The organism is Polaromonas sp. P1_G2 (genome assembly GCF_056405515.1).
In genome coordinates this window covers 1-56,581 of the sequence record NZ_JBFUBY010000001.1, presented here as the reverse complement: position 1 = coordinate 56,581, position 56,581 = coordinate 1, and the positions used below count along the sequence as shown (strand labels likewise).

56 protein-coding genes (1 of these 56 cut by a window edge) are annotated in these 56,581 nt (G+C 65.2%); 29 read left to right on the top strand and 27 right to left on the bottom strand.

All coding sequences use genetic code 11. The features are described from left to right. From AC1D0P_RS00280 to AC1D0P_RS00230, 11 genes are all read left to right on the top strand, one after another. Positions 1–424 carry the 3' portion of an acyl-CoA thioesterase gene (locus AC1D0P_RS00280; protein WP_477674845.1) on the top strand. Its footprint begins 47 nt before the window's first position, so the window shows 424 of its 471 coding nt (coding positions 48–471); its start codon lies off the left edge, out of view; it ends in the stop codon at positions 422–424. Beyond that, positions 421–1,056, top strand: a complete 636-nt coding sequence (locus tag AC1D0P_RS00275) for a LolA family protein (RefSeq protein ID WP_477674844.1) — start codon at positions 421–423, stop codon at positions 1,054–1,056. The genes AC1D0P_RS00280 and AC1D0P_RS00275 overlap by 4 nt, the downstream gene beginning before the upstream one ends. Then, entirely contained in the window at positions 1,053–3,419 is a 2,367-nt protein-coding gene (locus tag AC1D0P_RS00270; protein WP_477674843.1) for an MMPL family transporter, read from the top strand. Before AC1D0P_RS00275 ends, AC1D0P_RS00270 begins: the two co-directional genes overlap by 4 nt. Positions 3,420–3,480: 61 nt before the next feature. After that, positions 3,481–4,059 (top strand): DUF3261 domain-containing protein, encoded by a 579-nt coding sequence (locus AC1D0P_RS00265; protein WP_477674842.1) that lies wholly within the window; start codon positions 3,481–3,483, stop codon positions 4,057–4,059. Next, on the top strand, positions 4,056–5,240 hold the full coding sequence (locus tag AC1D0P_RS00260) for a beta-ketoacyl-ACP synthase (protein ID WP_477674841.1): 1,185 nt from the start codon (positions 4,056–4,058) through the stop codon (positions 5,238–5,240). The genes AC1D0P_RS00265 and AC1D0P_RS00260 overlap by 4 nt, the downstream gene beginning before the upstream one ends. A gap of 10 nt (positions 5,241–5,250) precedes the next feature. Beyond that, on the top strand, positions 5,251–5,715 hold the full coding sequence (locus AC1D0P_RS00255; RefSeq protein WP_477674840.1) for a hotdog family protein: 465 nt from the start codon (positions 5,251–5,253) through the stop codon (positions 5,713–5,715). Further along, positions 5,712–6,440, top strand: coding sequence for a 3-oxoacyl-ACP reductase FabG (gene fabG, locus AC1D0P_RS00250; protein WP_477674839.1), 729 nt, complete (start codon positions 5,712–5,714; stop codon positions 6,438–6,440). The genes AC1D0P_RS00255 and fabG overlap by 4 nt, the downstream gene beginning before the upstream one ends. Further along, positions 6,437–7,666 (top strand): beta-ketoacyl-ACP synthase, encoded by a 1,230-nt coding sequence (locus AC1D0P_RS00245; protein WP_477674838.1) that lies wholly within the window; start codon positions 6,437–6,439, stop codon positions 7,664–7,666. The genes fabG and AC1D0P_RS00245 overlap by 4 nt, the downstream gene beginning before the upstream one ends. Before the next feature lie 20 nt (positions 7,667–7,686). After that, the gene (locus AC1D0P_RS00240) at positions 7,687–7,836 is read left to right on the top strand and encodes a hypothetical protein (RefSeq protein ID WP_477674837.1); all 150 of its coding nucleotides are present in this window, start codon (positions 7,687–7,689) and stop codon (positions 7,834–7,836) included. Positions 7,837–7,873: 37 nt separating this feature from the next. Next, a complete protein-coding gene (locus AC1D0P_RS00235; protein ID WP_477674836.1) occupies positions 7,874–8,290 on the top strand; it encodes a hypothetical protein in 417 nt (138 codons plus the stop codon). A gap of 198 nt (positions 8,291–8,488) precedes the next feature. Beyond that, the gene (locus AC1D0P_RS00230) at positions 8,489–9,112 is read left to right on the top strand and encodes a 4'-phosphopantetheinyl transferase family protein (protein WP_477674835.1); all 624 of its coding nucleotides are present in this window, start codon (positions 8,489–8,491) and stop codon (positions 9,110–9,112) included. A 7-nt stretch (positions 9,113–9,119) separates the two neighbouring features. On the opposite strand, the gene AC1D0P_RS00225 is transcribed toward AC1D0P_RS00230, so the two are convergent. From AC1D0P_RS00225 to hutC, 10 genes are all read right to left on the bottom strand, one after another. After that, positions 9,120–9,827, bottom strand: coding sequence for a class I SAM-dependent methyltransferase (locus tag AC1D0P_RS00225; protein ID WP_477674834.1), 708 nt, complete (start codon positions 9,825–9,827; stop codon positions 9,120–9,122). Positions 9,828–10,200: 373 nt separating this feature from the next. Next, positions 10,201–11,589 (bottom strand): formimidoylglutamate deiminase, encoded by a 1,389-nt coding sequence (locus tag AC1D0P_RS00220; protein ID WP_477674858.1) that lies wholly within the window; start codon positions 11,587–11,589, stop codon positions 10,201–10,203. 12 nt (positions 11,590–11,601) lie between these two features. Continuing rightward, positions 11,602–12,423: an N-formylglutamate deformylase gene (gene hutG, locus AC1D0P_RS00215; protein WP_477674833.1), complete on the bottom strand. Its 822-nt coding sequence runs from the start codon at positions 12,421–12,423 to the stop codon at positions 11,602–11,604. A 46-nt stretch (positions 12,424–12,469) separates the two neighbouring features. Then, positions 12,470–13,264 (bottom strand): amino acid ABC transporter ATP-binding protein, encoded by a 795-nt coding sequence (locus tag AC1D0P_RS00210; protein WP_477674832.1) that lies wholly within the window; start codon positions 13,262–13,264, stop codon positions 12,470–12,472. Then, a complete protein-coding gene (locus AC1D0P_RS00205; RefSeq protein ID WP_477674831.1) occupies positions 13,261–13,929 on the bottom strand; it encodes an amino acid ABC transporter permease in 669 nt (222 codons plus the stop codon). The genes AC1D0P_RS00210 and AC1D0P_RS00205 overlap by 4 nt, the downstream gene beginning before the upstream one ends. Before the next feature lie 21 nt (positions 13,930–13,950). Next, on the bottom strand, positions 13,951–14,709 hold the full coding sequence (locus AC1D0P_RS00200) for a transporter substrate-binding domain-containing protein (RefSeq protein WP_477674830.1): 759 nt from the start codon (positions 14,707–14,709) through the stop codon (positions 13,951–13,953). Between the two features lie 27 nt (positions 14,710–14,736). Then, positions 14,737–15,471 carry an IclR family transcriptional regulator gene (locus AC1D0P_RS00195; RefSeq protein WP_477674829.1) on the bottom strand — a complete coding sequence of 245 codons (735 nt, stop codon included), beginning with the start codon at positions 15,469–15,471 and terminating at the stop codon, positions 14,737–14,739. Between the two features lie 190 nt (positions 15,472–15,661). Beyond that, positions 15,662–16,876, bottom strand: a complete 1,215-nt coding sequence (hutI, locus tag AC1D0P_RS00190) for an imidazolonepropionase (RefSeq protein ID WP_477674828.1) — start codon at positions 16,874–16,876, stop codon at positions 15,662–15,664. Beyond that, a complete protein-coding gene (locus AC1D0P_RS00185; RefSeq protein WP_477674827.1) occupies positions 16,873–17,433 on the bottom strand; it encodes a HutD/Ves family protein in 561 nt (186 codons plus the stop codon). Before AC1D0P_RS00185 ends, hutI begins: the two co-directional genes overlap by 4 nt. After that, positions 17,430–18,140, bottom strand: coding sequence for a histidine utilization repressor (hutC, locus tag AC1D0P_RS00180; RefSeq protein ID WP_477674826.1), 711 nt, complete (start codon positions 18,138–18,140; stop codon positions 17,430–17,432). The genes AC1D0P_RS00185 and hutC overlap by 4 nt, the downstream gene beginning before the upstream one ends. 196 nt (positions 18,141–18,336) lie before the next feature. Between hutC and hutU the strand changes: the two genes are divergently transcribed. From hutU to AC1D0P_RS00140, 8 genes are read left to right on the top strand one after another with little or no spacing between them, the layout of a single operon-like run. Beyond that, a complete protein-coding gene (gene hutU / locus AC1D0P_RS00175) occupies positions 18,337–20,043 on the top strand; it encodes a urocanate hydratase (protein ID WP_477674825.1) in 1,707 nt (568 codons plus the stop codon). A gap of 5 nt (positions 20,044–20,048) precedes the next feature. Beyond that, complete coding sequence (locus tag AC1D0P_RS00170) at positions 20,049–21,062, top strand: ornithine cyclodeaminase family protein (RefSeq protein ID WP_477674824.1); 1,014 nt, start codon at positions 20,049–20,051, stop codon at positions 21,060–21,062. A gap of 21 nt (positions 21,063–21,083) precedes the next feature. Further along, positions 21,084–21,911 carry a phosphate/phosphite/phosphonate ABC transporter substrate-binding protein gene (locus AC1D0P_RS00165; RefSeq protein ID WP_477674823.1) on the top strand — a complete coding sequence of 276 codons (828 nt, stop codon included), beginning with the start codon at positions 21,084–21,086 and terminating at the stop codon, positions 21,909–21,911. Continuing rightward, positions 21,911–22,882, top strand: a complete 972-nt coding sequence (locus tag AC1D0P_RS00160; protein WP_477674822.1) for a Bug family tripartite tricarboxylate transporter substrate binding protein — start codon at positions 21,911–21,913, stop codon at positions 22,880–22,882. The genes AC1D0P_RS00165 and AC1D0P_RS00160 overlap by 1 nt, the downstream gene beginning before the upstream one ends. Positions 22,883–22,889: 7 nt before the next feature. Then, positions 22,890–24,434, top strand: coding sequence for a histidine ammonia-lyase (gene hutH, locus AC1D0P_RS00155; protein ID WP_477674821.1), 1,545 nt, complete (start codon positions 22,890–22,892; stop codon positions 24,432–24,434). Between the two features lie 52 nt (positions 24,435–24,486). Then, entirely contained in the window at positions 24,487–25,443 is a 957-nt protein-coding gene (locus AC1D0P_RS00150; protein WP_477674820.1) for an ABC transporter substrate-binding protein, read from the top strand. Between the two features lie 12 nt (positions 25,444–25,455). Then, positions 25,456–26,235 (top strand): ABC transporter permease, encoded by a 780-nt coding sequence (locus AC1D0P_RS00145; RefSeq protein ID WP_477674819.1) that lies wholly within the window; start codon positions 25,456–25,458, stop codon positions 26,233–26,235. Further along, positions 26,232–27,038, top strand: coding sequence for an ABC transporter ATP-binding protein (locus AC1D0P_RS00140; protein WP_477674818.1), 807 nt, complete (start codon positions 26,232–26,234; stop codon positions 27,036–27,038). Before AC1D0P_RS00145 ends, AC1D0P_RS00140 begins: the two co-directional genes overlap by 4 nt. On the opposite strand, the gene AC1D0P_RS00135 is transcribed toward AC1D0P_RS00140, so the two are convergent. After that, a complete protein-coding gene (locus AC1D0P_RS00135; protein ID WP_477653312.1) occupies positions 27,035–27,997 on the bottom strand; it encodes a YeiH family protein in 963 nt (320 codons plus the stop codon). The two genes, AC1D0P_RS00140 and AC1D0P_RS00135, sit on opposite strands and share 4 nt — an antisense overlap. Before the next feature lie 258 nt (positions 27,998–28,255). Between AC1D0P_RS00135 and AC1D0P_RS00130 the strand changes: the two genes are divergently transcribed. Genes AC1D0P_RS00130 through AC1D0P_RS00115 form a run of 4 tightly spaced genes read left to right on the top strand, consistent with a single transcriptional unit; the run spans position 28,256 to position 32,520 of the window. Then, complete coding sequence (locus tag AC1D0P_RS00130; protein WP_477674817.1) at positions 28,256–29,071, top strand: glycine betaine ABC transporter substrate-binding protein; 816 nt, start codon at positions 28,256–28,258, stop codon at positions 29,069–29,071. 50 nt (positions 29,072–29,121) lie between these two features. Next, positions 29,122–30,915 (top strand): aromatic amino acid lyase, encoded by a 1,794-nt coding sequence (locus tag AC1D0P_RS00125; protein WP_477674816.1) that lies wholly within the window; start codon positions 29,122–29,124, stop codon positions 30,913–30,915. A 16-nt stretch (positions 30,916–30,931) separates the two neighbouring features. After that, complete coding sequence (locus AC1D0P_RS00120; protein ID WP_477674815.1) at positions 30,932–31,573, top strand: ABC transporter permease; 642 nt, start codon at positions 30,932–30,934, stop codon at positions 31,571–31,573. Further along, complete coding sequence (locus AC1D0P_RS00115; protein ID WP_477674814.1) at positions 31,570–32,520, top strand: ABC transporter ATP-binding protein; 951 nt, start codon at positions 31,570–31,572, stop codon at positions 32,518–32,520. The genes AC1D0P_RS00120 and AC1D0P_RS00115 overlap by 4 nt, the downstream gene beginning before the upstream one ends. Here AC1D0P_RS00115 and AC1D0P_RS00110 read toward each other — a convergent pair. The 3 genes from AC1D0P_RS00110 to AC1D0P_RS00100 form a co-directional block, all read right to left on the bottom strand. After that, a complete protein-coding gene (locus AC1D0P_RS00110) occupies positions 32,517–33,908 on the bottom strand; it encodes an MFS transporter (protein ID WP_477674813.1) in 1,392 nt (463 codons plus the stop codon). The two genes, AC1D0P_RS00115 and AC1D0P_RS00110, sit on opposite strands and share 4 nt — an antisense overlap. A 214-nt stretch (positions 33,909–34,122) precedes the next feature. Further along, positions 34,123–34,695: a hypothetical protein gene (locus tag AC1D0P_RS00105; RefSeq protein ID WP_477674812.1), complete on the bottom strand. Its 573-nt coding sequence runs from the start codon at positions 34,693–34,695 to the stop codon at positions 34,123–34,125. Between the two features lie 70 nt (positions 34,696–34,765). Next, positions 34,766–34,987: a CsbD family protein gene (locus AC1D0P_RS00100; RefSeq protein WP_436156492.1), complete on the bottom strand. Its 222-nt coding sequence runs from the start codon at positions 34,985–34,987 to the stop codon at positions 34,766–34,768. 209 nt (positions 34,988–35,196) lie between these two features. On the opposite strand from AC1D0P_RS00100, the gene AC1D0P_RS00095 reads away from it, so the two are divergent. Both AC1D0P_RS00095 and AC1D0P_RS00090 read left to right on the top strand, forming a co-directional pair. Further along, positions 35,197–35,613 carry a MarR family winged helix-turn-helix transcriptional regulator gene (locus AC1D0P_RS00095; RefSeq protein ID WP_477674811.1) on the top strand — a complete coding sequence of 139 codons (417 nt, stop codon included), beginning with the start codon at positions 35,197–35,199 and terminating at the stop codon, positions 35,611–35,613. A gap of 86 nt (positions 35,614–35,699) precedes the next feature. Beyond that, the gene (locus AC1D0P_RS00090) at positions 35,700–36,098 is read left to right on the top strand and encodes a tautomerase family protein (protein ID WP_477674810.1); all 399 of its coding nucleotides are present in this window, start codon (positions 35,700–35,702) and stop codon (positions 36,096–36,098) included. Between the two features lie 10 nt (positions 36,099–36,108). On the opposite strand, the gene AC1D0P_RS00085 is transcribed toward AC1D0P_RS00090, so the two are convergent. After that, complete coding sequence (locus AC1D0P_RS00085) at positions 36,109–37,728, bottom strand: ABC transporter permease (protein WP_477674809.1); 1,620 nt, start codon at positions 37,726–37,728, stop codon at positions 36,109–36,111. 118 nt (positions 37,729–37,846) lie between these two features. Between AC1D0P_RS00085 and AC1D0P_RS00080 the strand changes: the two genes are divergently transcribed. Beyond that, the gene (locus tag AC1D0P_RS00080) at positions 37,847–38,920 is read left to right on the top strand and encodes an ABC transporter ATP-binding protein (protein WP_477674808.1); all 1,074 of its coding nucleotides are present in this window, start codon (positions 37,847–37,849) and stop codon (positions 38,918–38,920) included. A 6-nt stretch (positions 38,921–38,926) separates the two neighbouring features. Here AC1D0P_RS00080 and AC1D0P_RS00075 read toward each other — a convergent pair whose 3' ends face one another. The 6 genes from AC1D0P_RS00075 to AC1D0P_RS00050 all read right to left on the bottom strand — a co-directional run bounded on the left by AC1D0P_RS00075 (position 38,927) and on the right by AC1D0P_RS00050 (position 43,523). Then, a complete protein-coding gene (locus AC1D0P_RS00075) occupies positions 38,927–39,667 on the bottom strand; it encodes a lysophospholipid acyltransferase family protein (protein WP_477674807.1) in 741 nt (246 codons plus the stop codon). 15 nt (positions 39,668–39,682) lie between these two features. After that, a complete protein-coding gene (locus AC1D0P_RS00070; RefSeq protein ID WP_477674806.1) occupies positions 39,683–40,981 on the bottom strand; it encodes a dihydroorotase in 1,299 nt (432 codons plus the stop codon). Beyond that, entirely contained in the window at positions 40,978–41,940 is a 963-nt protein-coding gene (locus AC1D0P_RS00065; RefSeq protein WP_477674805.1) for an aspartate carbamoyltransferase catalytic subunit, read from the bottom strand. Before AC1D0P_RS00065 ends, AC1D0P_RS00070 begins: the two co-directional genes overlap by 4 nt. Before the next feature lie 67 nt (positions 41,941–42,007). Further along, positions 42,008–42,520 carry a bifunctional pyr operon transcriptional regulator/uracil phosphoribosyltransferase PyrR gene (gene pyrR, locus AC1D0P_RS00060; protein WP_477674804.1) on the bottom strand — a complete coding sequence of 171 codons (513 nt, stop codon included), beginning with the start codon at positions 42,518–42,520 and terminating at the stop codon, positions 42,008–42,010. Next, a complete protein-coding gene (ruvX, locus tag AC1D0P_RS00055; protein WP_477674803.1) occupies positions 42,517–42,939 on the bottom strand; it encodes a Holliday junction resolvase RuvX in 423 nt (140 codons plus the stop codon). Before ruvX ends, pyrR begins: the two co-directional genes overlap by 4 nt. Next, complete coding sequence (locus AC1D0P_RS00050; RefSeq protein ID WP_477674802.1) at positions 42,936–43,523, bottom strand: YqgE/AlgH family protein; 588 nt, start codon at positions 43,521–43,523, stop codon at positions 42,936–42,938. The genes ruvX and AC1D0P_RS00050 overlap by 4 nt, the downstream gene beginning before the upstream one ends. 66 nt (positions 43,524–43,589) lie before the next feature. Here AC1D0P_RS00050 and AC1D0P_RS00045 point away from each other — a divergent pair, with 66 nt between their 5' ends. Further along, positions 43,590–45,065, top strand: coding sequence for a cryptochrome/photolyase family protein (locus AC1D0P_RS00045; RefSeq protein ID WP_477674801.1), 1,476 nt, complete (start codon positions 43,590–43,592; stop codon positions 45,063–45,065). A 48-nt stretch (positions 45,066–45,113) separates the two neighbouring features. Here AC1D0P_RS00045 and AC1D0P_RS00040 read toward each other — a convergent pair whose 3' ends face one another. From AC1D0P_RS00040 to AC1D0P_RS00015, 6 genes are all read right to left on the bottom strand, one after another. Further along, a complete protein-coding gene (locus AC1D0P_RS00040; RefSeq protein WP_477674800.1) occupies positions 45,114–51,305 on the bottom strand; it encodes a hybrid sensor histidine kinase/response regulator in 6,192 nt (2,063 codons plus the stop codon). Positions 51,306–51,377: 72 nt separating this feature from the next. Then, complete coding sequence (locus AC1D0P_RS00035) at positions 51,378–53,669, bottom strand: methyl-accepting chemotaxis protein (protein WP_477674799.1); 2,292 nt, start codon at positions 53,667–53,669, stop codon at positions 51,378–51,380. A gap of 30 nt (positions 53,670–53,699) precedes the next feature. Further along, on the bottom strand, positions 53,700–54,230 hold the full coding sequence (locus tag AC1D0P_RS00030) for a chemotaxis protein CheW (protein ID WP_436156479.1): 531 nt from the start codon (positions 54,228–54,230) through the stop codon (positions 53,700–53,702). A gap of 21 nt (positions 54,231–54,251) precedes the next feature. Beyond that, on the bottom strand, positions 54,252–54,617 hold the full coding sequence (locus AC1D0P_RS00025; RefSeq protein WP_007864987.1) for a response regulator transcription factor: 366 nt from the start codon (positions 54,615–54,617) through the stop codon (positions 54,252–54,254). Then, a complete protein-coding gene (locus AC1D0P_RS00020) occupies positions 54,617–55,015 on the bottom strand; it encodes a response regulator (RefSeq protein WP_477674798.1) in 399 nt (132 codons plus the stop codon). Before AC1D0P_RS00020 ends, AC1D0P_RS00025 begins: the two co-directional genes overlap by 1 nt. A 74-nt stretch (positions 55,016–55,089) precedes the next feature. Beyond that, a complete protein-coding gene (locus AC1D0P_RS00015; RefSeq protein ID WP_074576308.1) occupies positions 55,090–55,263 on the bottom strand; it encodes a rubredoxin in 174 nt (57 codons plus the stop codon). A gap of 82 nt (positions 55,264–55,345) precedes the next feature. On the opposite strand from AC1D0P_RS00015, the gene thiD reads away from it, so the two are divergent. After that, the gene (thiD, locus tag AC1D0P_RS00010; RefSeq protein ID WP_477674797.1) at positions 55,346–56,314 is read left to right on the top strand and encodes a bifunctional hydroxymethylpyrimidine kinase/phosphomethylpyrimidine kinase; all 969 of its coding nucleotides are present in this window, start codon (positions 55,346–55,348) and stop codon (positions 56,312–56,314) included. Then, on the top strand, positions 56,295–56,581 hold a 287-nt coding region (locus AC1D0P_RS00005; protein WP_477674796.1), incomplete at its 3' end, for an aminotransferase class III-fold pyridoxal phosphate-dependent enzyme. The genes thiD and AC1D0P_RS00005, both read left to right, overlap by 20 nt.

Genomic DNA, 56,581 nt, shown 5'->3' with positions numbered 1-56,581 from the left:
CGGCCTGGTGCTGAGCCACGAGATCGAACTCACGCCGGCCTTTCACGACCTGGACCCGATGGACATCGTGTGGCACGGCAACTACGTGAAATACCTTGAACTGGCACGCAACGCGCTCATGGCCAAATTCAACTACGACTACCCGCAGATGCGCGAGTCGGGCTACGCCTGGCCCATCGTCGATTTGCGCCTTAAATACGTGGGATCGGTGCACTACGGCCAGCGCATCCGGATCAGCGCGCGCATCGTTGAATGGGAAAGCCGCCTGAAAATCGACTACCTCATCCTGTGCGCCTCGACAGGTGCCCGGCTGAACAAAGCCAGCACCATCCAGGTCGCGCTGGACATGCGAACACGCGAAATGTGCTGGGTGTGCCCAGCCATTCTGTGGCAACGCCTGGGCGTTGAAAGGCCCGGAGCATGAGCCGCCGCCTCGCCCTCCAGGCCGCGCTCGCGCTGCTGGCCGGTTGGTCCGCGGCAGGCGTGCCGGCGCTCGCGCAACCGGCGAGCGGGCTGCTGGCCGAGGTCGGGAAGCGCCTGGGAAACGCCGCGGTGTTGCGCGGCGAATTTGAACAAACCAAGACGATCAGGGGATTCAAGCGGCCGCTGGTTTCGCGAGGCACATTTGTCATGGCACGCGGGCAAGGGGTGCAATGGATAACCACCCAGCCGTTTGCCTCCACCCTGGTCATCACGCGGGATCGCCTTCTGACGCTGGGCGACAACGGGGTAAGCCGGCAGACCGACGCCCGGGCGGAGTCCGGTTTGCGCGCCGTCAATGAAATGCTGCTGGCCTTGCTGGCCGGAGACGTCCAGGTGCTGGGCGCGCGGTTCCAGTCCGAAGGGGCGCTGCTCGGCACGCAAGGGTGGCGCCTGGTTTTAACGCCGCGCGACAGCGTCCTGGCCGGCTTCATCACCCGCATCGAGCTGCAAGGCGACCAATACGTCAACCTGGCGATACTGCATGAAGCCTCCGGCGATGAAAGCCGCATCCGCTTTTTCAACCACGCCACCTCAGCGCTGAGCCCGTCCGAAGCCGGACGCTTCGGGCCATGACACCACCCTGGCGCTGGAGCACGCCCCAGCGGCTGGCATTGGCCTGGCTGCTGGTGGTGGCCGGCATCGGCTGGCACCAGTGGCAGTTCTGGCACGCGCCCCGGTTTGACACCGACGTGTTCGCCTTGCTGCCGCAAGACGAGCAGGCGCCGGTCGCGCAGCGAGCCATGCGCCAGGTGAGCGAGCAGGGTGAGCGCAGGGTCGTGGTCATGCTTGGCGCGGCCGATTGGGGTGCGGTCCAGAAGGCGGCGCTGCGATTCGACCAGTCGCTGATCGCCGCCAACGCGGGCTTGCGCCGGGTGGCGGATGCGGGCCTGGCGGCCCAGGTGATGGATTTTTATCGGCCATGGCGCGACGCCCTGCTCACCGACGCCCAGCGGCAGGCATTGGGCGGCACAGACACGCAGTTGCTGACCGGGCAGGCGCTGGAGCGGCTTCACGGCCTCGGCGCCATCCAGCCCACCTCCTGGCTGGCAGACCCTTTGGGTTTGTGGCCCGCCTGGTGGTCCCAACGCGCGGGGCTGACGGCAGCCAGGCCGCGCGATGGCCTGCTGAGCGTGCCCGATCCCGACGGCAAGCGCGACTGGGCCGTCTTGCTCTATGAAACCGAAGGCTCGGCCTTTCGCCTGGACGGCGACCGCCGCTGGAGCGACGCGCTGGAGCAAGCCGGGCGCGCCGCACAGGCCGGCCTTGGCGCCGATGCGTCCGTTTCGCCGCTCAGCATCGTCAGCGCGGGCGTCCCCTTGCACGCCGAAGCCGGGGCGGCACAGGGCAACCAGGAGATGAACACCATCGGCTGGGGATCGCTGGCCGCGGTCATCGCGCTGGTCTGGTGGGCCTTTCGCGCGGGCCGCACGGTCGCCCTGATCGCGGCGTCGCTGCTGGTAGGGTGCGCCGCGGGCCTGTCGGCCACCGTCTGGGTGTTCGGCCAGATCCACGTGCTGACCCTGGTGTTCGGCGCCAGCCTGGTGGGCGTGGCGGAAGACTTCGGGATTCATTACTTTGCCTCACGCCTGGCCTCGCCAAATACCCCGCGCTGGCCGTTGATGAGGCATTTGCTGCCCGGCTTGTCGCTAGCCCTGGCCACCAGCGTGCTGGGCTACCTGGTGCTGGCCGTGGTGCCCTTCCCGGGCTTGCGCCAGATGGCCCTGTTTTCGGCGGTCGGCCTGGTCGCGGCGTTTCTTACCGCCGTGTGCTGGTTTCCCGCGCTGGACCGCGGCGCCCTGCCGGGCAGCCGCATGGCCGGCGCCGTGGCCGGCAGCCTGGCCCGCTGGCCACGGCTGAAAGGGCGTTGGCTGTGGACCTCCATGGCGCTCTTTTTTGGCATTTGCGCCTGGGGCATCCACCGCCTGGAGGCCAACGACGACCTGCGCCAGTTGCAGTCATCGCCGGCCGCGCTCGTCAAGGCCCAGGTCGAGGTGGCACGACTGCTGCAAACGCCCAGCCCGGCCCAGTTCTTCCTGGTACAGGGGCCGACAGTGCAAGCCGTGTTGCAGCGTGAAGAAGCGCTGAAAGCCGCCCTGGTGCCCCGCTTCGGCCAGTTCGCGCAGAACGGCGAACAACTGGGCCTGAGCACACTCTCCGACTGGGTGCCCTCCGCCGCGCGCCAGGCGGAGAACCGCCAGATCACTGCCCGCGTTGAACAGCAACTCCTGGCCCGCATCGGCGAATCGCTGGGTGAAGATTTGCGCCGCCCCGAGTTCAAGACCACCGCTCTGGAGTTGCAGCCCTGGCTGGACAGCCCGGCATCCGGCGTCGCGCGCGCGCAGTGGCTGGGCCCGGTAGGCGATGGTTATGCCAGCGTCGTGCTGATTCGCGGGCTGACACAGCGCACGCAGGGCGAAGCCTTGAAGGCGCTGGGCGAACAAGTCGAAGGTGTGCAGTGGGTGGACCGCGCCGGCGACATGTCCCGGCTGCTGGGGCGCTTTCGCGCGGCCATGGGCTGGCTGTTGCTGGCGGGGCATGTGCTCGTGTGGGCCGCCCTGGCCGCGCGCTTTGGCCGCTCCGCCTGGCGCGCCTGGCTGCCGACCGCCCTGGCCTCCCTGGGCTGCCTGGCGGTGCTTGGCGCGCTGGGCGAGCCCCTTCAGTTGTTCAACCTGCTCGCCTTGATGCTTTTGCTGGGCATGGGCGTGGACTACGGTATCTTCCTGCTGGAGCACCAGGGTGAAGAGCAGGGCTACGCATGGCTGGCCGTGCTGCTCGGAGCCGTCAGCACCGGCTTGTCCTTCGGCTTGCTGGCACTGTCCGCCACGCCCGCCCTGCATACCTTTGGGCTTACCCTGCTGGTGGGATTGACCCTGGTGTGCATACTGGCTCCCAGTATGCGCCTCAACCATTTGGAAACCCGCAGAGAAAACGCATGACGCGAATTCTGAAAAACGCCCCGATCATGGGGCAATGCACAATGAACGCCATGGAGCAAGCGTGACCTCACTGATGCGTCGCTTGCTCGCGGGCATGAGCCTGGCCTGGATGCTGGCAGCCAGCGCCGGGCTGACGGGCTGCGCCGTGCCGCTTCAGGGGGGCACCGCACCCATGCTGCGTTTGACACCATCGTCGCTGGGTCGCGAAATCACCGTCGTGCAGCGACTGGACGTGCAGGCCGCGGGCCGGACGCACTCCATGGAGGTGGCGCTTGAAGCCGATGAAACGTCGGTCCGCATGGCCGTCATGCAGCTGGGGCAGACCGTGGCCCGCCTTGAGTGGGACGGCCGGCAACTCAGCCAGAGCCTGGCGCCCGGCTGGCCCGCCGCGGTCAGCGCCGAGCGCGTGCTGAGCGACCTGCAACTGGTCTGGTGGCCGGCGACGGCGGTGAGCGCCGCGCTGCCGCCCGGCTGGCGCCTGGAGGAGACTGCACACGGACGCGTGCTGCGCCATGAAGAACACATCGTCACGGTCGTGCGCGAGGTCACCGCCGGCCAGATTGAACTGACTCAACGCGCCGAAGGCTACACCGTGCAGGTGTACAGCCAGGGCGCCTCACCTGTTTTTGCCACCCCATGAGTACCATTTACCTCCAAGATCTTGGCCTTGTTTGCGCCTTGGGCCATGGAGCCCACAGGGTGCGCCAAGCGCTGTTCGACGCGTCAGGCCCGGGCGGCCTGACCCGGACGGACCGCTATTCGCCCGGCCGCGTGCTGTCGGTCGGCGAAGTACACGCCAAGCTACCCAGCCTCGCGCATGCGGCGCCGGAGTTCCATACCCGTAACAACGCGCTGTCCCTGCTGGCGCTGCAAGAGATGCGGCCGTCGGTCGATGCCGCCATCGCCCGCTTCGGCGGTGCCCGCGTGGCCGTCGTGCTGGGAATCAGCGCCCCGGGCCTGCCGGAGCGCGAGGCCGCCCGCGCGCACTGGAAACGTACCGGGTCCTGGCCCGCGGAATTCCGCTACGCCCAGCAAGAGCCGGGAAATCTCGCCGACTTCATCGCCGCGGAGCTTGGCGTCACCGGCGCCGCGCATGTCATTTCCACCGCTTGTTCATCAGGAGCCAAAGCCCTGGCCAGCGGCGCGCGCCTGCTCAAAGCAGGCATGGCCGACGCCGTCGTGGCCGGTGGCTGCGATGTGCTCGGCAAGTTCACCCTGGCGGGGGTTTACGCGCTCGAATCGATTTCAGCCACCCGCAGCAACCCGCTTTCCTTGAACCGGCAGGGCATCAACCTCGGTGAAGGCGCGGCGCTGTTCCTGATGACGCGAGACCCCGGCCCGGTCCGGCTCGCCGGATGGGGAGAAAGCTCCGACGCGCACCATATGTCGGCGCCCGATCCCACCGGCCGCGGGGCCGCGACAGCCATGCAACTGGCCTTGCAGCGCGCCGGCGTGCAAGCAGCGGAGGTGGACTACCTCAATCTTCACGGTACCGCGACCCCCCACAATGACGCGATGGAAAGCCTGGCGGTGTCGCAGCTTCTGGGCGCCGACATACCGGTCAGCTCGACCAAGCCCCTGACCGGCCACACCCTGGCCGCCGCCGGGGCCATTGAGGCCGCCTTCGGATGGCTGAGCCTGGTGGACAACCCCCGGGGCTTGCTGCCGCCCCATTGGTGGGACGGCCAGCCGGACCCCGCGCTGCCCCCCCTGCGCGTCGTGACCCCGGGCGAAAGCCTAGGCCGCACGCCGCGCTATGTGCTGAGCAATTCATTCGCTTTCGGCGGCAGCAATGCCTCCATCCTGCTGGGGAGTGCCTGAAATGAGCCCAATGGATGAAGCTCGTCGCGTAGCCGACCTGGTTCCCCATCGCCGCACCATGAGCTGGCTGGACCGCATCGTCAGCGTGGATACCGAACGCGTGGTGGCCGAGGCCGCCATCCGCGAGGACAGCCTGTTCCTGCGCGGCGGGCAACTGGACGCCTGGATAGGCATCGAATACATGGCCCAGGCCGTCGCGGCCTGGGCCGGCCATCGGGCGCACCGCGAGGGGCGCAGCATCACGCTGGGTTTCCTGGTGGGCACCCGCCGCTATGACGCGCATCGCCAGTCGTTCAGGGTGGGCGAGTGCCTGCGCATCGAGGCGGACTGCGAACTGATGGGGAACAACGGCCTGGGCATGTTCACCTGCCGGATACTGGTGGGCGGCGAACTGGCGGCGGCGGCCAGCCTGTCGGTATTTGAGCCCCCCGAAGGCGGGGCATTTCTGGATATCAAAAAGAGAGAGACATCATGAATCGCTGCGTGCTGGTCACGGGATCGAGCAGGGGCATAGGGCGGGCCATCGCCCTGCGCCTGGCCAAAGACGGCTACGACGTGGTTGTGCATTGCCGCCAGCAGCGCGAGCAGGCCGAAGAAGTGGCCAACGCCATCCTGGAGATGGGCCGCGAAGCGCGCGTGCTCTGCTTCGACGTGACGGACCGCGCCCAGGCCGCCGGCATGCTGCTGGCCGACATCGAGGCGCACGGGGCCTATTACGGCGTCGTCTGCAATGCCGGCATCGCGCGTGACAACGCTTTTCCCGCCATGAGCGGCGAAGATTGGGACGCGGTCATCCACACCAACCTCGACGCCTTCTACAACGTGCTCAACCCCGTGGTCATGCCCATGGTGCGCAGGCGCGCGCCCGGGCGCATCGTGACGCTGTCCTCGGTGTCCGGCCTGATGGGCAACCGCGGCCAAACCAATTACAGTGCGGCCAAGGCCGGCATCATTGGCGCCACAAAAGCGCTGGCGGTGGAACTGGCCAAACGAGAAATCACCGTCAACTGCGTAGCCCCGGGCCTGATAGACACCGACATGATTGAACCCCAAGTGCTTGAAGAAGCCCTCCACATGATTCCCGCCCGCCGCATGGGCCGCCCCGAGGAAGTCGCGGCCGCCGTGTCCTTCCTGCTTTCGCCCGACGCCGCCTACATCACGCGGCAGGTCATTTCCGTGAACGGGGGGATGGTCGGATGAAGCGCGTTGTCATCACCGGCGTGGGAGCGCTGAGCCCACTTGGCCACGACTGGCCCACCGTGCGCGCGGCCTTGCGTGAAGAACGCAACGTGGTGAGCTACATCAAGGAGTGGGACGACTACGAAGGCCTCAACACGCGGCTGGGCGTGCGCGCCGCACCGTTTGAGCTACCCGCGCACTACAACCGCAAAGTCACCCGCAGCATGGGCCGCGTCGCCATCATGGCCACCCTGGCCAGCGAGATGGCTTTGGCGGATGCGGGCCTCACCGGTAGCGCGCTGGTCACCGATGGCGGTATGGGCATTTCCTACGGTTCCTCTGTCGGTTCACCGCCGGCGATGGGCGACTTCGGGAACATGGTGGCCCGCAAGAACACTGAAGGCATCAACGCCAACACCTACCTGCGGATGATGTCGCATACAGCGGCCGTCAATATCGGCGTCTTCCTGGGAGTGACGGGGCGCATCATCCCGACTTCCAGCGCCTGCACCGCCGGCAGCCAGGGCGTGGGCTACGCCTTCGAGGCCATCCAGAGCGGGCGGCAGGTCGCCATGCTGGCGGGCGGCGCGGAAGAGCTGGACGCCGTGGACGCCGCTGTTTTCGACACCTTGTTCGCCACCTGCGTCAGCAATGACGCCCCACACCTGAGCCCGCGCCCCTTTGACGTCACCCGGGATGGGCTGGTGCTGGGCGAAGGCGCCTGCACGCTGGTGCTGGAAGAGCTGGAGCACGCGCGGGCACGCGGCGCCCGTATCCTGGCCGAGATCGTCGGTTTTGGCACCAACAGCGACGGCACGCACGTGACCCGACCCAACGCCCGAACCATGGCACAGGCCATGCGACTGGCCCTCGGCAACGCCGGGTTGCCGCCGGAGGCCATCGGGTACATCAATGCGCACGGCACCGCCACCGACCACGGCGACGTGGCCGAAACCCACGGTACCCATGAAATTTTCGGCGCCAAGGTGCCCATCAGTTCACTCAAGAGCTATATGGGCCATACCCTGGGCGCCTGTGGCGCACTGGAAGCCTGGATGAGCGTGGAGATGATGCGCGACGGATGGTTTGCCCCCACGGTCAACCTGCGCGACATCGATCCCCAGTGCGGCCAGCTGGATTACGTGCTTGCGGGCGGACGCGACCTGCAGACAGACTACGTGATGAGCAACAACTTTGCTTTCGGCGGCATCAATACGTCGCTGGTATTCAAGCGCTGGATGGACTGATTTTCAATCGAGGAGACCGAGTGACAAAAAAAGAAGCAAAAGAACCCAAAATTTACCGGCCAGGTGCGCAACACCATRAAAATTGCGATCGCAATGACTGGTCGGTCATCATCACGAAGGCACTTGAGGACCCGTCCTTGCGCCTGAATGAAAAGCTGCAGGCCCAATAAGCCGGCGATCAACATCAAACCCTGAGGGAACTGAACCATGAAATCGAAAATTTTTGCCTATCTTCTTCTCGCACTGGCATTCGCCGCAGGCCCGGCCAGCGCACGCTACCCGCTACCCATCGTCAACCACCCCGACGTTGCCGTTGTCACCAGCAGCGGCACCGCGCCTTCCGGTGAGCGGGTCAAGCAGGCCATCCTGGCCGGCGCCGCCGCAAAAGGCTGGACGATTGCCCAACAGGCGGACGGCAAAATCCAGGCAACCCTCGTGGTCCGCAACAAGCACACCGTCGTGGTGCTGATCTCCTATACGCCCCAAAAGTATTCGCTGACCTACAAGGACAGCATCAACATGAACTATGGTGAACGAAATGGCGAGCCGGTCATTCATCCGTTCTACAACACCTGGGTGCAAGACCTCAAGGACGCGATTCGCACCGACCTTCTCAAGGCCTGATAGCCACCGCAAGCCGCTGAGCAAGGCATGACCGGCACGGCCTGCATAGAACGGCAAAACGCAGACATGACGCTGCCTGGGACTCCGGCTGGCATTCCCACCAGCGTCACCCTTGAAAGCATCGAAGCTGTTCATGCCCGCCTCCCCGCAGGCGGAACAGGCTGGCTGAGCCTTCCCGAACAAGCCAGGCTTTCGGGCATGACGTCTCCAGGGCGCCGCAGGCAGTTCATTGCCGGGCGCTGGCTCGCGCGCCAATGCCTGGCGGCCCATGCAGGCGGCCACTGGCAAGACTACGCCTTGTCCACACCCGATGATGCTGCTCCCGAAATTCTGGCGCCACCGCCCGGCGCCTCTCCCATCGGACTTCATTTTTCGCTGAGCCATAGCGGCGACTGGGTTGCCTGCGCCGTTTCAGCGCGCCCTGTGGGCGTGGACGTGGAGTGCAATGACCGTCCACGTGACTTTCAGGCGCTCAACAACTGGGTTCATGAAGCTGGCGCGCTCCAGGGCTGGGCCGCGAAGACCCCGCAGCAACAGCAGGATTGGTTCTACGCCCAATGGACGCTGAAAGAAGCCTGGCTCAAACAGTTTGCCTCGGCCTCAGGCCGGCCTTCCATGAAGTCAGTGCGATTTGAATCCTGCACCCATGACGGGAATCCAGCGGCCATGACGGGCCGAAACGCCTTGCTGACCCTGGCGATATATCCCACCACGGCCATGAGCCCGCAACTGCGCGGAGAGGCCCTGCGGCAGCTCGAATGGACTTACTGGAGCAAGGTGGAGCCAGGCAGCAGCCTGACCGCCCCCGGCAGCCCCGCGTAGCCGCCCTTCAGGGTTTGATGGCTACCGCATTGATCAGCGTTTCTTCCCTCTGTTTGGGCACGGGCACGCCGATCCACTCCAGGAAGCCGATGTCCCTGCGGCTCCACCACAGGTAGGGAAATGAAATTCGTTCCGGCGGCAAATCAAAGCCGGCCGACTGGATCATCGCGATATATTCGGGCGCCGTGCGCTGCACTTCCATCGGATGCTTGAACAACAGGCGGATCTGCAAGGAGTGGATGTATTCACGCGTCGATTCAGCGAACAGCAGCACGCCTCCCGGTTTGAGCACCCTGAAAAATTCGGCCATAGCCTCTTCTTGCGCGACGATGTGGTGGAAAGTCTGGTGGCAGAAAACCATGTCGAAATGGTTGTCCGGCCAGTCCATGCGCGACGCATTGCCGGCATGCAGCTCCACGGGACTGCCGCAAGCACGAGCTTGGGGACCCGCCCGTTCATGCAGGGACGGGTCGGCATCCATGCCCACAATAAGCTGAGGAGCAAAACAAGCGGAAAGTTCGGCAAAGGAGTGCCCAAAGCCGCAACCCACATCCAGAATGCGGTCGTACCGCCTCTGGGAAGGCAGCAAGGCCTGAAGATCCTTCAGCGCCCGGCGCAGTACCTGCACTTTCCAGGTGACAGAGCGCAGGAACCAGTTGCCAAAGCCTGTTTCCTTCACAAATGCGTCGACAGCCGACGTGGCATTCATGGTCATTCAAACTCCCTTTTGTGTCGATTTTTGGGTGCGGCAGCGACTGCCCGGCAGGATAGTTCAGGGTCATGCTGTATGCCCGGCCAGACGGGCCACCCTGCCCTCCATGTACCGATTGTCCGGCAAGCCGGGCGGGTCCATGACGCATCCGGCTAAAAAAGTACTTTTGAGGGCTATGAGCAGAGACCGGCGGTCAAGCGCCGGCCTGGGCCAAAAGCAAGCCTCCATTGGGAGCCGATCAGTTGCCGCACGGCATTGCCGGGAAATCAAGGCAGCCACCGGCCGAAAATTTTGCAAAAAAAACATTCTGCACGGCCAAGTCACCATCAACAGGACCCGGCTTGGAGTCCCGATGCAGCCAGCCCCGGGGGCGAAATCAGTCCGCCCACAACTCCCGCATGGCTCGAACAAAGGCCTGCGCACGCTCAGGTGAAGGCGCGGCGGTGCGTTCGCCCGCCACAAACATCTCGCCAAACGTAGCGTCCGGACTGGAAAACACCAGCGCGTCCAGCAGGTGGCCGGCCGGCACGCCCAGCAGCGCGGGGGACTCCAGGTCCAGCGTCACAAAATCGGCACGGTGGCCGGGCGCCAGGCCGCCTTGCATCCGGCCGGTGGCAGGGAAGCCGCCGGCCAAAGCGGCCTCGAACAGGCCGGCCGCGCTGCTTTCGTTCCCGAGGACACGCGCGGCGATGTTGCGCTGGCGCAGCGTGAGGCGCTGCGAGTATTCGAGCAGGCGCAGCTCTTCAGCCCAGCTGCGCGTGACGTGGCTGTCGGAGCCAATCGACCAGCGGCCGCCCGCCGCCGCGTAGGCCGGCAGCTCGAACACACCGTCGCCGAGGTTGGCTTCGGTCGCGGGGCAGATCACGATGGCCGCGCCGGTGCCCTGCACACCCAGCAGTTCGGCCGGCGTGGCATGGGTGGCGTGCACCAGGTTCCAGCGGGCGTCGATGTCGGCGTTGTTCAGCAGCCATTCGATCGGGCGCTGGCCTGTGTGTTCCAGGCAGTCCTCAACTTCCTGCGTCTGTTCGGCGATATGGATGTGCATCGGCAGGCCGGCCTCTTTGGCGGCGGTGCCGAGTTCATGCAGGGCGGCCGGGCCAGCGGCGCGCAGCGAGTGCACGGCGACGCCGACGTTGATGCGCGCATCGCCTTGTGTTTGCCGCTGGATTTGCTCGACCACACGCATCACGCTCTCGGGTGTCGAGGCAAAGCGGCGCTGGTCTTCGCGCAGGCCCGCGGCCTTGAAGCCGGAGCGCATGTACAGCGTTGGCAATAACGTGAGGCCGATGCCGGTGCGCTGCGCGGCACGCACCAGGGCCAGCGACATCTCGGCCGGGTCGGCATAGGCCTTGCCGTTCACGTCGTTGTGCAGGTAATGGAAATCGCAGACCTGGGTGTAACCGCCGGCCAGCAGCTCGGCGTAGAGCTGGGTCGCAATCGCCTCGAGCTGCTCCGGTGTGATGCGGTTGGCCGCGCTGTACATGCGGTCGCGCCAGCTCCAGAAATCGTCAGACGCATGCGCGCCGGCGCTGCGGCGCTCCGTGAGGCCCGCCATGGCGCGCTGGAAGGCATGGCTGTGTGCATTGACCAAGCCGGGCAGCACCGGGCCGGGCAAGAGTGTCGCGCCTTGCTGTTGCTGCGCCGTAGCACCGGGCAACACGCTTTGCCAGCTGCCGTTGGCGGCCACCGTCAACAGGACGTCTTTGGCCCACGCGCCCTGCACCCAGGCCTGGGGCGCGAAAAATGTCTTGATGCCGCTGCTCATCATCATGGTGTCTCAGGCGTAAAGGTGGTTGGCGGCCTGCAGCGCGCCGGCCACCATATTCCTCAGCAGGGGCTGCACCTGCCAGGCCAGGGCCTCGTCATAGGCGTAGGGCGCCACTTCCTGCATGTAAAGGCTCTGGCACATCTCGAGCTGCACGGCATGCACGTCTTGCGCGGACTGGCCGTAGTGGCGCGTGATGTAGCCGCCCTTGAAGCGGCCGTTGACGGCGATGCTGATGTGGGGCGCGGCCTCGCAGGCCTGCACCACCGCGGCGGTGATGGATTCATGCGCGCTGGCGCCGCTGGCGGTGCCGATGTTGAGGTCGGGCAGCTTGCCTTCGAACAACCAGGGAATTTGCGAACGTATGCTGTGCGCGTCCCACAGCAGGGCAAAGCCGTGCTGCGCTTTCAGGCGCGCGAGTTCGGCGGCCAGGGCTGAATGGTAGGGCTGCCAGTAGGCTTCGCGCCGCCTCATGCGCTCTTCGGGGCCAGGCTCACGGCCGGCCTGGTACAGCGGCGCGCCGCTGAAAAAACGCGTGGGGCACAGCTCGGTGTTGGAGGCGCCCGGGTACATGGGCGCGTCGTCGGGCGGGCGGTTCAAATCGATCACATAGCGCGAATAGCGCGGCCGCAGCACGCTGGCGCCCAGCAGGGGCAGGAAGTTGTAGAGCCGATGCAAATGCCAGTCGGTGTCTTCGACCTTGAGCGCTTCGGCCGTGTAGCCGCCCTGCAGTTCGGCGGGGATTTCCGTGCCTATGTGCGGCATGCTGACCAGCAAAGGCACGTGCCCCTGATGCAAGCTAAAAACTCCGCTGTCGTCGCTGAAGTCATTCATGGGATGGATTCCTGAAAAAATTGAGCGCCCGGAAGGCGGCCCGCGATCAGTTCCGTGACAGCACGGCCTGGAGGAAATCCCGGGTTCGCGCCTGCGCCGGGTTGGTAAAGATGATATCGGGCGGCCCGGCCTCGATCAACACGCCGCCATCCATCACCACCACCACATCGGCCACTTCGCGCGCGAAGTCCATTTCATGGGTCACGACCATCATGGTCATGCCCTCGCCCGCCAGCAGCTTCATGACCTGCAAGACCTCACCCACCAGCTCGGGGTCCAGCGCCGAGGTGGGCTCGTCAAACAGCATCAGCTGGGGTTGCATGGCCAGCGCGCGGGCAATCGCGACCCGCTGCTTCTGCCCGCCCGACAGGCTGGCCGGCATGGCATGGGCTTTTTGCACCAGGCCCACCTTGTCGAGCAGCGCCAGGGCTTCGGCTTCCGTTTGCTGCCTGGACAAGCCGCGCACCTTGCGCGGGCCGACGGTGATGTTGTCGATCACCGACAGGTGCGGAAACAGGTTGAAGGACTGGAACACCATACCGACGTCTTCACGCAAATGGTTCAGCGCCTGGTCGTCCAGCATGCGGCCGGCATCGGCCAGCACGCGGCCGCAGATTTCAACCCGGCCGCTGTCGGGCGTTTCCAGCCCGTTGCAGCAGCGCAGGAAGGTACTTTTGCCAGAGCCGCTGGGCCCGATGACAACGACCACCTGCGAGGGCTGGACTTCAAAATCAATGCCGTGGAGCACGACGTGCTCGCCAAAAGATTTTCGCAATCCCCGGATGTTGACGATGGGGGCGCCGGCGGCGGGTGTAGGGAAGGTGGGTTGCGGCGTGTTCATTGCACCATGCCTCCGGCGCGCAGCCGCTGCTCGATACGGCGCAGCGCCAGCGTCGTCAGCCCGGTCAGCACAAAATACATGACGGCAATCACGAGGTAGACCTCCAGTGAACGATAGGACACGCTGATGATTTTTTGCCCCTCGTGCATCAGCTCATGGATGGTCAGCAGCGACACCAGCGCGGAGTTCTTGATCAGCGCGATGAATTCGTTGCCCAGCGGCGGGATCATGCGCACCAGCGCCTGCGGCAGGATGATGTTGCGCATGGCCGTTCCGTAGGACATGCCGACCGAACGCGCAGCCTCCATCTGGCCCTTGTCAATCGACTGGATGGCGCCGCGCACGATCTCCGACACGTAGGCGCCGGAATAAATGCCCAGGCCTATCACGCCGCACAAAAACGCCGGCAGCATGATGCCGAACTGCGGCAAACCGAAAAACAGTATGAACAGCTGCACCAGCAGCGGCGTTCCGCGTATGGCCGCCACGTAGCTGGTGCACAGCGCATAGACCACGCGTCTGGCCGGATTGAGGCGCCCGATCCCCACCAGCAAGCCCATGATGCAGCCAAGCACCAGAGCCACCGCCGTGATTTCCACGGTCACCAGCGCACCCGACAGCAGGTTGCGCCACCCCGCGAAAGCGGGGGAGAAATCGAGTTCCATCCGATGCGCTCCCGGGTTTTCTTATTTGGCGGCGGCTGGAGCCGTGGTGTTGCTAAACCACTTCTTCACGATCTGCGCGTAAGTGCCGTCGGCCTTGAGTTTGGCCAGGGCGCCGTTAACGGCCTTGGTCAGCTCGGGCGTGTCCTTGCGCAGCGCCATGCCGTACTCCTCAGTGGTCAATTGCTGCTCGAGCACGCGCTGGCCGCCGCGGGTGCGCACGTACTGGAAGGCCGCCGGCTTGCCGGTTACGGCCGCGTCGGCGCGGCCGATGTCGACCAGGTTGAACATTTCCTGGTTCTTCTCGACTTCCACCAGCTGCACCTGCGGGTAGTTGGCGGCCAGGTAGCTCACGGACTTGGTGCCCACCTGCACGGTCACTTTTTTGCCATTCAGGTCGGCCAGTGTCTTGATGGCGGTATTGCCTTCCTTCACCATGGCCACCAGGCCGCCCGCATAGTAGGAATCGGTGAAGTCCACGACTTTCTTGCGCTCGTCGGTGATGTAGATGGCCGATACCGCCATGTCAAAGCGCTTGGAGACCAGCCCGGGGACCAGGCCCTTGAAGTCGATGTCTATCCACTCGATGCGCTTGTTCAGGGTCTTGGCGATGGCTTCCACCAGCTCGATATCGAAGCCGGTGCGTTTGCCGGCTTCAACATATTCCATGGGCGGAAAGGTGGCGTCGGTCCCGACACGAAGCACGTCCTGCGCATGTGCGCTGAAAGCGGCCAGGCCGAGGACGGCAACACAGGAAGCAAGGAATTGGCGGCGAAAGTTCATGGGGTCTCTCCAGGGGGTTAAATAAATTCAGCGGCTCAAACTTCGGGAAATACGGGCGGCGGTGACCACTGCCATCTGGATCAGGGGCGGGTGTTTGCCCTGAACACGCACGCTGGGCGCCATCAATGTCAGGGCGCCGACGGCTTGTTTTCCCATGGCGAACAGGGGCACGCTGACGCCCCAGACACCGGCATCCACTTCGCTGTCACTGACGGYGAAGCCGGCCTTGCGGATTTCGGCCAGTTCGGCCAGCAACTCGGGGGGCCGGCGATCAGGGGCTGGCGTGGCGCTCAATGCAGCGACCGACATATGGGCCAGCAGGCATTTGGCCGAGGCACCCTTTTCAAGGGGAACACTGCGGCCTTTTTCAAAAGAGCAGCGCAGGGATTGGCAGCTTTCGACCATGTCGATGCAAATGGCCTGGCCGTTGACCGCGACGATCAGGCCGACACTTTCCTGTGATTGTTGCGCCAGCATCAGCATTTCCTGGCGCGCCTGCTGCGCCAGATGGGACGCCACGTCGTAACCCAGGGCCAGCTGCAGGCTCAAAGGCCCGGGCGCATAACGGCCGTCCGTTTCAAGCACAAAACCCCAGCGCTTGAGCGAGAGCAACTGGCGGTAAAGCGTGCTCTGGCTCAAGCCCGTCTTGCCCAGCAGCTCCACGGCCGTCAGGGGGCGCCCATGCTGCGCCAGCGTGGCCAGCACCACCAGCGCGCGATCAACGGCGGAAGCGGTAGAAGGGGCGGGGGCATCGGGCAACATCGCGTCAGTATCCGGTGCTTGCCTGTACGCGCAAAGCACTATTTCTCATTGGCTGGGAATGGCTGTTTCTTTTTTGGCGTCCGGCGGCACGCAGGCTTTGCGCCGTCGGCGGCAACTCAGGCGCGACAGCTCACGCTCAGCTGCATGGCTAGTCCACACGCCGGCGCAGCGCACCGGCGTTGAGCAACATTCATACCAAGCGGCCTTTGAAGACAGTCTTCAGGCGCGGGTTCGCGCCAAGGGCATAACTCAATTCAGCCGGCCGCTGCACGCCCCACAGCACGAAGTCGGCCCGTTTGCCCTCCGCCAGTACACCGCGGTCGCGCAGGCCCAGGGCGGCCGCCGCATGGCGCGTGACGCCGGCCAGCGCTTCTTCGGGCGTCAGGCGAAACAGCGTGCAGGCCATGTTGAGCATCAGCAGAAGCGAGGTGCAGGGCGAACTGCCCGGGTTGCAATCGGTGGAGATCGCCATGGGCACGTGCTGCTCGCGCAGCAGGGCCACGGGCGGCAATCTGGTTTCGCGCAGGAAATAAAACGCGCCGGGCAGCAACACCGCGACGCTGCCGGCCGCCGCCATGGCCTGCGCGCCTTCAGGCGACAGCCATTCGAGGTGGTCGCAGCTGAGCGCGCCATACCGCGCCGCGAGCTGCGCACCGCCGCTGTCGCTGAGCTGCTCGGCATGCAGCTTSACSGGAATACCCAGGGCTTTGGCCGCGGCGAAGACACGTTCAGTCTGCGCGGTGCTGAAGGCGATGCGCTCGCAAAAGGCATCGACCGCGTCGACCAGGCCCTCGGCGTGCAATACCGGCAGCATCTCGAGCACGGCATCGACGTAGGCATCGGTGCGGCCGGCGAATTCGGCCGGTACGGCGTGCGCACCCAGAAAGGTCGTGCGTATGTCCACCGCATGAGCCTGCCCCAGCGCGCGCGCGACCGACAGCGCTTTGCGTTCGTGCTCGAGCGCCAAGCCGTAGCCGGACTTGATCTCGAGCGTGGTCACGCCTTCGGCGATTAATTCTTTGAGCCTGGGTGCGCTTTTCGCCTGCAGCTCCTGCGCGCTCGCGGCGCGGGTGGCCTTGACGGTGGAGGCAATGCCGCCGCCCGCGCGGGCGATGTCTTCGTAGCTTGCGCCGTTTAGGCGCAGTTCGAATTCATGGGCGCGGTCGCCGCCGTAGACCAGGTGGGTGTGGCAATCAATCAAACCAGGCGTGATGAGCGCACCGCCCGCGTCATGCTGCGTGCTGCAGCGCGCCAGCAATTCGGCCGGCAGTTCCGCGCGCCGACCGACCCAGGCGATGGACTCGCCCTCCACCACCAGCGCGGCATCTTCCATCAGTCCGTAGGGCTGGGCGGCATCGGCCTGCAGCGTGGCGATGTTGCAGTGGGTCCAGAGTTGCAGGCTCATGCGGGAATCTCCATCCAGAGGGCTTGCTGCGCGGCGACTCGCACCGCGGCGCTGCCCGTGACCGTGCGCCAGGCCAGACTGGCGGGGGCCAACTGCAGTACCTCCTCGTCCAGCAACACAGTGGCGGCTGAAGCGTGCGCGTACACGGCGATGGTGGTCCCGGCGTGCAGGGTTTCGGCAAAACGGCCTTCGATGCGGAGCATGCGCGAAGGCTGGGCGCCCCTGCGCACCATCAGGTTGAAGTCGCGCGTCTTGCCATCTATCAGTTCGCAATCCGTGGCGGCCGCACCGTCAAAGAACAAGGGCGCGTCGGCGGCCGTCACACGGTGCTGCTCACCCGCCACCTCCAGTTGCACGCCTGCGCCTTCGAGCACCGCGAACCAGCGCTCTATGCCTTCGAATTTCGAGAAAGGGCCGCTTTGGTCGACGTCGGCCACCGACATGCGCCAGGCCCAGTCGCCCGCATCAGGCCACATGGCCAGCTCGCGCGTAACGCCACCGCCATTGCGCCAAGGCGTGGCGGGAATGTCGGCCAGGTTCACGACATTCCAGCTCATGCCTGGAACTTCCCGGCAAAGCTGTAGCGCGAACCCGGGTACACCAGGCGTGCCACGCTGGCGATGTTGCTGCCGCTCACGGTGCGCCGCATCATGGCCAGGCAAGGCTCGCCCAGCTTGATCTCCAGGTGTTTGGCCTCGAGCGCTGAAGGCAGGCAGGCTTCGATCGAATAACTGGCTTCGGTCAAGGGCGCCTCGGCCAGCAGGTGGTGCGTGGGCGTGGTCTCGCTGAAATCGGTTTCCAGGTAGTGCGGCGCCGCCGCCGGGTTGACGTAGCGGTCTTCATACTGGATGGGCACGCCGTTCTCCAGATGGATCAGGATGGTGTGGAACACCCGGCCGCCCGACCGCAAGCCCAGGGTGCGCGCCAGGTCGGCGCTGGCTTTTTCGGATTCGGCCAGCAGCACGCGCGAGGTGTGCACATGGCCGCGTTCCACCACTTCCTCGTGAATGTCACGAATGGTAAGCGTGGACGAAATGCGGTGCAGTTCCGCAACGAAGGTGCCGGAGCCCTGGATGCGGGTGACCAGGCCCTCGCCCATCAGCTCGCGCAGTGCGCGGTTCACCGTCATGCGGCTCACGCCGAACTGCTCCATCAGCACGGATTCGCTGGGCACCGGGTCGCCCGGCTTCCAGGTGCCGGCGCTGATGCGTTTCTTGATGAATGCCTTGACTTGGCCGTAGGCGGGCAGTGGTGTGGTGGCCATGGTTCAGCGGGTGTGTAAGAAAAAAACATTGTCACCGCAAAAGGCCGGGATCGATCCCTTTGCAGCCCTTGCGCGCACAAACCGTAGATTACGCCAGTTGACACAAGTTGTATAGACAACTACGATTTATACCAGTCGCCGCGCATTCTTTTCTTGAATGTCCGAGAAGTTTTTGTTTTTATTTCCGGAGCAGCCCATGTCCGACCTTTCCCAAACCCCTTTCCTTGACAGCAAGGCCCGCCCGGTGCGTGCCCCCCGCGGCAGCACGCTGAGCTGCGCCAACTGGCAGATCGAGGCGGCCTACCGCATGATCCAGAACAACCTGGACCCGGAAGTCGCCGAAAACCCCGATGAGCTCGTGGTTTACGGCGGCATCGGCAAGGCCGCCCGCAACTGGCCAGCCTTCGACGCCATCCTCGACTCCCTGCGCAAGCTCAAGGCCGACGAAACCCTGCTGGTGCAGTCGGGCAAACCGGTGGGCGTGTTCCGCACCCACCCGGGCGCGCCGCGCGTGCTGATCGCCAATTCCAACCTGGTACCCAAGTGGGCGACCTGGGAGCATTTCAACGAGCTGGACCGCGCCGGCCTGATGATGTACGGCCAGATGACGGCCGGCAGCTGGATTTACATCGGCACCCAGGGCATCGTGCAGGGCACCTATGAAACCTTTGTGGAAGCGGGCCGCCAGCATTTCAACGGCGACCTGGCGGGCCGCTGGGTGCTGACCGCCGGCCTGGGCGGCATGGGCGGCGCGCAGCCGCTGGCCGCCACCTTTGCCGGCGCCTGCTCGCTCAACATCGAGTGCCAGCAGTCCAGCATCGATTTCCGCCTGCGCACCCGTTACGTCGACAAGCAGGCCAAGGATCTTGACGAAGCGCTGGAGATGATCAAGCACCACACCTCGCGCAAGGAGGCCGTCTCCATCGCGCTGTGCGGCAATGCGGCCGAGATCGTGCCCGAGCTGGCCAAACGCGCCAAGGCCGGCGGCCTGCGCCCCGACATCGTGACCGACCAGACCTCGGCCCACGACATCATCAACGGCTACCTGCCGATGGGCTGGACAGTTGCGCAATGGAAAGCCGCACAGAAAGACCCGGCCCAGCATGCCGCGTTGACCAAAGCCGCGGGCGAGTCCTGCGTGGTCCACGTCAAGGCCATGCTGGCCTTCCACGAAATGGGCATCCCCACGGTGGACTACGGCAACAACCTGCGCCAGGTTGCGAAAGACTTCGGCGTGGACAACGCTTTCGACTACCCCGGTTTTGTGCCGGCCTATATCCGCCCGCTGTTCTGCCGCGGTGTCGGCCCCTTCCGCTGGGTGGCGCTCTCGGGCGATCCGGAAGACATCAAAAAGACCGACGCGAAAATGAAAGAGCTGTTTCCGGAGAACAAGCACCTGCATCGCTGGCTGGACATGGCCGAGGAGCGCATCGCCTTCCAGGGCCTGCCGGCGCGCATCTGCTGGATAGGCCTGGGCGAGCGCCACCGCGCGGGCCTGGCCTTCAACGAGATGGTGAAAAGCGGCGAACTCAAGGGCCCCATCGTCATCGGCCGCGACCACCTGGACAGCGGCTCCGTCGCTTCGCCGAATCGCGAAACCGAAGCCATGAAGGATGGCAGCGACGCCGTGAGCGACTGGCCGCTGCTCAACGCCCTGCTCAACACCGCGAGCGGCGCGACCTGGGTCAGCCTGCACCACGGCGGCGGCGTGGGCATGGGCTACTCGCAGCACTCGGGCGTCGTCATCGTCTGCGACGGCACGGCCGACGCGTCGGAAAAACTCGCCCGCGTGCTGTTCAACGACCCGGCCACCGGCGTGATGCGCCATGCGGATGCGGGCTATGACATCGCCAAACAAAGCGCCAAAGACAACGGGCTGAACCTGCCCATGATAGGAAGCTGAAACACATGTCCGATAGCACCGCCGAGATCCATCTCACCTACCTGAACCATCCCGACGTCCAGGCCCTGGCCCTGACCGACGCGGAGATCATCGCCGCCGTCGAGCAGGCCCTGCACGCGCAGGGCAACAAGCAGACGACGATCGAACCGCGCATGCACCTGGTGCCGGAAAAAGACTACCCCGGCCACTTCAATGTGCTGCGCGGCTACATACGCCCGCTGGGCCTGGCCGGCGTGAAGGTGGTGGGCGACTTCTACAAGAACTATGAGCAGGGCCTGCCTTCGGAGCTGGCGATTCTCAACCTGTTCGACCCCAAGAACGGCTCGCCCAYCGCCATCATCGACGCCTCGGACATCACCGACATGCGCACCGGCGCCATCACCGCGCTGGGCGCCAAGCACCTGGCGCGCAAGAACTCGAAAATCCTGGGCCACATCGGCGCGCGCGGCACCTCCTACTGGAACGTGCGCCTGCTCGACTCGATCTACAACTTCGACGAAATCCGCGTGCACTCGCGCCGGCCCGAAAGCCGCAATGCCTTTGCCGCCAAACTTGAAAAAGACCTGGGCAAAAAGATCACCGTGACCGAGGACTGGGAGTCCTGCGTTCGCGGCGCCGACATCGTGGTCGAGGCTTCGCGCCTGGAAAAACCCACGCCCATGCTGAAGACCGAGTGGATCAAAAAAGGCGCCTGCGTGATTCCCTACGGCACCATGAGTGCGGTGGAGCTCTCGCTGACCGACATCATGGACAAGATGGTGATGGACGACTGGGGCCAGGCCAAGGCCGGACCGCTGGGCGCGCTGCGCGCCCATGTGGACGCCGGCAAGCTGTCGGAAACCACGCTGCACGCCGAACTCGGCCAGATCGTCGCGGGCCTCAAGCCCGGGCGCGAGAGCGATGACGAGACCAACCTGTTCTGGCACCGCGGCCTGTCGCTGTCGGACATCGCGCTGGGCGCCTTCATGCTCGAAAAAGCCAAGCGCATGGGCCTGGGGCAAAAGCTGCGTTTCCGCTGAACGGCCAGCAGGGTGCACGCCGTGAATTCACCACAAGCCGGGGAAGCGCTGGTCGCCAATGCCCGCATGTACTCGGCCACGCCGGCGGCCAAGGCCGACTGGAAGGCCTTGCTGGCCTGGGTGCTGGACCGCGCGGGCCTGCCCTGGGACTTGATGGACTACGACGCGCCCGCGCCGCTGTCGCTGCTGTGGGCGCGCGATGACCTGGGCCTGGCGATGATGTGCGGCCTGCCCTTCGCGCAGCGCGGCGCACAGCCTACGCTGGTGGCCGCACCCATTCCGTCGCCGGCGCGCTACGGCGGCAAACCGGTGTACTTCACCGACATCGTGGTACGCGCCGACGCGCCCTACCGCAGCCTGGAAGACACGTTTGGCGGCGTGATCGGCTACACCCTGGCCGACTCCATGTCGGGTGGCGTGGCCTTGCGCCATCATCTGGCGCCTTATCGCCAAGCGAAAGGCTCGCGCCTGTACCGCAAGGCCGTGGGCGAACTGATCAATGCGCGCGGCGTGATCACCGCCCTGGCCGAAGGCCGCATAGACGCCGGCCCGCTGGACAGCTACTACCACGATCTGCTCAAGGCCTACGACCCGGCCTTCGCCGCGCAGGTGCGCACGCTCACCAGCACGGCAGCGCTGCCGATTCCGCCGCTGGTGGCCACCGCCGCCTTGCCGCCCGAGACCTTGTCAAGCCTGCGCGAGGCGCTGCTGGCAACGGCCACGGCGGCTGAGACTGCACCGCTGATGCGGCGCCTGCTGCTCGCGGGTTTTGCCTTTCCCGACGCGAACGACTACCGGCCCCTGGCCGCCATGGACGGCGGGCCGGCGCCCACACTGGATGACATTTGATGAAGCTGCTGCCCACGCGATCCACGTTCCTGGCCTTGCTGCTCGCCGCTGCCTCCTTCGGCGCCGCGGCCCAGGCTTACCCCTCCAAACCGCTGCACGTCATCGCGCCCTTTCCGCCCGGTGGTCCCGTCGACGTGCTGGGCCGCGTGCTGGCGCAGGGCCTCTCGGAATCCATGGGCCAGCCAGCCGTGGTCGACAACAAGGTGGGCGCGGCCGGCAACATCGGCATTGACCAGGCCGCGAAAGCCGCACCCGACGGCTACACCCTGGCCATCGTCCCTTTGGGCAATATCGCGGTCAACCCGGCCCTCTATCCCAACCTGTCCTACAAGGCCACCGACCTCGCGCCCGTCACCATGCTGGCCACGGTGGAGAACGTGCTGGTGGTCAACAGCGCCGTGCCGGCCCGATCCGTCAAGGAATTGCTGGCGCTGGCCGCGCAGAAGCCGGGCGGTATCAGCTTTGCCTCGCCGGGCGCCGGCAGCCAGGCGCACCTGGCCGGCGAGCTGCTGGCCCTCAACAGCGGCGTGCAGCTGCTGCATGTTCCCTACAAGGGCATAGGCCCGGCGCTCAATGATTTGCTGGGCGGCCAGGTCAGCATGATGTTCGCGCAGATGTCTTCGGTGCTGCCCCACATCAAGAGCGGCAAGCTGCGCGCACTCGGCGTGGCCAGCCTCAAGCGCTCGGCCGTGATGCCCGAAACACCGACGATTGCCGAGCAAGGCCTGCCGCGCTTCGAGGCGGTGTCCTGGTATGCGCTGATGGTGCCGGCCGGCACGCCGCGCGCCGTGGTCGACAAACTCAATGCGGAGACCGTCAAGCTCTTCGCACGGCCAGAGCTCAAGGAAAAGCTGGCCGCGCTGGGCATGGAGGCCGCGGCCGGAAAACCTTCCGACCTGGCGGTCGCCATCCAGGCTGACACCCAGCGCTGGACCGACGTGATCCGGCAAAAAAACATCAAACCCGAATAACACAACCATGACCCTCACTCTCCAACCCGGCCGGCTCACCCTGGCGCAATTGCGCGACATCCACACCAGCAATAAGACGCTGTCCATCGATCCTTCGGCCACAGCGGGCATTCGCGCAAGCGCCGCGCTGGTGCAGAAAGCCGCGCAGGGCGGGGATGCCGTCTACGGCGTGAACACCGGCTTCGGCAAGCTGGCCAACCAGCGCATCGCGCAGGCCGACCTCGAAACCCTGCAGCTCAACCTGCTGCGCTCGCATGCCGTCGGTGTGGGCGAACCCATGCCTGAACGCGTCGTGCGCCTGGTGCTGCTGCTCAAGGCCGCAAGCCTGGCGCGCGGCTACTCGGGCGTGCGGGAAGTGGTCATCGACACATTGATGGCGCTCTACAACAAGGGCCTCACGCCGGTGATCCCTTGCCAGGGGTCGGTGGGCGCTTCGGGCGACCTTGCACCGCTGGCCCATTTATGCCTGCCGCTGATTGGCGAGGGCGAAGTTTTCTACAAGGGCAAGCGGATCGCCGCCGCCGATGCGCTCAAGCAAGCCGCCATCACGCCGGTCAAGTTGTCGGCCAAGGAAGGCCTGGCGCTGATCAACGGCACGCAGGTCTCGACCGCGCTGGCGCTGGACGCATTGCTCGCCACCGACCGCCTGTTCGAAGCCGCCGTGATTTCGGGCGCCGTGACGCTGGATGCCGCGCGCGGCAGCGACGGCCCCTTCGACCCGCGCATCCACGCGGTGCGCGGCCAGCCCGGCCAGATCGCCTGCGCCGCCGCCTACCGCGCCATCATGGTGGGCAGCGAGATCCGCCGCTCCCACCTCGAAGGCGACGACCGCGTACAGGACCCGTATTGCCTGCGCTGCCAGCCGCAAGTGATGGGCGCCTGCCTGGACCAGATGCGCTACGCCACGGAGGTGCTGATGCGCGAAGCCAATGCGGTGACCGACAACCCGCTGGTGTTCGCCGAGGACGAGACGCTGCTGTCCGGCGGTAATTTCCACGCGGAACCGGTTGCGCTGGCCTGCGATGCGCTGGCCGTCGCCATCGCCGAAATCGGCGCCATCACCGAGCGCCGCATCGCCATGCTGGTCGATACCGTGGCTTCGCGCCTGCCGGCCTTCCTGACGCCCGAGCCGGGCCTGAATTCCGGCTTCATGATCGTGCATGTGACGGCCGCTGCGCTGGCCTCCGAAAACAAATCGCTGGCCCACCCGGCCAGCGTGGACAGCCTGCCCACCTCGGCCAACCAGGAGGACCATGTGAGCATGGCGACCTTCGCGGCGCGCCGCCTGCAGCCCATGCTGCGCAATACCGAGTACATCGTCGCCATCGAACTGCTGGCCGCCGCGCAGGGCATTGAATTTTTGCGCCCGCTCAAGAGCTCGGCCGTGCTTGAAGGCGTGCTGCAACTGGTGCGCCAGGCCTCGCCGGCCATGATGCATGACCGCAGCCTGGCGCCCGACATGGAAAGGGTGCACCAATTGGTGGCGGGCGGGCGCATAGGCCTGGCCGGAGAGGCCCAAATCACCGAGTTAACCGCCTTGCGGCTGGCATGAAGCCTGCATACATTAGCGATACCGTTACCTCTACCTACACAGGAGCCTCTTCATGAAACAGCAACTCGTAATCTCCCTGCTGGCCGCAGCATCCGCCCTGGCCGTGGGCGCCGCCCACGCGCAGGAGACCAAGGTCGCCATCGGCATTTCGGGCTGGACGGGTTTTGCCCCGCTGACCCTGGCCAAGGAAGCCGGCATCTTCAAGAAGAACGGACTCGACGTCTCGATCAAAAAGATTCCGCAAAAAGACCGCCACCTCGCGATCGCCTCGGGTGACGTGCAGTGCGCCGCCACCACGGTGGAAACCTGGGTGGTGTGGAACGCCAACGGCGTGGCGACCACGCAGATCTTCCAGCTCGACAAAAGCTACGGCGCCGACGGCATGGTGGTGAAACCCGCGATCACCAAGATCAGCGACCTCAAGGGCAAGACCGTGGCCGCCAGCGCGCCCGGCACCTCGCCCTACTTCGCCCTGGCCTGGATGCTGAAGAAAAACGGCATGAGCACCAAGGACGTGAAGGTCGTCAACCTCGAGCCGCAGGCCGCGGCCAACGCCATGATCGCCGGCACCGACGGCGTCGATGCCGCGATGACCTACGAGCCCTACCTGGGCGCGGTGCGCGCCAAACCCGAAGCCGGCAAGATCCTCGCCACCACGCTGGACTACCCCATGGTGATGGACACCTTCGGCTGCACGCCCAAATTCCTGAGCGAAAACCCCAAGGCCGCCAAGGCCCTGGCCGACAGCTATTTCGATGCCGTCGAGATGATCCAGAAAGAGCCCAAGAAAAGCTTCGAGATCATGGGCGCCGACGTGAAGCAGAGCGGTGAGGCCTTTGAGGCCTCGTCTAAATACCTGCGCTGGCAGGACCGCGCGGCCAACCAGAAATTCTTTGCCGGTGAGCATGCCGCCTTCAGCAAGGAAGCCGCCGAGCTGCTGATGGAAGCGGGCATCATCAAGTCGCTACCCGACATGGGCAAGCTGGCTGATACGCGTTTTCTCAAGTAAGCACGCGAGCGCATGCGGCCACTCCAACCCGTAACGCCCGGCGCGCGCATCGCGCTGGGCATCAGTTTTTTTGTTCTGTTCTTTGCCGTGTGGGCTTTCTTCACGCTGGGCGGATATGTCTCCAAGACCTTCCTGGCCGACCCGATCACCATGGTGAGGTCGGGCTACGACCTGCTGGCCAACCAGGGCTTCATCAAGGACATCGGCATGACGGTCTGGCGGGTGCTGGGCGGCTTCGCCGTGGCGGCCCTGCTGGCGGTGCCGCTGGGCGTGATGATGGGCGCCTACAAACCGGTTGAAGCCTTCTTCGAACCCTTTGTGAGCTTTGCGCGCTACCTGCCGGCGTCAGCCTTCATTCCCCTGCTGATCCTGTGGGCCGGCATTGGCGAGACGCAAAAGCTCTCGGTGATTTTTATCGGCTCCTTCTTCCAGCTGGTGCTGATGATTGCCGTGAGCGTGGGCAACACGCGGCGCGACCTGGTGGAAGCGGCCTACACCCTGGGCGCGGCCGACCGCGGCATCGTGGTGCGCGTGCTGCTGCCCAGCGCCGCACCCGAGATCGCCGAAACCCTGCGCATGGTGCTGGGCTGGGCCTGGACCTATGTGATCGTCGCGGAGCTGATTGGCGCGTCCAGTGGCATAGGCCACATGATCACCGACAGCCAGGCGCTGCTGGCCACCGACCAGATCATCTTCGGCATCATCGTGATCGGCGTGTTTGGCCTGGTCACCGACCTGGCCTTCAAAGCACTGAACCGCAAACTTTTCCCGTGGGCACAGTTAGGCCGATGACTTCTTCCTCCCCCATCCTGACCGTTACCCAGCTGTCGAAAACCTTCGCCGCCAACAAAGGCCCAGGCACGGTGGCGCTACAAGCCACAGACCTGAGCGTCGCCGAAAACGACTTCATCACCATCCTGGGCCCTTCGGGCTGCGGCAAGTCCACTCTGCTGCGCATGGTGGCCGGGCTGGACACGCCGAGCAGCGGCAGTATCGTGCTGGACGGCAAACCCATCGCCGGCCCGGGCGCCGACCGCGGTATGGTGTTCCAGAGCTACACGCTGTTTCCCTGGCTCAGCATCCTGCAAAACGTCTGCTTCGGCCTGCGTGAAAAAGGTTTGGCGCTGGACGCGCAACTCGACATCGCGCACCAGTTCATCAAGAAGGTGGGCCTGCAGGGTTTTGAGAACCATTTCCCCAAGCAGCTGTCGGGCGGCATGCAGCAGCGCACCGCGCTGGCGCGGGCCCTGGCCAACAACCCGCGCATCCTGCTGATGGACGAGCCTTTCGGCGCGCTGGACCACCAGACGCGCGAGCTGATGCAGGAGCTCTTGCAGGGCATCTGGGAGGCCGAGCAGAAAACCGTGCTCTTCGTGACGCACGACATCGACGAGGCCATCTTCATGGGCAACCGCGTGGTGGTGATGAGCGCGCGTCCCGGCCGCATCAAGTGCGACATCGCCGTGCCGCTGGCGCACCCGCGCCACTACTCGGTCAAGACGACGCCGGTGTTCACCGAACTCAAGGCGCGGCTGACCGAGGAGATTCGCGTCGAAGTGCACCGCGCGGCGGGGCTGCAAGCCCCAGCGGCTTAAAGACCCAATCGCAGCACGATCACTGCGCCCAGCACCAGCGCGGCGATCAAAATCGTCTCACCGACCAGCATGGCGACGGGCTGCCAGCCCAGTTTCATGAGGTCTTCAAAACTGGTCTTGATGCCGGCCGCCGCGATGGCCGTCACCAGCAGCCAGCGCGAGGTGTCGCTGGCGGCCTGGGTCATGGCCGGCGTGAAAGCGCCTATGGTGGCCAGCAGCACGAGCACGATGAAGGCCAGCAGGAAGCCGGGCACCAGGGGTACCTCCTCATCCACCGCCTTGGCGTCGGGATGCTTGCGGTAGCTGATGGCGATCAACAGCACGATGGGCATCAGCAGCATCACGCGGAACAGCTTGACCACGGTGGCGGTGTCACCGACCTCGGGGCCCAGCATCATGCCGGCCGCCACCACCTGCGCCACRTCATGGATGGTGCCGCCCAGGAAGATGCCGCCCTGCGCGGGCGCCAGGCCTATCAGCTTCAGGGCAAAGGGATAAAGAATCATGCTCAGGGTGGAGAGCACCGTGACGCCGACCACGGCCAGCAGGGTGAAACGCTCGTTCTCTTTCGTCTGCGGCAGCACCGAAGAAATCGCCAGCGCGGCGGACGCGCCGCAGATGGCAACCGCACCGCCTGAAAGCACACCCTCCTCGCGCGGGCGCTTCAGCCATTTCGCGAGCAGCAGGCCGAACCCGATGGTGAGCGCCACCGCGACGACGATGACCAGCGCGGTCTCGACGCCGAGCTTGGCGACCTGTGTCAGCGTGATGCGCGCGCCCAGCAGGGCGACACCGACACGCAGCAGGGTGCGGCCACAAAAATCAACGCCGGTCTTGACCTTGGGGTTGCTGTTGAGGAAGTGAAAGGCCAGGCCTATCAGCAGCGCATACAGCAGCTGGGGCCCGCCGTAATGCTCGGACAGAAAGGTCGCGGCCAGGGCGATGACCACACACACCATGGCGCCGGGAACGCTGGCTTTCAGGAGGGAGACGGAAGGAAGAAAGGACACTGGAGAGGGGACCGGCGATAAGACCGGGGTAAAACGGAAAAAGGGCGGGAAAAGGGCGAARAAAGCACCGGCGGCGAGGCTTCCGGCTGTGGTCTGGTTTATGCGGAAAACAGCTATCACCGGGTGATTTTCCGTCTTGCACACGCTATTTCCATATGCTACTATTATTAGGTTGTATATACAAGTTGAGGCGCTGGAAGCACCAGGATGGCGCGGTTTCCAGGCACCGTCGGCTCCAAAAACTTCACCGAGCAGTTCGTGCTGGCCGAAATCTACGCGCAGGCGCTTGAGGCCGCCGGCATCAAGACCGAAAAGAAGCTCAACCTGGGCGGCACGCTGATCGCCCAGAAGGCGATGGAAGAAAAGCAGATCGACTTCTACCCCGAGTACACCGGCACCATGCTGCTGGCCGTGCTCAAGCAGGAGCCCATGACGGACGCCAAGGCGGTGTACGACAAGGTCAAGGACGCCTATGCCAAGATGGGCTTTGTGGTGCTGAACCAGTCCAACCTGAACAACGGCTACGTGATGGTGGTGCGTGCCGACACCGCCCAGAAGCTCAAGCTCGAAACCCTGTCCGACCTGGCCAGGGCGGCCAAGGACCTGAAGGTCGGCGCCGGCCCCGAGTTCCGTGACCGCAAGGACGGCCTGCCCGGCCTCAAGGCCAAGTACGACATGGTCTTCGGCGAAGACCTGCAGATGGCCATCGGCCTGCGCTACCAGGCACTGAAGAACGACCAGATCCAGGTCGTCAACGGTTATTCCACCGACGGCATGATCAGCGCGCTCAAGCTCAAGCGCCTGCGCGACGACAAGAGCCTGTGGCCGCCTTACTTCGTGGTGCCCGTGATCCGCAAGGAAGCACTCGATGCCAACCCCAAGATCGGTGAAGTGCTGAACCGCGTGAGCGCCCTGCTCGACGAAACCTCCATGGCCCAGATGAACTTCCAGGTCGACGGCGAAAAGCTCGAACCCAAGGACGTGGCCCGCGACTTCCTGAAGGCCAAGGGACTGGTCAAGTAATACGCGTCTTCCGGCGCTCCCCGCACGATCACCGTGAAAGCTTGCACGCCATGACACTCGCGGTCGGGGAACAATGGCTGCGCATCCATGACCTGGTGCGCGTGGCGCGCGGCGGTGAGCCGGTTTCACTGGCACCGCAAGCGCGTGAACACGTAGTCGCGGCGCGTGAGCTGGTCATGCGGCTGGCCACTTCGGGCCAGGCCATCTACGGACTCAATTCGGCACTGGGCGCCAACACCGGCGCGGTGCTGGCCGAAGGCGACCTTGAAGACTACCAGCGACGCGCCGTGCGTGCCCGGGCCGTGGCCGTGGGCCCGGCCTATGACAAGGCCTCGGTGCGCGCCATGCAGTTCGCCCGCATCGCCGGCCTGTCGCGCGGCGGCTCGGGCGTCTCGCCCGCGGTGCTGGACGCCTGCATCGCGATGCTGAACGCCCAGGTACATCCGGTGGTGCCGCGCTTCGGCTCCATCGGCGTGGCCGACCTTCCCCAGCTCTCGCACCTGGCCTTGCCGCTGTTCGGCGAAGGCCAGGCCGAGGTCCGCGGTGAAATTTTGAGCGGTGCCGCCGCGCTCGAACGCGCAGGCCTTAAGCCTGTGACCCTGGGCGCCAAAGACGGCCTCGCCTTGATCAGTTCCAACGCGGCCACCACGGCGCGCGCCGCGCTGGTGCTGCATGACGCCCACGTGGCGCTGGACGCCTGGCTGGCCGCCGTGGCGCTCGGTTATGAAGGCTTCAGGGCCAACCTGTCGCCGCTGCACCCTGGTGCGGTGGCAGCCCGGCCGGCGGCCGGCCAGGTCGAAGTGGCACGCCAGTTGCGCGAACTGCTCAAGGGCAGCGCCCTGCTGGAGCCGGGCGCCGCGCGCCGAGTGCAGGACCCGGTGTCCATGCGTGTGGTGCCGCAGGTGCACGGCGCCGCGCGCGACATGGTGGACGCGGCCTGCGCGCAGGTCGAGATTGAACTCAACAGCGCGGCCGACAGCCCGCTGGTGCTGGCCGAAGAGGGCGTGATGCTCTCCAACGGCAACTTCCACGTGCCGGGCCTGGCATTGGCGCTGGACGCCTCGGCGATTGCGCTGGCGCAGGCGGCCAGCATGTCGGTGTCGCGCAGCCAGCGTTTCATGTCGCCGGCGCTCACCGGCCTGCCGCTGCAACTCACGCGCCACGGCCCGGCCCATTCGGGCTTCGCCACAGTGCAGAAAACCCTGACTGCGCTCTGGGCCGAAGTGCGGCTGCGCGCCAACCCGGGATCGCTCGACTACCTGCCGGTCTCCGAAGCGCTGGAAGACCATGCCTGCATGGCGCTGGGTGTGGCGGAAAAACTGGGCGAACTCGWGGAGCGCGTGCGCTACCTGATCGCCATCGAATTGGTCATGACCATCTCGGGTTTTCTGTACACCATCCCGACGCTGGCCTTCCTGGCCTTTTTGATTCCCGTGGTGGGCCTGGGCCGCACCAACGCCATCATCACCATGGTGGCGTTCTCCCTGATGATCTTGATCCGCAGCGTCGCCACCGGCATACGCGAGGTGCCGGCCGACATCATCGACGCGGCGCGCGGCATGGGCATGAACAAGGCGCAGATCATGCGGCGCATCGAGCTGCCGCTGGCCCTGCCCCTGATCGTGGCGGGCCTGCGCGTCTCGGCCGTCACTGTGATCAGCGTGACGGTGGTGGCCGCCTACGTCAATGCGGGCGGCCTGGGCACGCTGATCTTCAACGGCATCGCGAGCGACCACCCGGCCAAGATCTGGACCGGCGCGCTGACGGTCTGCGCGCTGTCCGTCGTCGTCGACCTGGCGCTCGCCCTGCTCGAGCGGCGCCTGAAAAACCGGCGCGCAGCCTGAAACCCAAGAGGCCCTGATGCTTGCCGACGCCTGGAACTATGTCCTTGCCCACCCCGCGCAGTTTTACCGCGCGCTGGGCGTGCACGTCGCGCTTTCGGCATCGGCGCTGCTCATCGCCGCGCTGATCTGCGTTCCGGCCGGCATTGCCGTCGCGCGCAGAAGTGGCCTTTCACTGGCCGTCGTCAATGTCGCCAATGTCGGGCGCACCCTGCCCTCGCTGGCCGTGCTGGCGCTGGTGATGCCGATTTTGGGCACCGGTTTTACCCCCGCCCTCTTTGCTCTCACGCTGATCGCGCTACCGCCCATCGTGACGCACACCATCGTCGGCATGCGTGGAGTGGATGCCGACGCGGTGGATGCCGCCATCGGCATGGGCATGACGCGCGCCGCGCTGCTGTGGCAGGTGGAATTGCCCATGGCCATGCCGGTCATCTTCGCGGGCCTGCGCACCGCCGCGGTGCAGATCATTTCGGGCGCCGTGCTGGCCGCCTTTATTGGCGGCGGCGGGCTGGGCGACTTCATCACCGCGGGTATCGCGATGATGGCCGTGCCCCAACTGCTGGTGGGCGCCATCCCGGTGGCGCTGCTGGCGCTGGGCACCGACTTTCTTTTTGGCGCGCTGCAGCGCCGCATGACTCCCCAAGGGCTTCGCGCATGATCACACTCGACCGCCTCACCAAGTCCTTCGGCGGCAGTGCCCAGTCGGCCGTCGACGGCTTGTCGCTGACCGTCAACACGGGCGAGATCTGCGTGCTGATCGGCCCCTCGGGTTGCGGCAAGACCACCACCATGCGCATGATCAACCGCATGGTCGAGCCTGATTCGGGGCGCATCGAAGTGGGTGGGCGCGACGTCACCAAGATGGATGCGGTCGAATTGCGCCGCTCCATCGGCTACGTGATCCAGCAGGTGGGCCTGTTTCCGCACATGACCCTGGCCGAGAACGTGGCCACCGTGCCCAAAATGCTGGGCTGGGATTCGGCGCGCATCGCCAAACGTGTGGATGAACTGCTGGCGCTGGTCCACATGGACCCGTCGATCTACCGCAACCGCTTTCCGCGCGAACTCTCGGGCGGGCAGAAGCAGCGCGTGGGCGTGGCGCGCGCGCTGGCGGCGGACCCGCCGGTGATGCTGATGGACGAACCTTTCGGCGCCATAGACCCGATCACACGGGCTCGCCTGCAGGACGAATTCCTGCGCATCCTGCGCGAGCTCGGCAAGACCATTGTGTTCGTCACCCACGACATCGACGAGGCGATTCGTATGGGCTCGCGCATCGCAATCCTGCGCAATGGCAAGGTGGTGCAGTACGACACGCCCGAACGCATACTTGCGCACCCGGCGGATGCCTTCGTCGAAGCCTTTGTGGGTGGCGACCGTTCGCTCAAACGGCTGGCCCTGCTGACGGCAGGGCCCTATGTGGAAAGCGGCACGCCCGCCGCCAATGCGCCGCGCCTGCCGGCTGCGACGCCGCTGCGCGACGCGCTGTCGGCCATGCTGGACGCCGGCGCGAATGAGGCCGCAATTGTGGATGCGGAGGGCAAGCCGCTGGGCCGTGTCACCTTGCAAAGCATTCAGCAAGCCGCGGCTGTCGCCCGCGCCTAGGACTGGCGCATCCGCAGTACGCTGCAGACACCCGCCAGCGCCGCAAAGCCGGCCGCCAGCCACAGCGCGACAAAAGAACCATGCCCGCCCTGCGGGTCGAACATCGCAAAGATCATCGCGAGCAAGACCGCGCCCAGAGTCTGGCCGGTCAGCCGCGCCGTGCCCAGCATGCCGCTGGCGCCGCCGCTGCGGTGCGGTGGCGCCGAGGTGATGATGGTGTGGTTGTTGGGTGACTGGAACAGGCCGTAGCCTATGCCGCACAACGCCATGCGCCAGACGATGTCGAGCTGGGACGGATGCGGCGGCAGCAACGCCAGCAAAGCCAGGCCCAGACAGAGCAGCGCCATGCCGATACCGCCCAGCACACCACCGGAATAACGCCCTATCAGCCGTCCCACCATGGGCGAAGTCACCACAATGGCCAGCGGCCAGGCCGTCAGCAGCAAACCGGCCTGCAGGTGGGTGAAGCCGTAGTTGCCCAGCAGCAGGAAAGGCAGGCTCACATAGGCCAGGGTCTGCGCGCAGAAAGCGCCTATGGACGTACCCATGGACAGCGCGAAGACGGGGATGCGCAGCAAGTCCAGCGGGAACAGCGGCAGCGGCTGGGCCAGCTGGCGCCGCACATACACCACGCCGACGGCGATGCCCGCCGCGAGTTCCGCCAGCGGCAGCCAAAGCGAGCCGGCAGCCTGGCCGCCGGGCACGGTTTCAATGCGCACGCCCAGGCCGTCGACGCCCAGGAACACCAGGCCGAACATCAGCGCGTTAAGCGTCACGTCGATCGCTGACAGCCGGCCCGGGGCCTTGGCGTGGTTGTCGGGCAAGGCCTTCCGGCCCAGCCATACCGACAGCAGGCCGAAAGGCACGTTGAGCGCGAACAGCCAGGGCCAGGAGGCCACGGAGAGGATGGCTGCCGCGATCGACGGCCCGGCCACCGAGGCCGTGGCCACCACCAGCGAGTTGATGGCAATGCCGCGGCCCAGCAGGTGCTTGGGGTAGATGAGGCGCACCAGCGCCGTATTGACGCTCATCAGGCCGGCCGCGCCCAGGCCCTGCAGCACACGGGCCAGCGCCAGCGTGGTCAGCGAATCGGCCATCGCGCAGGTCGCAGAAGCCAGTGTGAAGACCGACAGGCCGACCAGGTAGACGCGGCGGTAGCCGACGATATCGCCCAGCGAGGCCAGCGGCAGCAACAGCGCCAGCGTGGCGACCTGGTAGGCGTTGATGACCCAGATGGACTGCGCGGCGGTGGCATTGAGTTCGCGCGTGATGTCGGGCAGCGCGAGGTTGACGATGGTGCCGTCGAGCACCGCCATGACGATGCCCAGAATGATGACCAGCAACGCACGCGTGCGCTCGCGCGCGGGCAAACCATCCTGAACAAGCATGCGGACCTTTGTTATTAAGCGGGCGGTCAGTACGGCTGCCGCGCAGTGCCTATTTTAGGAGCGCCTCCGGAAGAGCCGCCGGGGCCGGCTGCCTTGCCCCAGTGCCGTCCTTGGGAAAGACGGTGCCGGATGTGAGAAATCCCGGCATGCAGGTGCATGGCCGGGATTTCGAGAGGTCCGTGACCCCGTTGAGTGCCGCTGGCGTGGCCTTACATTACTTCATGCCGTATTTGGCCTTGGCRTCGTTCTGGCAGCCGTCTTTGGCGGCACCGGTCAGCGCATCGCAACGCTCCTTGGCGGCCTTGTAATCGGCTTCACGTTTTTCCGAGCTGGCGTCTTTTTTGGCTTCGGCGACCTTGTCGGTCTTGTCCTTGCTGGTATCGGCGGCGGTCTTGGTGACCTTGGCGTCTTCCTTGGCCTTGACATGGGCGGCCTTGGCCTCCTTCACACAGACATCCTTGGCGTTGCCCTTCTGGTCATCGCACTTTTCCTTGGCGGTGTCGTAGGCAGCGTCGGCTTTGGCAAAAGCCACTTTCTCGGTGTTGCGCGGGCCGGGTTTGTACTGGGCTTCGAGTTCGGCCTTGGCGACTTTTTCAACGCCCTTGGCTTCCGAGACGCAGATGTCCTTGGCGTTGTCCTTCAGGGTGCCGCATTTGTCGCGGCTGGCCTTGTAGTCGGCCGAGATGCGGTCTTCCTGGGTCTTGTACTCTTCCTTGGTCATTGCCATGGCGTTGCCGGCAAAAGCGCAGGACATCACGGCGGTCAGCATCAGCAATTTGGTTTTCATGGATAACTCCTTTGGGATGGTGTGAATTTATTTGTGCTCGTCAGAGTCGTTGCGGTGAAGGGGAGGCGGTTCAATACCGTTCGAAGAAGTCCGTCGGGTTGCGGTCTTTCCACACGGCAACCTGCTTTTCTGCCTCTTCCTTGCTGATGCCGTGGCGCTCCTGGATCTTGCCGAGCAGCTGTTCGCGCTTGCCGGCGATCACGTCAAGGTCGTCGTCGGTGAGCTTGCCCCACTGCTCCTTGACCTTGCCCTTGAACTGGCGCCAATTGCCTTCCATGCGGTCGTGGTTCATGGTGTTCTCCTCAAAAAAAAAGGTAATCCGCCCAGTGGCCGCAAGCAAGATGCTCACGGACAATGGACATGAATTCACCATACGGCGGAAGCCATCCGCGCGCCGTAGGCCCGCGTATTCGATGGGCGTAGGCTCATGCTTACAGCCCGTTGGCAATGAGGTTTTTCCAACTAGTTGCATAGCTAATTAATTTCTGCTACAGTGCATCCATGTTTGACCACTGCCTTTATTTCAATACCACCGCGCTGGCCCGCCTGGTCGACAAGGAGTGGACGCTGGCGTTCAAGCCCTTCGGCGTCACGCCCTCGCAGGGCTTCATGCTGCGGCTGGTGCTCAAGCAGCCCGGCATGCCGCAGCACGAGATCGCCGACGAGCTGACGATCTCGCGCCCCACCGCCACGCGGCTGCTCGACGGCCTGCAAGCACTGGGACTGGTTGAACGCAGGAGCCTGGAATCCGACGGCCGCCACTGGGCCGTGTTTCCCACCGCCGAGGCCGAGGCCCTGCATGCCGGCATCAACAAAGCCAGCGGCGACGTGACACGCCGCATCCAGCAACAGATCGGAAAGGAGAACTTCGATGAAACCGTAGCCCGTGTCAGGAGCGTGTCTTCCGCGCTGAAATGAAGCGCGCGAAACGCTTTTTCATGTCCTTTTTTTTACCCATATAGTTGCATAGCTAACTATTAATTTCAACCCACCGGAGAAATCACATGCCCATCCTCAATGTCAAAGTCAGCCAGCCCGCCAGCCCCCAACTGACGAACGCCATCGCCGAAACCCTGCTGGAGCTGACCACGCGCATCCTGCGCAAAAAACGCGAACTGACCGCCATCGCGATCGACTTCGTGCCGCCCGAACACTGGATCGTGGGCGGCAGCACGCTGGCCAGCCAGGGCAAGAACAGTTTTTATTTCGACATCAAGGTGGTGGACGGCACCAACACCAAGGACGAGAAAGCGCGGTACGTGGCCGAGGCCTTTGCCGCTTTCAGCAAGTTGCTGGGCAATGTGCACGATGAAAGCTACATCTACGTGCACGACGTGCGCGCTGAGGCTTACGGCTTCGGCGGGCTGACGCAGGAATACCGCTACATCAAGGCAAAGGCCTGAGGACTGCGCGTTACCTGGAGCGCAGGGTGCGGCTCAGCAAAGCCACCGGCAGCAGGCCGACCAGCACCAGGGCCAACGCCGGCAGGGCGGCCTCGCCGAGGCGTTCGTCGCGCGCCAGCTGGTAGGTGACGACCGCCAGAGTGTCGCTGTTGAAGGGCCGCAGCACCAGCGTGGCGGGCAGCTCTTTCATGACGTCGACAAACACCAGCAGGCCGGCCGCCGCGACGGATCGCTTGAGCAGCGGCCAGTGCACGCGCGCGAGTATGCCCAGGCCGGGCGTGCCCAGCATGCGCGCACTGTCGTCAAAGCTGGCGGGGATGCGGGAATAGCCGCTTTGCAGGCTTTGCAGGGCCACGGCGCTGAAGCGCACCAGGTAGGCCCAGACAATGCCCAGCACCGTCGCCGTGACCCAGTAACCCGCGCCGGTTTGCGGCGCGGCCGCCTGCAGCCAGCCCACGGGCAGCAGCAGGCCGACCACGATGACTGCGCCCGGCACCGCATAACCCAGGCTGGCCAGCTGCACCGCAGCCCGGGTCAGCAGCCGGGGCTTGCGGCGCACCGCGAAGGCCAGGCCCAGTGCCAGGCCGGTGGCCAGCAGCGCGCTCAGGCCTGCCAGCCAGACGCTGTTCAAGGCCCAGCCGAAGAATTTGTCCCACAGCAGATTGTCCCAGCCCAGCACCAGCGGGCGCAGCATGAACAGCACCGGCAGCACAAAACCCAGCGCGATCGGCACGGCACACACCAGCCAGGCTGACAAAGCGCGCGCGCCGCGCAGCTGCACCGGCGCCGCGTCCTGCGCGCCGGCGCGCGCGCCGCGTCCGGTGGCGAAGCGCATGCGCTTTTGCGCGCCGTGTTCAATCCACAGCAGCAGCGCGACAAAAAACAGCAGCACGGTGGCCAGCTGGGCGGCGGCGATGCGGTTGTCCATGGACAGCCAGGCTTTGTAAATGCCGGCGGTGAAGGTCTGGATGCCGAAGTAGCTGGAGACACCGAAGTCGGCCAGCGTCTCCATCAATGCCAAGGCGACACCGGCGGCCACGGCCGGGCGCGCCAGCGGCAGCGCCACACCGCGTATGCGGCGCGACAGCGGCGCGCCCAGCAGCCGGGCTGCCTCCATCAGGTGAACGGCGCGCTCTGACAAGGCCGTGCGGGCGAGCAAATAAACATAAGGGTAAAGCGCGACGGTGAACACCAGCACCGCGCCGCCCAGGCTGCGCACCTCGGGCAGCAGCCGCCCCTGCAGGCCGAAAGACGAACGCAGCCAGCTCTGCAGCGGGCCGGCGTACTGCAGGAAGTCGGTGTACGCATAGGCCAGGACATAGGCCGGCATGGCCAGCGGCAACAGCAGCGCCCATTCAAATACCCGGCGGCCCGGAAACTCGAACAAGGTCACCGCGCTGGCGGTCGCCATGCCCACCACCGCTACGCCGAAGGCCACGCTGACGCACAGCAGCAGGGAGGTGGCGGTGTAGTCGGGCAGCACCGTCTGCAGCATCTGCAGCAGGATGGACTGCGCCTGGGCGTCGAACTGCAGCCAGGACAGCGCCACGGCGACGACCGGCAAGGTGAGCAGGCCCACCAACAAAAAGAGCACGGCGGAAGGAACTGTGGAAATCAGGCGGCGCAGCATGTAGACCCGGAAAAAGGCCTCTGCAGAAAGAGGCCCTCCCCTCGCTGCGCGTGCCGTGGTGTTGCAGCGGTCACTGCAAATGAGAATTGTAAGCATCCAGGGCCCTACAATCGAGCCCATGTTTCTGGATATCTCCCAGCTGGGCGTGCACTATGCCGGCCGTTCCAAACCCGCGGTCGACGGCGTGTCCTTCAGCCTCCAGGCGGGGGAGATCGGGGTCCTGATCGGGCCTTCGGGCTGCGGCAAGACCACCCTGCTGCGGGCCGTCGCCGGCCTGGAGCGTGCCAATGCCGGCAGCATCACGCTGGCCCGGGAGCTCGTCAGCAGCGCCGCCGTCCATATTCCGGCCGAATCCCGCCGCATCGGCATGGTGTTCCAGGATTACGCGCTGTTTCCCCATCTCGACGCCGCCCACAACGTCGCTTTCGGCCTCACGCACCTGCCCGCCGCCCAGCGGCAGCAACGCGTCGGCGAGGTGCTGGAACTCGTCGGCCTGGGCAACGTGCACAAACGTTTCCCGCATGAGCTCTCGGGCGGCCAGCAGCAGCGCGTGGCGCTGGCGCGGGCGCTCGCGCCGCAGCCGCGCCTGCTGCTGCTGGACGAGCCCTTTTCCAATCTTGACGTGGACCTGCGCGAACGCCTGGCGCACGAGGTGCGCGGCATCCTCAAGGCCGCCGGGGCGACCGCCCTGTTCGTCACGCACGACCAGCTCGAGGCCTTCGCCATCGGCGACCGCATCGGCGTGATGCACCAGGGCCGCCTGCACCAGTGGGACGAGGCTTACGCGCTGTACCACCGACCCGCCACGCGCTTTGTGGCCGACTTCATCGGCCATGGCGTGTTCGCGCAAGCCCATATCGAGCAGCTCGGCGACGAGGTGGTGGTGCACACCGCGCTCGGCGACCTCACGGACATGCTGGAATGCCCCTTGCCGGGCGCCTATGCCGGCGGCCTGTGCGACGTGCTGCTGCGGGCCGATGACATCGTGCATGACGACAACGCCCCGGTCAAAGCGCAGATCCAGCGCAAGGCCTTTCGAGGGTCGGAGTTTTTGTACACGCTCAAACTGCAGACGGGCGAGACGGTGATGGCGCATGTGCCTTCACACCACAACCACGCGCTGGGCGAGTGGATAGGCATACGCGCCGAGGTCGACCACGTCGTGACCTTCCCGCGTGAAGAAAGTATCTGAGAGCCTCTAAGCTTTTTGCCGCAGCGCTTCGATATCTTCGCGCAGCGTCTGCGCCCACACCCGCCGCGTCTGCCCCTGGGGCTGCTGCGGCTCACCGAAAACCACCACCGCCTTGAGCGGCGGCGCCGTGAGCGTGCGCCAGATCGAACCGGCCAGGGTCTCGTCATCGACATAGCTGGGCGCGAAGCTGGTGGCGCCGCTGACCGCGTCAACGAACTTCAGCGCCACCGGCTGCACCGGCACCGATGCCTCGATGGCCGCCTGGATCAGGTTGGCATGGAAATGCTTGAGGGTGATGCCGTCGCCCGTCGTGCCTTCGGGAAACACCGCCAGGATGTCACCGGCCTGCAGGCGCTCGGCCATCTGCGTGACCACCCGGTGCGCGTCGCGCCGCGATTCACGCTCGATGTACAGCGAGCCGGCGCCGTCGGACAGCGTTCGCACGAAAGGCCAGTCCCGCACGTCCGCCTTGGAGACAAAACGGCAGTGGCGCGAGGCGTGCATCACCAGGATGTCCAGCCACGAGATGTGGTTGGCCACCAGCAGCATGGGGCCGCCGGCGGGCGGTGTGCCCTTGACGACCAGCTCGATGCCGACGATGCGCAGCATGGCCCCGGCCCATACCTGCACGCGCGCCTCCTGGTCGGCCTGCTCCAGCTTGGGGAACAGTGTTTTGATCGTCCAGAAACCCTGCACCGCGTGCACGGTGGCGCGCAGCAGCGTCCAGCAGAAACGAAGCCATCTCATGGGTTTGCGTGCGCCTCAGTGCGAAGCTTCATAGGCGAGCTGCCCGCCCACCACGGTCCAGCGCACGCGCACCGGCATCTGGTGGCCCGAAAACGGCGTGTGCTTGCCCTGGCTGCGCAGCGCGGCCGGCTCGACGGTCCATTCGCTCTTCGGGTCGAACACGCAAAGATCCGCCACGCCGCCCTTGACCAGCCGGCCCGAACTGCTTTGCAGCGTGCCCAGTGCATCGCCCAGCACGCGCGCGGGCTCGCTGGTCAGCACCGCCAGCGCGCGGACCAGCCCGGCGCCGCTGTCGCTGCCCCACTTGCAGGCCAGGCCCAGCAGCAGTTCCAGCCCCGTGGCGCCCGGCTCGGCCTCGGCGAAAGGCAAGGTCTTGGCATCCTCGTCGACCGGGGTGTGGTCGGACACCAACGCGTCGATGGTGCCGTCGGCCAGGCCCTGGCGTATGGCGTCGCGGTCGCGCTGCTGGCGCAGCGGCGGGTCCAGGCGCATGCGGCTGTCGAAATAGCCGATGTCCACGTCGGTCAGGTGCAGGCTGTTGATGCTGACGTCGCAGCTCACAGCCAGGCCCTCGGCCTTGGCCCTGGCGACCAGCGCCACGCCCGCGGCGCTGCTGACGCGGCACAGGTGCACGCGCGCGCCGGTGGCACGCACCAGTTCAAAAATCGTGTGCAGCGCGATGGTTTCGGCCGCGACGGAAACGCCGCTCAGGCCCAGGCGCGTGGCCAGCGCACCGCTGGCGGCCACACCCTGGCCCAGGTACRGCTCCTGCGGCCGCAGCCACACGGTGTAGCCGAAGGTCGAGGCATATTGCAGCGCGCGCATCATGACCTGGGTATTGGCCAACGGCACCTCGGCCTGGCTGAAACCGACACAGCCCGCCTCTGTCAGCTCGACCATCTCGGTCAGCGTCTCGCCCTTCAGGGCGCGGGTCAGCGCGCCCAGCGGGAACACGCGCGACTGGTGCAGTTTTTCGGCGCGGAACTTGAGCATCTCCACCAGGCCGGGCTCGTCGAGCACCGGGTCAGTGTCGGGCGGGCAGACCAGGCTGGTCACGCCGCCTGCGACAGCCGCGGCCAGTTCGCTTTCAAGCATGCCTTCGTGTTCATGACCGGGCTCGCGCAACCGGGCCGACAGGTCGATAAGGCCGGGCGCAACGATGCAGCCCGTGGCGTCAATGGTCTTGTTGGGCGCGAAATCGGCGGGTGTGTTTTTGAGCGAGACGATGCGGCCGGCCGCGATGGCAACGTCGCAGGTTTCGTCGAAGTTGGAGCCGGGGTCGATGACGCGGCCGTTTTTGATGAGTATCTTCATGCTTCGTTCCCTGCAACTATGCTCATGACGGCCATGCGGACCGCGATGCCGAAGGTGACCTGCGGAAGGATCACGCTCTGCGTGCCGTCGACCACCGCCGAGTCGATCTCGACGCCGCGGTTGATGGGCCCGGGGTGCATCACGATGGCGTCGGGCTTGGCCAATTGCAGCTTCTCGGTGGTCAGGCCGAAGCTCTTGAAGAACTCCTGGCTGCTGGGCAGCAGCGCACCCGACATGCGCTCGTTCTGCAGGCGCAGCATGATGATCACGTCGGCGTCCTTGATGCCTTCTTCGAGCGTGTTGCAGACGCGCACGCCCATCTGCGCCATGTCGGCCGGCACCAGGGTCTTGGGGCCGACCACGCGCACCTCGGGGCAGCCCAGCGTGGTCAGCGCGTGGATGTCGGAGCGCGCCACGCGCGAATGCAGCACGTCGCCGMCGATGGCGACCGTGAGATTGCTGAAGTCCTTTTTGTAGTGCCGTATGGTGTACATGTCCAGCAGGCCCTGCGTGGGATGCGCGTGGCGGCCGTCGCCGGCGTTGATCACGTGCACGTGCGGGGCCACGTGCTGGGCGATCAGGTAGGGCGCGCCCGATTCGCTGTGGCGCACCACAAACAGGTCGGCCGCCATGGCGCTCAGGTTGGCGATGGTGTCCAGCAGCGACTCGCCCTTGGAGGCCGAAGAGCGCGCGATGTCCAGGTTGATGACGTCGGCCGACAGGCGCGTCGCGGCGATCTCGAAGGTGGTGCGGGTGCGCGTGGAGTTTTCAAAGAACAGGTTGAAAACGCTCTTGCCGCGCAGCAGCGGGACTTTTTTGACTTCGCGGTTGTTGACGCTGACGAAGTTGGCGGCGGTGTCGAGGATTTGCGTCAGCGTGGCCTTGGGCAGGCCTTCGATGGACAGCAGGTGGATCAGCTCGCCGTTCTTGTTGAGTTGCGGGTTTCGTCGGTACAGCACGGTGTGGACTCCTCTTGTTCTCTTGTGGGTCTCGTTGTGTTCTTGGGTCTGCTCTTGGGTCTTGGGCTCAGGCCTGGTGGTCCTGCACCTGGAAGCTGAACCGGCCGTCTTCGGCGCGTGCCAGTTCCAGCGACTGCGAGGCCGGCAGCGCCACCCGCGCCACGGCGAGATCGGGCTGCACCGGCAACTCGCGCCCGCCGCGGTCCACCAGCACTACCAGCTTGACGCTGGCGGGCCGACCGTAGTCGAACAGCTCATTGAGCACCGCGCGTATGGTGCGGCCGGTGTAGAGCACGTCGTCGACCACGACCAGGTGGGCGCCGTTGACGTCGAAGGGCAGCAGGGTTTGCCCGCTGGAGGCCAGGCCGCGCTGCGAAAAATCGTCGCGGTGCATGGAGGACGACAAAATGCCGGCCTCACCGGCCAGGCCCAGGTCTTTTTGCAGGCGCTGCGCCAGCCAGGCGCCGCCCGAGGCCACGCCGACCAGCATGGGCGGCTGGGGATAGGACGCCAGCTGCTGGCGCATGCCGCGCAGCAGGTCGCTGTACAGCGCCTCCGCGTCCAATGTCAGGCTGCTCATGGAAGACTCCTTAAAAACTGCTCGAGGATGATGCAAGCCGAGGCGGCGTCGGCGTCGAGCGCGCCGCCGGCCAGGGCCTCGGTGGTGCTGTAGCGCTCATCGACTTCGAAGACCTGCAGGCCGAAGCGGCCGCGAAGCTGGCGGGCGAACTTCTGCGCGCGCAGGGTATTGTCGTGGCTGGCGCCGTCGGGATGAAAAGGGATGCCGACCACCAGCGCATCGGGTTGCCATTCCTTGATGCGTGCTTCGACGGCCTTGAGGCGGGCGTCGCTGCCTTCGGCGGCAATGGTGGCTTGCGGCGAGGCGGTGCGTGTCAGCACATTGCCGGTGGCCACGCCGGTGCGCCTGAGACCGAAGTCGAAAGCCAGAAAGGTTTGGAGGCCGGCGGCCGGGGAAGAAGGCATGGCCGCGAGGCTCATGCGTGGCCGGCCTCGGGAGAGAGCATCCAGCTTTGGAGGCCCAGCAGCATCAGCGCCTTGTCGTAGCGCTGCTCGACCGGCGTGTCGAAGATCACGCCGACGTCGGCGGCAACGGTGAGCCAGCTGTTGTCGGAGATTTCCGATTCGAGCTGGCCTTCGCCCCAGGCGGAGTAGCCGAGCGAGACGAACACCCGGCGCGGGCCGGCGCCCGTAGAGAGGGCTTCCAGCACGTCTTTGGAGGTGGTCATTTCGAGGCCGCCGGGAATCGTCATGGTCGAGGCATAGACCGATTCGTTGCCGGGCATCATGGATTCGTGGAGTACAAAACCGCGCTCGGTCTGCACCGGGCCGCCCTGGAACACCGGGGCTTGCGTCAAGTCATCGCGGCGCAGGGGCAGCTCGACTTTATCGAACAGGTTCTTGAGGCTGATGTCGCTGGGCTTGTTGATGACCAGCCCCAGCGCGCCGCGGTCGCTGTGTTCGCACATATAGACCACGCTTTTGGCGAAAGCTTCGTCGTCCATCCCCGGCATGGCGATGAGGAAGTGATGCGTGAGGTTGATCGATGCGGAATCCGTGGCCATGCCGGGATTTTACGCGCACTGGGAGGTCTGGGTCACGGCATGCGGGCCTTTCGCTACCATCCCACCATGCAAAAGAAATACCGGGCCGGCCTGATGTGGTTCAGGCGCGACCTGCGGGCCCAGGACAACGCCGCGCTGCACCACGCGCTCAAGGCTTGTAAGCAGGTGTTTTGTGTCTTCGTGTTCGACCGGGACATCCTGGACACCCTGCCCCGGGCCGACCGCCGTGTGGAATTCATACACGAATCCGTGCTGAGCCTGGGCGGCCAGCTGCAGCGGCTGGGCGCAGCGAATGGCAAGCCGCATGCGGGCCTCATCATGGTGCATGGCCATGCCGGCGAGGCCGTGCCCCGGATGGCTGCGGAGCTGTCCGTTGACGCGGTGTTCGCCAACCATGACGATGAGCCCCAATCCCTCGCGCGCGACGCCGCCGTGCAGGCCGCGCTGGAAGGCCGGGGTGTGGCCTTCCACAGCTTCAAGGACCACGTGATCTTCGAGCGCCAGGAGGTATTGACGCTGGCGGGCAAGCCCTACACGGTGTTCACGCCTTACAAGAATGCCTGGCTCAAAAAGGTGGACGATTTTTACCTCAAGCCTTACCCGGTAGCGCGTTACGCGGCAGCACTGGCGGCCGTGCCCGATGAAAAGCGCGCCATTCGCTCGCTGGCCGAACTCGGGTTTGAGAAAACCAATCTGTCGGCGCTGAAGATACCCACCGGCAGCGAAGGTGCCGACCGGCTTTTTGAGGAGTTCAAAGGCCGTATGGCGAACTACAAGTCGGCGCGCGACTTCCCCGCCGTCAAGGGGCCCAGCTACCTGGGCGTGCACCTGCGCTTCGGCACGGTGTCGATCCGCCGTCTGGCCGCCGCGGCGCTGAGCCCGGAGCACCGTGACAGCGAAGGCGCCGCGACCTGGCTCAGTGAATTGATCTGGCGGGATTTTTACGCGCAGATCCTGGGCAACTTCCCGCACGCCGCGCACAGCGCGTTCAAGCCTGAGTACGATGCGATCGCCTGGGAAAGCGGCGACAAGGCCAACAGGCTGTTCCAGGCCTGGTGCGAAGGCCGCACAGGCTACCCGCTGGTCGACGCCGCGATGGCGCAGATCAACCAGACCGGCTATATGCACAACCGTCTGCGCATGGTGACGGCGAGCTTCCTGGTGAAAGACCTGGGCATCGACTGGCGCAGGGGCGAACGCTACTTTGCCGAAAATCTCAATGATTTCGACCTGTCAGCCAACAACGGCGGCTGGCAATGGGCGGCAAGCACCGGCTGCGATGCGCAACCCTACTTCCGGATCTTCAATCCGGTCAGCCAGGGCGAAAAGTTCGATGCGGACGGCAGTTTCATCCGCCGGTACGTGCCGGCGCTGGCAAAGCTGCCCGCCACTGCCATCCACAGCCCCTGGCTGGCCAGGCCGCTGGAACTGGCCGCCGCGGGCGTGGTGCTCGGCCAGGACTACCCCTTGCCCATCGTGCAGCACGACGAAGCCCGTGCGCTGACGCTGCAGCGCTATGCGGTGGTGAAAACAAAGGCCTGAGACAGCCGCCCCCGCGCGGGGGGCGGCCTGCGTGAATCCGCCCGAAGCTCAGGCGGAGATCGCGGTCTCGGCGGCGCAGTAGTGCCGCACCAGGCTCATCAGCTCTTCTTCGGAGAACGGCTTGCCCAGGTAGTGGTCAACGCCGAGTTCCTTGGCATGTTCGCGGTGCTTTTCAGCGATGCGCGAGGTAATCATGATGATGGGCAGGTTGTTCAAGCGCACGTCGGCGCGGATATTGCGCGCCAGGTCGAAGCCGTCCATGCGCGGCATTTCGATGTCCGACAGCACCACGGCGGGCCGCTCTTCCTGCAGGCGCTCAAGGGCCTGCAGACCGTCGGCCGCCATGGAGACGCGGTAGCCTTCGCGTTGCAGCAGGCGCTGCGTGACGCGGCGCACCGTGATGGAATCATCGACCACCAGAATCAGCGGGATCTGCGGGGCGGAAGGTATCAAGGCCGGCGCTTTCGCGGCGCCGCCTGCCGCCGTGGCGCCGGCTCCTTCGAGCACATGCGGTTCGGCGCGGTCGGTGCTCCAGGCACGGGCTTGCTGGCCGTACACCGAAGCCAGCGCGACCGGGTTGTAGATCAGTACAACGGCGCCGGATGCCAGCACGGACATGCCGGCGAGGCCCGGCAGGCGCGACAGCTGCGGCCCGAGATTCTTCACCACAACTTCCTGGTTGCCCAGAACTTCATCGACGTGCAGGGCAATGCGCTGCGCGGCGCTTCGGAAAATCACGACAGGCGTGGTCTTGCCCTGGACTTCGCCGCTGTGGTGCGAAGCTTGCAGCAGGGCGCCCGACCAGAAGAAAGGCATGGATTCGCCGGCGATCTCCATCGTGCCGGTGTTGTAGGCCTGCTGCAGTTCCTTGGCGGACGCGCGGCGCACGGTTTCAACCACGTTGGCGGGCACGCCCACCGAGAGGTTGCCGGCGCGGATCATCACCACCTGCGTCACGGCCGTGGTCAGCGGCAGCACCAGCTTGAAGTGGGTGCCTTTGCCTGTCACGGTGGAAGTTTCAATCCGGCCGCCCAGCGAGTTGACCTCGGAGCGGACCACATCCATGCCGATGCCGCGGCCGGCCAGTTCGGTCACCTGGGCGGCGGTGGAGAAACCGGGCATGAAAATCAGGTTGGCGGCGTCGCTGTCTTCCAGGGCCTGGTCCGGCGCGATCATGCCGAGGCTGACGGCTTTTTCGCGGATGCGGCGCAGGTCCAGGCCGGCGCCGTCATCGCTGAAATCGRCCGAAACGTCGTTGCCTTCCTGGCGCAGGTGGACGGTGATCAGGCCGACCGGGTCCTTGCCCGCGTTGGTGCGGGTCTCGGTGCTTTCAATGCCGTGGGCTACGCAGTTGCGCAGCAGGTGTTCGAAGGCGGGGGTCATGCGGTCCAGCATGCCGCGGTCCATCTCGATGGTGCCGCCCAGCAGGTCCAGCTTCACCTGTTTGCCGGTTTCCTTGGAAGCCTGGCGCACCACGCGGTACAGGCGTTCGGAAATGCCTTCAAACTCCACCATGCGCGTGCGCAGCAGGTCGCGCTGCAGTTCGCGGGTCTGGCGTGCCTGGGCGATCAAGTCGTCTTCCGTCGCTTCCACCGTGCGCTGCAAGGTGCGCTGCACGGTCGCCACGTCATTCACGGATTCAGCCATCATGCGCGTCAGTTCCTGCACGCGAGTGAAACGGTCGAACTCGAGCGGGTCGAAGCCGGCCTGGGCTTCTTTGGCCTGCGCGAGGCGCGATTGCATCTGGGTTTCGGCCTGCAGTTCGATGTCGCGCAACTGTTGGCGCAAGCGGTTCAAGTTACCGCTCATGTCGTTCAGCGAACCGCGCAGCTGGCTGAGCTCGGCTTCCAGGCGCGAGCGCGTGATCATGACCTCACCGGCCTGGTTGACCATGCGGTCCAGCAACTGGGAACGCACGCGTATCGAGGCATTGGCTGCTTGCCGCAAGGGCTGCATGGCCATGGTCTGCGGTGCCGGCACCGAGAGTTTGCGCGAGCCGGCTGCCGCAGCAGCGGCAGGCGCGGGGCTTTCCACCGCTGTTTCAGTAGCGCCGGGCGTGGCGGCAGCTTCGACAGTCGCGGAGACCGGTTCAGGATCGGCAGCGGCAAGGGGCGCCAGCACCACGGGCGCGGCGGCAGCCGCCGCATCGGCGTTGCGCAGCGCTTCAAACGCCGCTTCCATCGCGTCAAAACGGTTGATCAGCGGTTCGAACTCAGCCGAAGCCGCGGCATCGGAGCCGAGAAACTCAATTTCGGATTCGATCCTGTGCGCCATTTCGCCGAGGCGCAGGGCGCCGGCGAGCCGGGCGCTGCCCTTGAGCGTATGGAGCGCACGCAGCACCTCCATGCGCGCGCCCTGGTTGTCGGGCCGCGAGGACCACTGCCGGAGCGCGCCGCCCAGTTGGGGCATCAGTTCGGCGCCTTCTTCTTCAAAAATCGGGAACAGGTCGGGGTCGATCGCGTCGACCGCATCGATTTCCTCGTCCTCTTCGTCGCCGAAATTCTGCGTGACGGGCGCAGCCGGCGTGACCAGCCGCACCGGCGGCGCGACAGCCATCGGCGGCGCGACAAACGCGGCGGGCGGCGGCACGGGCGCGGCCTGCACAGGTGCGGGGGCGGGTACGGGCACTTCGATGAGGGGGGTTTCCTCGACGGCCTGCATGAGCACCGGGTCAAATTCCGGTTCGGGCTCAGGCAAGGGAGCGGACTCCAGGACCGGCTCTTCGGGCGCGAAATCGTAGTCGGAAAAATCGGTGCCGGGCGGCAGGACCGAGTCGGAGAAATCAAGTTGCCGCAAGCGGTCAAGCACGCCGGCATCCGGCTCCTTGAGGAAGCCCGCGGCGAACTGGTGCAGCAGGCGGCGTATATCTTCCGCCGCATCTACAAAGATCTGGCCGTACTTGGCGGCGCCGTTGCGGTGATGCGCGCGGGATTGCTGCAGTGCCTGCTCGAGTGCGCGGGCCATTTCGGACAGCGCGTCGAAACCGACCGTGGCGGAGCTGCCGGCCAGGGAATGCGCCAGGGCCACGGTGGAGTCGCTGACCGGCTGGTTACGCTCCAGCGACCATTCGCTCACTTCCGTCACCAGCCTGCGCGACCATTCATCGGCCTCGTTCAGGTAGACGTTGTAGAGCGGGATGCCGATGCGCAAAGTACCTATGACCTTGACCTGCTCATCGCCGCTGCCGTCTGCGGACATGGCGCTGTCGGTCGCTTCCACGCGATCCAGTGCATCCAGCTCCTGGACGGGAGCGGGTTCGTCGAAAGCGGGGGCCTGTGCCGCTGCGAGCGGCTGTGCAGGTGCAGGAAAATCGAAATTCAGGTCAGTGTCGACGGCCAGGCCGGTTGTCACCGGTTCGGCCGCTTCGGCATGGAAATGCTTGTCGAAGTCCGCGTCGGACAGCTCGATGGCTTCGGCCGTGTCCAGTTCCAGCGCAGGGCCGGTATCGGCGGCCGCAGGAACACCGGCGTCCGCGGAAATCGCCGACAGGCTGTCGAAGTCGATGCCGGCGATCTCGGCCGCGGGCGCAATCACCGGCTCAGCGGGCTTGGCTGGCGCGGCGGCGTCCAGGTCGTCAAATACCAGGTCAAAGTCCAGGTCGGTCGCGGGCGCCTGCGCTGGGTCGGGTGCTGCGCTCGCGGCTGCGGACGTACCGGCGTCCAGTTCAAATTCGGGCAGCGAGAATGCCTCGGCCGCAGCCGGCTCCGCGGCGGGCGCAGCGTCGGAAACGGCCACGGGGGCAGGAGCGGCGGCGGCTTTGGCGGCCGGGACCAGCGGGCTGTAGCGACCTTCGGTGCGCATCGCATCGGCGCTGGCGCGGAAGGTGGACGCCGCCCAGGCGCCGTCCTGGTTCGCGGCGATGTCCGCGATCCAGTCGGCGAAACCACTCATGGCTTCGGAGGACAAGGCCCTGAATTCGTCGGTAGTGGGCTTCTGGTCGGCCAGCCAGGTGTTGAGCATCTGCTCCAGCGACCAGGCGGCTTCACCAAACTCGTTGAGCCCGACCATGCGCGAGCTGCCTTTGAGGGTGTGAAAAGCGCGCCGCAGGACGGTGAGCTGCGAAATGTCGCCTGGATCCGAGGCCAGCGCGGCCAGGGCTTCCTGGCCGTTGCCGATCACTTCGCGCGCTTCCTCCAGGAAGATGTCGCGCAGGTCGTCTTCTTCAAAGTCGTCGGACGCGGCCGGGCTTGCAGGCGCGGCCGGTGCCGGCGCCACGGTGAACGCCAGCGTCGTCATTGCGGTTGCGGCGGCGTCGGCATCGCTTGCGGACACGGCAACGGCGGCGTCGCGCGCGGTTTGGGCCAAAGCCGGCTGTTCGGCCAGCGCCGCATGGGTCGCCAGGGCATCGAGCTTGATGGTGAGGTTGGCGTCGGTTTCGCCCTGGCCGGCATCCTGCACCACGGAAATGACTTCCTGGGACAGCATGTCGCTGTTGACGGTAACGGCCGAAGCGGCGCTCGCCGCGTTCTGCGCGCGCCCCATCAGCGGCCGGAGCTCGCCTTTTTCGTCGTCGTAGACAAAGAGCTTCTTCGCCAGCGCAGGCTGGTAGTTCAGCATGTCGATCAGGAAGCTCAGGGCACCCAGGTTGTTGCCCAGGTGTTCGAACGTGCCCGCGGCGCGCGCCTGCTGCTCGTCGACTTCGGTGACCAGCATCTGCTCGACGCTGTCGCGCATGCGCAGCACCGCGTGGGAGGCCTGGTCCAACCCCAGCACGGACAGCACGCCGCGCATCTGCGAGAGCTGCCCGGGAACGGCTTGCAGCGTCACCTTGTCCTGCGGATTGCGGAAAAACACATCCAGCGATTTTTCAAGCTCGCCCAGCGAGATGCGCAACTCGCCCACCACGCTGCCCATGGTCTGCTTGTCGCTGACGCGGCGGTACAGCTCTTCCATCCAGCCTTCCAGCGGCTGGGGTTGCCCGCCGGCCCTGACGCCTTCCAGGCGCTCGGCGAGGTTGGCCGTGCGCACCGCCAGTTGCGGGTCGTTAGGGTCCAGGTCGTCAAACGCGGCTTCCAGGTACAACACCGACGTGGCCACTTCCATCGCCAGTTCAATGCCGGGGGCATGACCCGAGCGCACCGTGGTTTCCACGGCCCGGCTCAGGGCCTGCGCCAGCGGCTCGCTGGGCGGATGGAGCTTGAGCAGGGAATCGGTCACCAGGCTGAACTGGTCGCTGACCGTCTTGAATTTGTTGGCGTCCCCAGCGGACAGCGACGACCAGGTTTCCTTGGCCGAGGTGATGCGCTTGCGAGCCTGCGCCAGCAGGGCCGGGTCAAAACGCCCGAACTGGACGAGTTCGTAATCGACGGGCTTGAAGCGGTTCAGGCCGTAGGCCGAGCGCACGGCCGACAGCACCGGCGTGTCACTGGCGCGCGCGGAAACCGCCTGCGAGCAGAAAAACAGCAGGTCCTGCGCCAGGCGGTCCGACACACCCGTGTCGCCTTTGGCCAGCGACGCGTACTGCATCAGGATGCGGGAAGCGGCGCGCTTGACATACAGGTCCGAGCCGAGCAGTTCATTGGCGACCGCTTCAAAGTAGGCCGCGGCTATTTTCCAGAAGATACGGGGCTGGCGATCGGCCTGCCGTGCGGCAAATCCAAGGCTGAGTTCCTTGAGGTTTTTAGCGGCCTGCGGCGCTTTGCCCTTCATGACCTGCAGCACCGACTGGTCCAGCACAGCGCGCGCGCTGTCATCGTAGTTGCGCGGTTCGGCCGTGGCCGGGAGTTCGGGCTCCAGCCAGCGCCATTCGAAAGGCCACAGGTCGGCGGGATGGATGCGGTCGGCGCGCACCAGTTCCTGCACGTCGCGGTACTGGGGAAACAGGGACACGGCCGAAACGCGTTTGTCGGCCAGCACGCCTTCGAGGTATTCGGTCAGGGCAAAGCTGGCCCGTTCAATCTTGCCGGCGGCGTCCTGGTTGCATTGCTCGGGCTGCTGCACAAACTTCTGCACTGCGGCTTCCATCGCGCGCAGCACCAGTGCGGGGCCGGCCAGGCCGACCATTTCGAGCGCGCCCACGGCCTGGTGCAGTTGCTGGCGGGCAATCCGCAGCTGGCTGGCATCGATGGCAGTGAGATCGGAACCACGGGCGGCTTCCGCGTCCCGCACGAAACGCTTGAGCGCCTTGGCAGCGCCGTCCAGCGACTTGCGAAGCTCGTCAAGCACCCATGCGAGGGGGCCTAGATCGTTGACCGCAAGATCGAGCTCGGCAGCGGTTGAGTTCGGGACGTTGGATTGCATAAATGGCGGGCCGGTTCAGGAATCGGTGTCAGAGGCTAAGGCGGCGGTCAGCGCACGACGGGCAAACTGGCATCAGGCGATCTTGAATCGGGACACCGACTGGCGAAGCTCTTCAGCCATGCGGGAAAGATCGCGCACCTGCTGCGCCGTGGAACGGGTACCTTCTCCGGTTTGCTCCGTCACCGCGAAAATGTGCTGGATGTTGCCGGCCACCACGTTGGCCGAAGCGGCTTCGCGTGAGGCGGAGTYGGAAATCTGCTCAATCAGGTCAGCGAGGCGTCGTGACACCTGGTCAATCTCGGTCAGCGCGGTACCCGCGTTATCGGACAGTTTGGCCCCYTCCACCACACCCTGCGTGGAGCGTTCCATAGCGGCCACGGCATCCTGCGTGTCGGTCTGAATGGCTTTCACCAGGGCCGAAATCTGGCGCGTCGCATCGGCGGAACGTTCAGCCAGTCGCTGCACCTCTTCCGCAACCACCGAGAAGCCTCGCCCGGCTTCACCGGCTGACGCCGCCTGGATGGCCGCGTTCAGCGCCAGCACGTTGGTCTGTTCGGTAATGTCCGAGATCAGCTCGGTAATTTCACCAATCTCCTGGGACGATTCGCCCAGCCGCTTGATCCGTTTCGAGGTTTCCTGGATCTGGTCACGGATGGAATTCATACCGCCGATGGCGTTCTGCACGGCCTGAAGGCCGGATTCGGCGGCGGTCAGCGATTGGCGCGCCACCTGGGAAGATTCCTGCGCCTGCGTGGACACCTCATTGATTCGGGACGCCATGTCGAGCACGGACTGGCCGGTTTCGCGAATCTCGCGCAGCTGCTCGGTGGACGCCGCCAGCAGTTCGGTGGAGGTGCTTTCCACCTGGGCCGTCGTTTGCGCAACCCGTGTAGCCGTGTTTTGCACGTTACCCACCAGCTGGCGCAACTCTTCCACCGTGTAGTTCACCGAGTCGGCAATAGCGCCGGTAATGTCCTCGGTCACGGTCGCTTCCTGCGTCAGATCGCCTTCAGCCACTGTCTGCAACTCATTCATCAAACGCAAAATGGCGGCCTGGTTAGCGTCGTTGACGCGCTTGGCGTCCTGTTCCTGGCCCTTCGCTTCCTGGCGCTGGGTTTCCGCAACCGCCTGGCGCTGCTGGCTGTCCAGCACCTGCAGACGGGCCAGGCCACCCGCGCAGAGCAGCGCAAGCGCGGCGGCGCCCGCCAGAATACCCAGCGAAACCACGCTCAGACCGGTTTGCGAGGACAGCTTACCCTGCAAATCTTCCAGGCCGCGGCGAAGCGGTTCGCTGTCGGCAATGATGGAGGATTGCGCTTCACGGGCGGACACCAGGCCCTGCAAGTTGCCCAGAATGGCGCCGGCCTGCACGCGGGTCTGTTCGTAGAGTGCCATCAGCGCCTCCAGGCGCTCACGGGTTTGTGGGTCCTTGGAGCCGGCCAGGCGCAGCTCGGGGCTGCCTTCCTGCAGGCCCTGGGCGATTTCCTTGAAGGAGTTCAAGTCCTTGCCCAGCAGGAACACGGCCTCGGGGCTCACGCCTTCCATGGTCAGGAATTCGTTGGCGGATTTACCGATACGCTGGGTCAACATCACCAGCTGGCCGGAGGCGGAAATTTCCGCCGGCGCCGCATTTTGCTGGAGCTTGAGTGAAGACACGGTTTCGGCGATTTCCAGCAAGTCCGAAGACTGGCGGTTAATCGTGCGCAGCGCGTTACCCACCTGGGTCAGAATGTTCTGCTGTCCCATCACGGTTTTGGCGTTCTTTTCGGCGCGCTCCATGAAAGGGGTCACCTTTTCCACATCGGGCTGCAGTTCCTCGCTCACCGGTGCCAGGCGCAGGCTGTCTTCGCCGGCCTTCAGGCCGCGCACGGTCTTGGCCAGCACGTCGGAGCTTTCGCGCACGTCGGGGAAAGCCTGGGCGCTGCCCACCAGCGCCTGCGACACCGATTTCGCCAGTCGCTGCGATTGCATCAGGGACTGGCCGGTCGCCGCCACCTGTTGAGCGATTTTGTCGGCCTGGCTCAGCGCCAGGAAGGTCACCGTACCCAGAACAATCACGAAAACAGCCAGGAAAAACACCAGAAACCGCTGGTGCTGACCCATGGTCTTGCGGCCCAGCATGGGCAGGTACAGGAGCTCGGGGTTGGCGACGGATACCGATTCTTCTGCCGACGCGATGCGGCTGGACCCGAAGGCATCGTCATTGCTGTCCGCACGCCGCACTGCCGCGGTCTGGAGGGAGGCTTCATCCATGGCGCCGGTTGCCAGCGGATCCGGCGTGCCGACGGAAGCCATGTCCATGCTGTCCTCGGGCTGGACGGACTTGGTTTTAAACAGCTTCTGGATATTTTCAATTACAGACATGGTGAGCCTTCCGGGGGGAAACAGTGTGCGCTATGCGCCTATCGTCAAAAAATGCGCTTGCTGGGCAAGCAACTGAAGGTTGATTTCCTGCCAGGTTGCACCGTTGAGGTCAACATACTGGTTGCCAAAGAAATCCGGCGCGTCGGGCGCTTTTTCGGAGAAATCGCTGAACGCGTCCTGGTTGCGCAGCCCGGAGAGCTTGTCGATCAGCAGCGCGCAGTTGACTTCCAGGGCGCTGTTGAGCGCCACGAGACGGGAGTCGGTCCGCGCGAGTTCATTTTTGGGAGGCGGCGCCTGGCCGCTCACGTAACTGGCGAGATCCACCACGCCAAACAGGCCGCCCCGCAAATTGGCAACCCCGGCGAACCAGTTTTGCGTGTACGGAACAGGCTGTGTGCTAACCCAGGGGAAAATTTCACCGGACTGGCTCAGCGGAAACAGGTACTTTTTCCCGCCCGCTTCCACGGCCAGCCAGGACGCGGCAACGCCTTGCGTACGCGCAATCTGCAACCTGTCGGCCAGCCGGGTTTGTAGTTCTCTAAGGGCTTGTCTATTCGCCATGCTTTGGTTTTACGCCGTAAATCAGCCGAGGGCCTTGATCTTGGCCATCAGCTCATCCGCATCCACCGGTTTGGTGATGTAGTCGCGGGCGCCCTGGCGCATGCCCCAGACCCGGTCAGTTTCCTGGTTCTTGCTGGTGCACATCATGATGGGAATATCGGAATACAGCGGGTCGCGCGTGATGGCACGCGTGAGCTGGAAGCCGTTCTGGCCCGGCATCACCACATCCATGAGGATCAGCTCGGGTTTGTCTTCTGCGAGGCGCCGGAACGCATCTTCCGCATTTTCAGCAGTTTTGACCGTGAAACCATTTTTGACCAGCAGATCGGTCAGAAACATCAATTCGGTTTTGGAGTCGTCAACTACCAGTATTTTCTTGATTGCCATCACGCTACTCCTTGTTTGGCGCTGCCCAGTTCCTGAACGGTCTGCAGCAGCTGATCTTTGGTAAAAGGCTTGGTCAGGTAGTCTTGCGAGCCCACCATGCGACCGCGCGCCTTGTCGAAAACGCCGTCCTTGGAGGACAGCATCACAATGKGAACGTTAGAGAACTTCACATTGCGCTTGATAATGGCACAGGTTTGGTAGCCGTCGAGGCGCGGCATCAAGATGTCGCAAAAAATCAGATGGGGTTCGTAGTCGTTGACCTTGGAAAGGGCGTCGAACCCGTCCTCGGCCAGCAACACTTCATGCCCACCCTGCTTCAGAAATATCTCGGCGCTACGCCGGATGGTATTGCTGTCATCGATGACCAAAACCTTCAGTCCGGAACTGGGAATGYTCACTGCCTATGCTCCTCATGTTGCAGGCGCCGGCGGTTGGCGCCGGTCTGCGATTGTCCAGGCTGGTAGCCGGGCACTTAGATCTGAACCATTTCAAAGTCTTCCTTGCGCGCCCCGCATTCGGGGCAGGTCCAGTTCATGGGCACTTGGGCCCATGGCGTCCCGGGTGCAATGCCATGTTCGGGCGCGCCGGCAGCTTCGTCATAAATCCAGCCACAAATTAAACACATCCACGTCGTTGATTGAGTCACAGCTTAAGTTGCCTTCGAATAGAATGCAACAATTGTATCGAGGCGGCGTTGCTTATTCGCGTACAAGGCAAAATCGCAGCCTATGGCAAACCCCAAAACACCTCAACTGGACAGCCGACAGCTCCAAATCGAGGACACCGACGCATCACCGGCCTGCGTCATGACATTCAATGCCAACGACCCCAGCGGAGCTGGCGGATTGACAGCGGATATCGCCTCCATCACCTCGGCCGGCGCGCATGCGCTGGCGGTTGTAACAGGCGCCTATGTACGCGACACGGCCGAGATTTTCGACCACTTCGCCTTCGATGAAGAGGCTGTAACAGACCAGRCCCGCTCCGCGCTCGAAGACATGCCGGTCTCGGCCATCAAGGTCGGCTTCGTCGGCAGCCCCGAAAACATTTCCACCATCGCCGAAATCGCTTCGGATTATGCCGATGTCCCGCTGATCGCCTACATGCCCAACCTTTCCTGGTGGGAAGAAAGCGAGATCGACAGCTACCTGGACGCCTTTCGCGAATTGATGTTGCCGCAAACCACGGTGTTGGTCGGCAACCACAGCAGCCTGTGGCGCTGGTTGCTTCCCGACTGGCCCGGCGAGCGCAATCCCACCGCCCGCGACATCGCCAAAGCCGCCGCCGACCTGGGCGTGCCCTATACGCTGGTCACCGGCATCCCCATGCCCGAGCAGTTCATCGACAACGTGCTGGCCACGCCGCAGGCGGTGCTCTACAGCGAGCGATTCGAGCGATTCGAGGCGATCTTTGCCGGCGCCGGTGACACCCTGTCCGCCGCCCTCTGCGCCCTGCTCGCCAACGGCCACGACCTGCAGGCGGCCACCGCCGAGGCCCTGACCTTCCTGGACCACAGCCTGGACGCCGGCTTTCACCCCGGCATGGGCAACATCGTGCCGGACCGCCTGTTCTGGGCGCAGGCCGACGTCGACCCCGAGGACGAAGCCGGRGAAGAAGCGGGCGACACCAACGACGACGTCGAGCTGACGTCCAAACCCTCTCTTGACCTGCCCCCCAATGGAACAACCAAACACTAAGCCGCCCGCCGCTTCCCAGACCGCTTCCCAGACCGCCTCCCGCAACGACGCCCTCTTTGAACGCGCCAAAAAACTGATTCCCGGCGGGGTCAATTCCCCGGTCCGGGCCTTCAAGGCCGTGGGCGGCACACCGCGCTTCGTGCAGCGCGCGCAAGGCGCTTACTTCTGGGATGCCGACGGCAAGCGCTACATCGACTACATCGGCTCCTGGGGCCCCATGATCCTGGGCCACGGCCACCCGGCGGTGCTCGAGGCCGTGCAGAAGGC

Coding starts and splice junctions, on each gene's coding strand:
- AC1D0P_RS00120 (WP_477674815.1), top strand. CDS start 30,932: ATGCTTGCCGACGCCTGGAACTATGTCCTTGCCCACCCCGCGCAGTTT.
- pyrR (WP_477674804.1), bottom strand. CDS start 42,520: ATGAGCAGCCTGACATTGGACGCGGAGGCGCTGTACAGCGACCTGCTG.
- AC1D0P_RS00110 (WP_477674813.1), bottom strand. CDS start 33,908: ATGCTTGTTCAGGATGGTTTGCCCGCGCGCGAGCGCACGCGTGCGTTG.
- AC1D0P_RS00115 (WP_477674814.1), top strand. CDS start 31,570: ATGATCACACTCGACCGCCTCACCAAGTCCTTCGGCGGCAGTGCCCAG.
- AC1D0P_RS00270 (WP_477674843.1), top strand. CDS start 1,053: ATGACACCACCCTGGCGCTGGAGCACGCCCCAGCGGCTGGCATTGGCC.
- AC1D0P_RS00150 (WP_477674820.1), top strand. CDS start 24,487: ATGAAACAGCAACTCGTAATCTCCCTGCTGGCCGCAGCATCCGCCCTG.
- AC1D0P_RS00220 (WP_477674858.1), bottom strand. CDS start 11,589: ATGAGCAGCGGCATCAAGACATTTTTCGCGCCCCAGGCCTGGGTGCAG.
- AC1D0P_RS00225 (WP_477674834.1), bottom strand. CDS start 9,827: ATGACCATGAATGCCACGTCGGCTGTCGACGCATTTGTGAAGGAAACA.
- AC1D0P_RS00210 (WP_477674832.1), bottom strand. CDS start 13,264: ATGAACACGCCGCAACCCACCTTCCCTACACCCGCCGCCGGCGCCCCC.
- AC1D0P_RS00025 (WP_007864987.1), bottom strand. CDS start 54,617: ATGGCAATCAAGAAAATACTGGTAGTTGACGACTCCAAAACCGAATTG.
- AC1D0P_RS00080 (WP_477674808.1), top strand. CDS start 37,847: ATGTTTCTGGATATCTCCCAGCTGGGCGTGCACTATGCCGGCCGTTCC.
- AC1D0P_RS00205 (WP_477674831.1), bottom strand. CDS start 13,929: ATGGAACTCGATTTCTCCCCCGCTTTCGCGGGGTGGCGCAACCTGCTG.
- hutH (WP_477674821.1), top strand. CDS start 22,890: ATGACCCTCACTCTCCAACCCGGCCGGCTCACCCTGGCGCAATTGCGC.
- ruvX (WP_477674803.1), bottom strand. CDS start 42,939: ATGAGCCTCGCGGCCATGCCTTCTTCCCCGGCCGCCGGCCTCCAAACC.
- AC1D0P_RS00255 (WP_477674840.1), top strand. CDS start 5,251: ATGGATGAAGCTCGTCGCGTAGCCGACCTGGTTCCCCATCGCCGCACC.
- AC1D0P_RS00200 (WP_477674830.1), bottom strand. CDS start 14,709: ATGAACTTTCGCCGCCAATTCCTTGCTTCCTGTGTTGCCGTCCTCGGC.
- AC1D0P_RS00275 (WP_477674844.1), top strand. CDS start 421: ATGAGCCGCCGCCTCGCCCTCCAGGCCGCGCTCGCGCTGCTGGCCGGT.
- AC1D0P_RS00245 (WP_477674838.1), top strand. CDS start 6,437: ATGAAGCGCGTTGTCATCACCGGCGTGGGAGCGCTGAGCCCACTTGGC.
- AC1D0P_RS00235 (WP_477674836.1), top strand. CDS start 7,874: ATGAAATCGAAAATTTTTGCCTATCTTCTTCTCGCACTGGCATTCGCC.
- AC1D0P_RS00045 (WP_477674801.1), top strand. CDS start 43,590: ATGCAAAAGAAATACCGGGCCGGCCTGATGTGGTTCAGGCGCGACCTG.
- AC1D0P_RS00030 (WP_436156479.1), bottom strand. CDS start 54,230: ATGGCGAATAGACAAGCCCTTAGAGAACTACAAACCCGGCTGGCCGAC.
- AC1D0P_RS00140 (WP_477674818.1), top strand. CDS start 26,232: ATGACTTCTTCCTCCCCCATCCTGACCGTTACCCAGCTGTCGAAAACC.
- AC1D0P_RS00185 (WP_477674827.1), bottom strand. CDS start 17,433: ATGAGCTGGAATGTCGTGAACCTGGCCGACATTCCCGCCACGCCTTGG.
- hutG (WP_477674833.1), bottom strand. CDS start 12,423: ATGAATGACTTCAGCGACGACAGCGGAGTTTTTAGCTTGCATCAGGGG.
- AC1D0P_RS00085 (WP_477674809.1), bottom strand. CDS start 37,728: ATGCTGCGCCGCCTGATTTCCACAGTTCCTTCCGCCGTGCTCTTTTTG.
- AC1D0P_RS00095 (WP_477674811.1), top strand. CDS start 35,197: ATGTTTGACCACTGCCTTTATTTCAATACCACCGCGCTGGCCCGCCTG.
- fabG (WP_477674839.1), top strand. CDS start 5,712: ATGAATCGCTGCGTGCTGGTCACGGGATCGAGCAGGGGCATAGGGCGG.
- AC1D0P_RS00160 (WP_477674822.1), top strand. CDS start 21,911: ATGAAGCTGCTGCCCACGCGATCCACGTTCCTGGCCTTGCTGCTCGCC.
- AC1D0P_RS00130 (WP_477674817.1), top strand. CDS start 28,256: ATGGCGCGGTTTCCAGGCACCGTCGGCTCCAAAAACTTCACCGAGCAG.
- hutC (WP_477674826.1), bottom strand. CDS start 18,140: ATGGCCACCACACCACTGCCCGCCTACGGCCAAGTCAAGGCATTCATC.
- hutU (WP_477674825.1), top strand. CDS start 18,337: ATGTCCGACCTTTCCCAAACCCCTTTCCTTGACAGCAAGGCCCGCCCG.
- AC1D0P_RS00050 (WP_477674802.1), bottom strand. CDS start 43,523: ATGGCCACGGATTCCGCATCGATCAACCTCACGCATCACTTCCTCATC.
- AC1D0P_RS00260 (WP_477674841.1), top strand. CDS start 4,056: ATGAGTACCATTTACCTCCAAGATCTTGGCCTTGTTTGCGCCTTGGGC.
- AC1D0P_RS00100 (WP_436156492.1), bottom strand. CDS start 34,987: ATGAACCACGACCGCATGGAAGGCAATTGGCGCCAGTTCAAGGGCAAG.
- AC1D0P_RS00145 (WP_477674819.1), top strand. CDS start 25,456: ATGCGGCCACTCCAACCCGTAACGCCCGGCGCGCGCATCGCGCTGGGC.
- AC1D0P_RS00075 (WP_477674807.1), bottom strand. CDS start 39,667: ATGAGATGGCTTCGTTTCTGCTGGACGCTGCTGCGCGCCACCGTGCAC.
- AC1D0P_RS00090 (WP_477674810.1), top strand. CDS start 35,700: ATGCCCATCCTCAATGTCAAAGTCAGCCAGCCCGCCAGCCCCCAACTG.
- AC1D0P_RS00230 (WP_477674835.1), top strand. CDS start 8,489: ATGACGTCTCCAGGGCGCCGCAGGCAGTTCATTGCCGGGCGCTGGCTC.